Annotated in this window: 52 protein-coding genes, 2 pseudogenes and 2 riboswitches (2 of these 56 only partly in view); of the genes and pseudogenes, 17 read left to right on the forward strand and 37 right to left on the reverse strand. The window is 62.0% G+C overall.

The window, feature by feature from the left end; genetic code table 11:
- On the reverse strand, nt 1-247 hold the start of the coding sequence (locus ACIPZC_RS20015; RefSeq protein ID WP_349975618.1) for a DUF1345 domain-containing protein. The gene continues 401 nt to the left of window position 1, outside the view; only the first 247 of its 648 coding nucleotides appear in the window; its start codon is at nt 245-247; its stop codon lies beyond the left edge, outside the window.
- Nucleotides 248-408: 161 nt separating this feature from the next.
- Between ACIPZC_RS20015 and xerC the strand changes: the two genes are divergently transcribed.
- Entirely contained in the window at nt 409-1,323 is a 915-nt protein-coding gene (gene xerC / locus ACIPZC_RS20020) for a tyrosine recombinase XerC (RefSeq protein ID WP_400629034.1), read from the forward strand.
- 94 nt (nt 1,324-1,417) lie between these two features.
- Here xerC and ACIPZC_RS20025 read toward each other — a convergent pair whose 3' ends face one another.
- Both ACIPZC_RS20025 and gspG read right to left on the reverse strand, forming a co-directional pair.
- Nucleotides 1,418-2,608, reverse strand: a complete 1,191-nt coding sequence (locus ACIPZC_RS20025; RefSeq protein WP_400629036.1) for a type II secretion system F family protein — start codon at nt 2,606-2,608, stop codon at nt 1,418-1,420.
- A gap of 11 nt (nt 2,609-2,619) precedes the next feature.
- Nucleotides 2,620-3,045 (reverse strand): type II secretion system major pseudopilin GspG, encoded by a 426-nt coding sequence (gspG, locus tag ACIPZC_RS20030; protein ID WP_267816193.1) that lies wholly within the window; start codon nt 3,043-3,045, stop codon nt 2,620-2,622.
- A 191-nt stretch (nt 3,046-3,236) separates the two neighbouring features.
- Between gspG and ACIPZC_RS20035 the strand changes: the two genes are divergently transcribed.
- The 4 genes from ACIPZC_RS20035 to ACIPZC_RS20050 all read left to right on the forward strand — a co-directional run bounded on the left by ACIPZC_RS20035 (nt 3,237) and on the right by ACIPZC_RS20050 (nt 8,581).
- Nucleotides 3,237-3,830 carry a lytic transglycosylase domain-containing protein gene (locus tag ACIPZC_RS20035; RefSeq protein ID WP_241803552.1) on the forward strand — a complete coding sequence of 198 codons (594 nt, stop codon included), beginning with the start codon at nt 3,237-3,239 and terminating at the stop codon, nt 3,828-3,830.
- 109 nt (nt 3,831-3,939) lie between these two features.
- Nucleotides 3,940-5,397 carry a sensor histidine kinase gene (locus ACIPZC_RS20040; protein ID WP_400629038.1) on the forward strand — a complete coding sequence of 486 codons (1,458 nt, stop codon included), beginning with the start codon at nt 3,940-3,942 and terminating at the stop codon, nt 5,395-5,397.
- A 294-nt stretch (nt 5,398-5,691) separates the two neighbouring features.
- A complete protein-coding gene (locus ACIPZC_RS20045) occupies nt 5,692-7,188 on the forward strand; it encodes a sensor histidine kinase (RefSeq protein WP_400629040.1) in 1,497 nt (498 codons plus the stop codon).
- Nucleotides 7,157-8,581 carry a sigma-54 dependent transcriptional regulator gene (locus tag ACIPZC_RS20050; RefSeq protein ID WP_241803549.1) on the forward strand — a complete coding sequence of 475 codons (1,425 nt, stop codon included), beginning with the start codon at nt 7,157-7,159 and terminating at the stop codon, nt 8,579-8,581. The genes ACIPZC_RS20045 and ACIPZC_RS20050 overlap by 32 nt, the downstream gene beginning before the upstream one ends.
- Nucleotides 8,582-8,655: 74 nt before the next feature.
- On the opposite strand, the gene ACIPZC_RS20055 is transcribed toward ACIPZC_RS20050, so the two are convergent.
- The 3 genes from ACIPZC_RS20055 to ACIPZC_RS20065 form a co-directional block, all read right to left on the reverse strand.
- A complete protein-coding gene (locus ACIPZC_RS20055) occupies nt 8,656-8,958 on the reverse strand; it encodes a hypothetical protein (protein ID WP_400629042.1) in 303 nt (100 codons plus the stop codon).
- 84 nt (nt 8,959-9,042) lie between these two features.
- Nucleotides 9,043-10,395 (reverse strand): GntP family permease, encoded by a 1,353-nt coding sequence (locus tag ACIPZC_RS20060; RefSeq protein WP_241803547.1) that lies wholly within the window; start codon nt 10,393-10,395, stop codon nt 9,043-9,045.
- 112 nt (nt 10,396-10,507) lie between these two features.
- Nucleotides 10,508-11,047, reverse strand: coding sequence for a gluconokinase (locus ACIPZC_RS20065; RefSeq protein ID WP_241803546.1), 540 nt, complete (start codon nt 11,045-11,047; stop codon nt 10,508-10,510).
- A 207-nt stretch (nt 11,048-11,254) separates the two neighbouring features.
- Between ACIPZC_RS20065 and ACIPZC_RS20070 the strand changes: the two genes are divergently transcribed.
- The 3 genes and pseudogenes from ACIPZC_RS20070 to ACIPZC_RS20080 form a co-directional block, all read left to right on the forward strand.
- Nucleotides 11,255-12,274, forward strand: coding sequence for a LacI family DNA-binding transcriptional regulator (locus ACIPZC_RS20070; RefSeq protein WP_400629044.1), 1,020 nt, complete (start codon nt 11,255-11,257; stop codon nt 12,272-12,274).
- 126 nt (nt 12,275-12,400) lie between these two features.
- Nucleotides 12,401-13,183, forward strand: a pseudogene (locus tag ACIPZC_RS20075) (PAS domain-containing protein); the annotation flags it as partial.
- A gap of 105 nt (nt 13,184-13,288) precedes the next feature.
- Nucleotides 13,289-13,720, forward strand: a pseudogene (locus tag ACIPZC_RS20080) (methyl-accepting chemotaxis protein); the annotation flags it as partial.
- Here the strand turns inward: ACIPZC_RS20080 and ACIPZC_RS20085 are convergent.
- From ACIPZC_RS20085 to ACIPZC_RS20120, 8 genes are all read right to left on the reverse strand, one after another.
- Entirely contained in the window at nt 13,695-16,970 is a 3,276-nt protein-coding gene (locus ACIPZC_RS20085) for a transporter substrate-binding domain-containing protein (protein WP_400629046.1), read from the reverse strand. The pseudogene ACIPZC_RS20080 and the gene ACIPZC_RS20085 sit on opposite strands and share 26 nt — an antisense overlap.
- 13 nt (nt 16,971-16,983) lie before the next feature.
- Nucleotides 16,984-17,598: a response regulator transcription factor gene (locus tag ACIPZC_RS20090; RefSeq protein ID WP_241803542.1), complete on the reverse strand. Its 615-nt coding sequence runs from the start codon at nt 17,596-17,598 to the stop codon at nt 16,984-16,986.
- 225 nt (nt 17,599-17,823) lie between these two features.
- Nucleotides 17,824-18,066 (reverse strand): DUF1272 domain-containing protein, encoded by a 243-nt coding sequence (locus ACIPZC_RS20095; RefSeq protein WP_400629048.1) that lies wholly within the window; start codon nt 18,064-18,066, stop codon nt 17,824-17,826.
- Nucleotides 18,067-18,132: 66 nt separating this feature from the next.
- A complete protein-coding gene (gene cobM / locus ACIPZC_RS20100) occupies nt 18,133-18,885 on the reverse strand; it encodes a precorrin-4 C(11)-methyltransferase (protein ID WP_400629050.1) in 753 nt (250 codons plus the stop codon).
- 31 nt (nt 18,886-18,916) lie between these two features.
- On the reverse strand, nt 18,917-19,309 hold the full coding sequence (locus ACIPZC_RS20105) for a cobalamin biosynthesis protein (RefSeq protein ID WP_400629155.1): 393 nt from the start codon (nt 19,307-19,309) through the stop codon (nt 18,917-18,919).
- Nucleotides 19,310-19,326: 17 nt separating this feature from the next.
- Nucleotides 19,327-20,034, reverse strand: a complete 708-nt coding sequence (locus tag ACIPZC_RS20110) for a CbtA family protein (protein WP_400629052.1) — start codon at nt 20,032-20,034, stop codon at nt 19,327-19,329.
- Between the two features lie 9 nt (nt 20,035-20,043).
- Complete coding sequence (locus ACIPZC_RS20115) at nt 20,044-20,229, reverse strand: CbtB-domain containing protein (RefSeq protein WP_400629054.1); 186 nt, start codon at nt 20,227-20,229, stop codon at nt 20,044-20,046.
- Nucleotides 20,230-20,337: 108 nt separating this feature from the next.
- Nucleotides 20,338-20,563: riboswitch (cobalamin riboswitch) on the reverse strand.
- A gap of 22 nt (nt 20,564-20,585) precedes the next feature.
- On the reverse strand, nt 20,586-20,990 hold the full coding sequence (locus ACIPZC_RS20120; protein ID WP_400629056.1) for a hypothetical protein: 405 nt from the start codon (nt 20,988-20,990) through the stop codon (nt 20,586-20,588).
- A gap of 625 nt (nt 20,991-21,615) precedes the next feature.
- Nucleotides 21,616-21,826: riboswitch (cobalamin riboswitch) on the forward strand.
- Nucleotides 21,827-21,924: 98 nt separating this feature from the next.
- On the opposite strand from ACIPZC_RS20120, the gene cobW reads away from it, so the two are divergent.
- The 4 genes from cobW (at nt 21,925) to ACIPZC_RS20140 (ending at nt 28,428) form a co-directional block, all read left to right on the forward strand.
- Nucleotides 21,925-22,992, forward strand: coding sequence for a cobalamin biosynthesis protein CobW (gene cobW, locus ACIPZC_RS20125; RefSeq protein WP_241803537.1), 1,068 nt, complete (start codon nt 21,925-21,927; stop codon nt 22,990-22,992).
- Nucleotides 22,993-22,995: 3 nt separating this feature from the next.
- On the forward strand, nt 22,996-26,757 hold the full coding sequence (cobN, locus tag ACIPZC_RS20130; protein WP_400629058.1) for a cobaltochelatase subunit CobN: 3,762 nt from the start codon (nt 22,996-22,998) through the stop codon (nt 26,755-26,757).
- Between the two features lies 1 nt (nt 26,758).
- Nucleotides 26,759-27,760, forward strand: coding sequence for an ATP-binding protein (locus ACIPZC_RS20135; protein ID WP_400629060.1), 1,002 nt, complete (start codon nt 26,759-26,761; stop codon nt 27,758-27,760).
- A 77-nt stretch (nt 27,761-27,837) separates the two neighbouring features.
- Nucleotides 27,838-28,428: a VWA domain-containing protein gene (locus ACIPZC_RS20140; RefSeq protein ID WP_400629157.1), complete on the forward strand. Its 591-nt coding sequence runs from the start codon at nt 27,838-27,840 to the stop codon at nt 28,426-28,428.
- A gap of 114 nt (nt 28,429-28,542) precedes the next feature.
- Here the strand turns inward: ACIPZC_RS20140 and ACIPZC_RS20145 are convergent, their stop codons facing one another.
- A complete protein-coding gene (locus ACIPZC_RS20145) occupies nt 28,543-28,809 on the reverse strand; it encodes a hypothetical protein (RefSeq protein ID WP_400629062.1) in 267 nt (88 codons plus the stop codon).
- A 341-nt stretch (nt 28,810-29,150) separates the two neighbouring features.
- On the opposite strand from ACIPZC_RS20145, the gene ACIPZC_RS20150 reads away from it, so the two are divergent.
- A complete protein-coding gene (locus ACIPZC_RS20150) occupies nt 29,151-30,476 on the forward strand; it encodes a sigma-54 dependent transcriptional regulator (protein WP_241803532.1) in 1,326 nt (441 codons plus the stop codon).
- A 33-nt stretch (nt 30,477-30,509) separates the two neighbouring features.
- Here ACIPZC_RS20150 and ACIPZC_RS20155 read toward each other — a convergent pair whose 3' ends face one another.
- The 9 genes from ACIPZC_RS20155 to pnuC all read right to left on the reverse strand — a co-directional run bounded on the left by ACIPZC_RS20155 (nt 30,510) and on the right by pnuC (nt 39,678).
- Nucleotides 30,510-32,705 carry an LTA synthase family protein gene (locus tag ACIPZC_RS20155; RefSeq protein WP_400629064.1) on the reverse strand — a complete coding sequence of 732 codons (2,196 nt, stop codon included), beginning with the start codon at nt 32,703-32,705 and terminating at the stop codon, nt 30,510-30,512.
- A gap of 134 nt (nt 32,706-32,839) precedes the next feature.
- On the reverse strand, nt 32,840-34,120 hold the full coding sequence (locus ACIPZC_RS20160) for a hypothetical protein (protein ID WP_241803530.1): 1,281 nt from the start codon (nt 34,118-34,120) through the stop codon (nt 32,840-32,842).
- Between the two features lie 46 nt (nt 34,121-34,166).
- Entirely contained in the window at nt 34,167-34,910 is a 744-nt protein-coding gene (locus ACIPZC_RS20165) for a hypothetical protein (RefSeq protein ID WP_400629066.1), read from the reverse strand.
- Nucleotides 34,911-34,942: 32 nt separating this feature from the next.
- A complete protein-coding gene (locus ACIPZC_RS20170; RefSeq protein ID WP_241803528.1) occupies nt 34,943-35,623 on the reverse strand; it encodes a C39 family peptidase in 681 nt (226 codons plus the stop codon).
- Between the two features lie 69 nt (nt 35,624-35,692).
- Nucleotides 35,693-37,189 carry a heme utilization protein gene (locus tag ACIPZC_RS20175; protein WP_400629068.1) on the reverse strand — a complete coding sequence of 499 codons (1,497 nt, stop codon included), beginning with the start codon at nt 37,187-37,189 and terminating at the stop codon, nt 35,693-35,695.
- A 47-nt stretch (nt 37,190-37,236) separates the two neighbouring features.
- Nucleotides 37,237-37,815 carry an adhesin gene (locus tag ACIPZC_RS20180; protein ID WP_400629070.1) on the reverse strand — a complete coding sequence of 193 codons (579 nt, stop codon included), beginning with the start codon at nt 37,813-37,815 and terminating at the stop codon, nt 37,237-37,239.
- Nucleotide 37,816: 1 nt separating this feature from the next.
- Entirely contained in the window at nt 37,817-38,254 is a 438-nt protein-coding gene (locus tag ACIPZC_RS20185; RefSeq protein WP_400629072.1) for a hypothetical protein, read from the reverse strand.
- 297 nt (nt 38,255-38,551) lie between these two features.
- Nucleotides 38,552-39,103, reverse strand: a complete 552-nt coding sequence (locus ACIPZC_RS20190; RefSeq protein WP_400629074.1) for an AAA family ATPase — start codon at nt 39,101-39,103, stop codon at nt 38,552-38,554.
- A complete protein-coding gene (gene pnuC / locus ACIPZC_RS20195) occupies nt 39,100-39,678 on the reverse strand; it encodes a nicotinamide riboside transporter PnuC (RefSeq protein ID WP_400629076.1) in 579 nt (192 codons plus the stop codon). The genes ACIPZC_RS20190 and pnuC overlap by 4 nt, the downstream gene beginning before the upstream one ends.
- A gap of 187 nt (nt 39,679-39,865) precedes the next feature.
- Here pnuC and ACIPZC_RS20200 point away from each other — a divergent pair, with 187 nt between their 5' ends.
- The gene (locus ACIPZC_RS20200; RefSeq protein ID WP_400629078.1) at nt 39,866-41,161 is read left to right on the forward strand and encodes a DUF2599 domain-containing protein; all 1,296 of its coding nucleotides are present in this window, start codon (nt 39,866-39,868) and stop codon (nt 41,159-41,161) included.
- A gap of 45 nt (nt 41,162-41,206) precedes the next feature.
- Here ACIPZC_RS20200 and ACIPZC_RS20205 read toward each other — a convergent pair whose 3' ends face one another.
- Complete coding sequence (locus ACIPZC_RS20205; protein ID WP_400629080.1) at nt 41,207-42,883, reverse strand: DUF2599 domain-containing protein; 1,677 nt, start codon at nt 42,881-42,883, stop codon at nt 41,207-41,209.
- A gap of 124 nt (nt 42,884-43,007) precedes the next feature.
- On the reverse strand, nt 43,008-44,642 hold the full coding sequence (locus ACIPZC_RS20210; RefSeq protein WP_400629082.1) for a methyl-accepting chemotaxis protein: 1,635 nt from the start codon (nt 44,640-44,642) through the stop codon (nt 43,008-43,010).
- A 300-nt stretch (nt 44,643-44,942) separates the two neighbouring features.
- Between ACIPZC_RS20210 and ACIPZC_RS20215 the strand changes: the two genes are divergently transcribed.
- Nucleotides 44,943-45,773, forward strand: a complete 831-nt coding sequence (locus ACIPZC_RS20215; RefSeq protein ID WP_400629084.1) for an undecaprenyl-diphosphate phosphatase — start codon at nt 44,943-44,945, stop codon at nt 45,771-45,773.
- Between the two features lies 1 nt (nt 45,774).
- Nucleotides 45,775-46,203 carry a DUF1294 domain-containing protein gene (locus ACIPZC_RS20220; protein ID WP_400629086.1) on the forward strand — a complete coding sequence of 143 codons (429 nt, stop codon included), beginning with the start codon at nt 45,775-45,777 and terminating at the stop codon, nt 46,201-46,203.
- A 22-nt stretch (nt 46,204-46,225) separates the two neighbouring features.
- Here ACIPZC_RS20220 and ACIPZC_RS20225 read toward each other — a convergent pair whose 3' ends face one another.
- Both ACIPZC_RS20225 and ACIPZC_RS20230 read right to left on the reverse strand, forming a co-directional pair.
- On the reverse strand, nt 46,226-46,570 hold the full coding sequence (locus ACIPZC_RS20225) for an MmcQ/YjbR family DNA-binding protein (RefSeq protein ID WP_400629159.1): 345 nt from the start codon (nt 46,568-46,570) through the stop codon (nt 46,226-46,228).
- 7 nt (nt 46,571-46,577) lie between these two features.
- A complete protein-coding gene (locus ACIPZC_RS20230) occupies nt 46,578-47,480 on the reverse strand; it encodes a LysR substrate-binding domain-containing protein (protein WP_400629088.1) in 903 nt (300 codons plus the stop codon).
- Between the two features lie 134 nt (nt 47,481-47,614).
- Here ACIPZC_RS20230 and ACIPZC_RS20235 point away from each other — a divergent pair, with 134 nt between their 5' ends.
- On the forward strand, nt 47,615-48,226 hold the full coding sequence (locus ACIPZC_RS20235) for an FMN-dependent NADH-azoreductase (protein ID WP_267816121.1): 612 nt from the start codon (nt 47,615-47,617) through the stop codon (nt 48,224-48,226).
- 60 nt (nt 48,227-48,286) lie between these two features.
- On the opposite strand, the gene ACIPZC_RS20240 is transcribed toward ACIPZC_RS20235, so the two are convergent.
- From ACIPZC_RS20240 to ACIPZC_RS20280, 9 genes are all read right to left on the reverse strand, one after another.
- Nucleotides 48,287-49,480: an MFS transporter gene (locus ACIPZC_RS20240; protein WP_241803515.1), complete on the reverse strand. Its 1,194-nt coding sequence runs from the start codon at nt 49,478-49,480 to the stop codon at nt 48,287-48,289.
- Nucleotides 49,481-49,667: 187 nt separating this feature from the next.
- Nucleotides 49,668-51,254, reverse strand: a complete 1,587-nt coding sequence (locus ACIPZC_RS20245) for an ABC-F family ATPase (protein ID WP_241803514.1) — start codon at nt 51,252-51,254, stop codon at nt 49,668-49,670.
- A gap of 32 nt (nt 51,255-51,286) precedes the next feature.
- Complete coding sequence (locus tag ACIPZC_RS20250) at nt 51,287-52,501, reverse strand: tyrosine-type recombinase/integrase (RefSeq protein WP_400629091.1); 1,215 nt, start codon at nt 52,499-52,501, stop codon at nt 51,287-51,289.
- 252 nt (nt 52,502-52,753) lie between these two features.
- Complete coding sequence (locus ACIPZC_RS20255) at nt 52,754-53,305, reverse strand: hypothetical protein (protein ID WP_400629093.1); 552 nt, start codon at nt 53,303-53,305, stop codon at nt 52,754-52,756.
- A gap of 56 nt (nt 53,306-53,361) precedes the next feature.
- A complete protein-coding gene (locus ACIPZC_RS20260) occupies nt 53,362-53,703 on the reverse strand; it encodes a hypothetical protein (protein ID WP_400629095.1) in 342 nt (113 codons plus the stop codon).
- 46 nt (nt 53,704-53,749) lie between these two features.
- On the reverse strand, nt 53,750-53,977 hold the full coding sequence (locus ACIPZC_RS20265; protein WP_400629097.1) for a hypothetical protein: 228 nt from the start codon (nt 53,975-53,977) through the stop codon (nt 53,750-53,752).
- Complete coding sequence (locus ACIPZC_RS20270; RefSeq protein ID WP_400629099.1) at nt 53,974-54,381, reverse strand: DUF2591 domain-containing protein; 408 nt, start codon at nt 54,379-54,381, stop codon at nt 53,974-53,976. Before ACIPZC_RS20270 ends, ACIPZC_RS20265 begins: the two co-directional genes overlap by 4 nt.
- Nucleotides 54,378-54,761 carry an ASCH domain-containing protein gene (locus ACIPZC_RS20275; RefSeq protein WP_159409701.1) on the reverse strand — a complete coding sequence of 128 codons (384 nt, stop codon included), beginning with the start codon at nt 54,759-54,761 and terminating at the stop codon, nt 54,378-54,380. The genes ACIPZC_RS20270 and ACIPZC_RS20275 overlap by 4 nt, the downstream gene beginning before the upstream one ends.
- Nucleotides 54,758-54,994 carry the 3' portion of a hypothetical protein gene (locus tag ACIPZC_RS20280; protein WP_400629101.1) on the reverse strand. 33 nt of this gene lie beyond the right edge of the window, so the window shows 237 of its 270 coding nt (coding positions 34-270); its start codon lies beyond the right edge, outside the window; the stop codon is at nt 54,758-54,760. The genes ACIPZC_RS20275 and ACIPZC_RS20280 overlap by 4 nt, the downstream gene beginning before the upstream one ends.

Here is a 54,994-nt window from a genome sequence, read left to right on the forward strand (position 1 = left end):
TGCACACGGTGAACAGCACCACCCCTGCGTTTTCGTCCTCGACCTGAGCCACCTCGCGAACCTTCTCGGGCGTTGCTCGCCAGGTCAGCCAAAGCACCAGCAGCAAATAAAGCCAGACCCCCAGGTTCCAGCCAGCGAGGATGCGTTGCACGATGTCGCTGGCAGGAATCAGCCACGCACCAAGGATGCCGATCAGCGCAGCGAAGCTCAGGCGGGGGTGGGTACGGGTCAGTCGGTGCAGTGCCATGGTGCCTCATCGACAGGGAGTCATGGCTACCACGATAGTCCATGGGATACCATTTCAGCTCATGCCAGTGTCCAAGCCCCTGAACTTCAAGGAAATGACGCAGGCCGCTTTACGCCTGGAGCGCTCGATGGCGCTCCGGGCTTCGCTACAGGATTCATGTTTTGTCCGACCTCTCGCAAAATCCACTCTTGCAGTACCTCGCCCGGTTGGCGCCCTCCAGCCAGCAAACCATGCGCTACATCCTGCAGGACGCTGCTGACCGGCTGGGCTTCGCTGACTGCAACCTCGTCGATATACCCTGGCACAAGCTTGAGCCAGGGCACGTGATCGGCCTGGTTGCAGCGCTGCGCACCGATGGCTATGCGCCCAATAGTTCGTCACTTTATGTCAATGCAATACGTGGCGTGATGAATGAAGCCTGGCGCCAGGGCCTGATCGATCATGAGCAGTTGCTGCGCATCCGTGAGGTCAAGCCGGCCACCGGTAGCCGCCTGCCGCCGGGGCGCAACCTTCGCCGTAGCCTGATCCGCGAGCTGATGGAGGTGTGCGACGCCGACCCGCGCCCGCAGGGCGTTCGTGATGCAGCGATCATTGCACTGCTGTATGGCACCGGCATGCGCAAGTCGGAGTCGGTGGATATCGACCTGGAACAAGTGGACTTCGAGGCACGCAGTCTGCAGGTGTTGGGCAAAGGCAACCGGCAACTGATCAAGTATGCGCCGCCCTGGGCCTTCGCAAAATTGCAGGCCTGGCTTGAACTGCGCCGGCAGTCGCTGCCAGCGGGCGCGTCGGACGATCCCTTCCTGTTCAATCGCATCCGCCGTGGCAACCACATTACCCGCGCGCGCATCACCAAGTATGCGATCTACTACATTGCCCGTCAGCGCGGGGCTCAGGTGGGGGTGAAGATCATGCCGCATGATTTTCGCCGGGCGTTCATCACCCGGGTGATCGAAGAGCACGACCTTTCGATTGCGCAGAAGCTGGCGCATCACGCCAACATCCAGACCACTGCCAGCTATGACCGGCGCGATGACAACGAGCGGCGGCGGGCGGTGGACCGGTTCGACTATTGAGCGCCCAGGCCACCCCTCAGGCCCGCACCGTGCCAGAGGGCACCGGCCTTGCCCTCGCGCGTCGGCAAGCCGGTGTCGTGGCAGGCGGTGCCGGCTAGTGGATGCTCGACGCCAGCTCGAAGATTGGCATGTACATCAGAATAACGATCACCCCGATAAGCAACCCGATGAAGGTCATCAGCAGCGGTTCGAACAGCTTCACGAACCACTCCACCCAGCGGCCTATCTCCTGGTCATGGAAATCTGCGCAGCGTTCAAGCATCTCGCCCAGATTGCCGGATTGCTCGCCCGCTCGCAGCAGGCGTAGCGACACAGGCGTGACCAACTGCCCGGCTTCCAGCGCTTGCGACAACGGCAGCCCTTCACCCACCCCGCAGCAGGCCCGCTCCAAACCTTGCGCTGCAGCGCTGCCCAACAGCCCACGGGCCATGCCCATGGCCGTCAGGATGGGTATGCCGCCTTGTAGCAGAATGCCCAGCGAGCGATAGAAGCGCGCCAATTCATACATCATCAGGCGCTGATGCAGGGCTGGCATTCGCCGAACCTGGCGTGACGTCCAACGCCGCAGCAGGGGGTTATTGCGCAGCAGCACCAGCGCGCCGATGCCACTTGCTGTGGCCACGGCCAGGGGCAGCTGCTGAGCATGCAGGAACAGGCCGATCTGCATCAGCATGCGCGAGAGCCAGGGCAGTTCGCTGCCCATGCCCTCGAACACCAGGCTGAAGCGTGGCACCACATAGCCGAGCAGGAACAGCACCACGCCACCGCCCACCAGTAGCAGCAGCAGCGGGTAGACCGAAGCCCCAACCAGTTTTTGCCGGACCAGATCCAGGCGCTGCCGGTATCCGATATAACGGTGCAGGGCGTCACCCAGCGCTCCGGTGCGCTCGCTGGACTGGACCAACGCCACGTACAACGGCGGGAATACCCGCGGCTGCTGGCCCAGAGCCTGGGACAGCGAGCGGCCTTCGTACAGCTGGCCAACCAGCGCCGCCAGCACTTTACGGCTTGCCGCGGTGGGGGCTTTTTCCGCAAGGCTTTCCAGGGCATCGATCAAGGGCAGGCCGGCATGTAGCAGCGTGGTCAGCTCCTGACTGAAGAGTAACAGGTCGAATGCGGCCTGGCGGCGCCATGGCAGGCGCCCCAGTACGCTACCCTGGCTGCGCACGCTGACCACCCGCAGCCCCTGGTCTTGCACCTTGCGCCGAGCCTGTTCGGCATCCTCGGCATCGATGTCCAATTGAACCACGCCCTCTCTACCCAGGGCCTTGAGGCTATAGCGCATGGCCTTGCTCCTCATTGCCAACTGGTAATTTCGGCGTTTTCACCGTCGCCACCGGGCTGGCCATCCTTGCCCATGGACAGCAAGTCATACTCGCCGCCGTTTTCGCCTGGCTGGCGGTAGATGTAGGCACGGCCCCACGGGTCCTGTGGGATCGCTTTCTGCAGGTAAGGGCCTGACCAGCGGGCCTCGCCACTGGGGGCGGCAACCAGCGCCTGCAGGCCCTGCTCACTGTTGGGGTAGTGGCCGACTTCCAGGCGATACAGGTCCAGGGCCTTGCCCAGCCCTTCGATCTGCGCCCGTGCCACCTTGGCCTCGGAACGGCCCAACTGGCTGAAGTATTTGGGCGCGACGATACCGGCCAACAAGCCGAGCACCACCAGCACTACCAGCAGTTCGAGCAGGGTGAAGCCACATTGGCGTTTGGGTTTGCGCTGCATGGTGAAGCCCTCCTGCATGGGGACATGCCCTTTCGGGTTTTCATGCGCCATGCAACAGCCGTGCACGTCTGCCTCGGGGCCTTGCGCCATGCGCCATGGCAAGCGGCACATTGCTTGCGTCGTAGCAGAAAAGCCCGGGTTTTCCGGGGTATTTCCCCCATATCGGGGGGCACGGCGGGGAGGCGACCGACATGCGTGGGATTATCCTGGGATTGATCTGGCTGGCAGGGGCCAGCGCACAGGCTGATGTGTACATTGCCATCGATGGCAAGGGCGGTTACGTGTTGACCAACGTCCACCGGCCCGGGCGCAACTATGAACGGGTGATTCGCGAACCCGTTGCTCAGGCTGGCCCGGCCAATGCGCAATTGATCACCGGGCGCCCCTACGCTGACTTGGTGGCGGCGGCGGCGCGCATGCACAACGTTCCACAGGCATTGCTGCATGCGTTGATCAAGGCCGAGTCAGGGTACAACCCGAAGGCCCGCTCGGCGGCCGGGGCAGTAGGGCTGATGCAGTTGATGCCGGGTACGGCGAAGGAGATGGGGGTCGAGGATGTGCTTGACCCGGAGGACAACGTGCAGGGCGGGGCCCGCTACCTCAAACGCATGCTGAACCTGTTCGACAACGACATCACCCTGGCCGTCGCCGCCTACAATGCTGGCCCGGATGCTGTGCGCAGACGTGGAGCGGTGCCGCCCTTCGCCGAAACCCGGCGGTATGTGCCCAATGTGCTGCGCGAATACCGCAAGTTACAGGGGCTGGCAGTGGATTCGCCGTTGTGATGGGCACCCCCTGGCAGGCAGCCTTGCATCGGCCTTGCGCAAATCAATGTCATGGATTCCCCAACTCTGGGCTATAACCTTTCAAAGGTGCTCAGCAGTGGTAGCCGCCATGGACATCGCCTCCCGTTCCGACCCACTCGAGTCACCCTCCAGCCCTGACGCCGGCACGCCGCGCAAGCCGTTCAACCTTCTGCGTTGGTATGCCTGGGTCAGCTTGGCCATCATCCTCTCGGTGGCCGCCGGTTTGGGGTTGATCTCCAGCCGTTTCATCATCCACGAAAGCGTCGAGCGTGACGCGCTGCTCACTGCACAGTTCATCACCTCGATCGCCGACGCTGAAGTGCGTCATGTGGCGATCCCCAATGTGCGCACCATGGGTGAGCTGCTGGACCCGCGTACAGACCTGGACCCATTGCCAGGCGTAGACCCCGTGGCGCGGCGCAGGGCCCGCGGCGAATTCCTCGACCACATCGCACACTTGCCAGACATGCTGCTGGCCAACATCTACGCCCCGGACCGCACCGTGATCTGGTCGAGCAATCCGGCGCTGACGGGCAAGCTGATTCAGGGCGATGAGGACCTGGATCGGGCGTTCGAGCATAAAATGCGGGTTTCGGCCAGTTACCACGGCTTCGAAGAGGCCCGCTCCGAACAAAAGTTCGTGACCCCGCCTGAGCAGTTGTTCATCGAGAACTACATTCCGCTGTTCGATGCAGAAGGCGAGCACGTGGTGGCGATGGTGGAGATATACAAGGAACCCCATGACCTGATCGTGCGCATCGAGCATGGCCTTGTGCTCATTTGGCTGGCCATCACGGTGGGCGCCGGGGTGGTCTACATCGGCCTGTACGGCATCATGCGCCGCGCCGCCCGGTTGATGGCGGTACAGCAGAAACGGCTGATCAGCAATGAAACCTACGTTGCGCTTGGCGAGGTGTCCTCGGCCGTGGCCCACAGCCTTCGCAACCCGCTGGCCAGCATCCGCTCCAGCGCCGAGCTGGCTCAGGTGTTCGACGAGGGGCCGGCGCAGCGCAACATCAACGAGATCATCAGCCAGGTCGACCGCATGTCCCAGTGGATCCGCCAGTTGCTGCAGTCGCTGCGACCGCTGGATGACAAGGCCATACCGGTGGACCTGCCGGAAGTTTTGCAGGACAGCTTGCAGACCTTTGCCATACCGCTGGCACGCAGTGGCGTGACCCTGGACTTGAAGCCGCTTCCGGCAGTACAGGTGCTGGGGCAGCCGGAATTGCTCGGGCAGATTTTCAACAGCCTGATCGCCAATGCTCTGGAGTCGATGGAGCAGGGCGGACGGCTGCGTATCGAGGTGGTGAAGCAGGACAGGCGCAGCGTTACCCTGCGCCTGGCCGACACCGGAAAAGGCATGAATGATAAGCAGCAGCGCATGGCGTTCAAGCCCTTCTTCTCAACCAAACGAGGCGGGCTCGGGGTTGGGTTGGTACTGGTCAGACGGATCATGGAGCGGTTCGGTGGGTCGGTTCGATTGACTAGCCGCGAAGGCCTTGGCACTCAGGTTTCACTTCATTTTCGGCTTGCCAAGACCTAATAAATCACATGATTAACTTAAGGTAAGCCCATGATCTATAAGTTATTTATGTCTTTATGGGTAAGATGACCCAAAAGTGGGGGCTCAGTCTAGAAACCAAATTAAATGCCGTTCCTAAGTGGCTGATTGCTAAGGTTTTATATTTATTTTTTGCCCGTGGCTGATTTTTTGCAGCAAGACCTACGCGATAAATGGCGGCTGCAGCAGGTGTGGCGAAGTGATATCAATTAGCTACGCACGGTAGAGATGCTGGTGACAGCCTTCTGAACGGAATCCTTGCTCGGGAACGACGCGATGCAGACGCTGGAAACCGATGTTCCCGACAAAACCGTCGCCCAGCCCGGCAGTGGCCTGGGTGCGCCGCTTCGAGAATTCAATCTGCTGCGCTGGTTTTCCGTGATCAGCTTGCTGATCATCACCTCGGTAGCAGTTGGCCTGGGCTATGTATCGACCCGCTTCGTGGTCCGCGATAGCGTGGAGCGAGATGCCATGCTCACCGCCCAGTTCATCCAGGCCATGGCCCAGGCCGAAGTGCGCCATTCGCAATTGCCACCCGGCACCACCCTGGGTGAGCTGCTCGATCCGCGCCTGGACCAGCAGCATCTGCAGGTCAGCCCGCAGCTGGCCATGGCGACCCGGGTCGAGTTTCTCGATCATGTCGAGCACCTTCCGGATACGCTGCTGGCCAATGTCTATGCCCGTGACCGCACAATCGTCTGGTCCACCAACCCTGAACTGGTGGGCAAGCGCATCGAGGCTGATGGCGACCTGGACCACGCCTTCCGCTCGCGCAAGGCGGTCTCTGCCAGCTACCACAAAGTCGAAGAGCATCGCGAGGAGCAGAAGTTCGAGCGTGAGCCCAACTACCTGTTCATCGAAAACTACATCCCCTTGTTCGACAGCCAGGGTCAGCAGGTGCTGTCTATGGTCGAGATCTACAAAGAGCCACAGGACCTGATTCGACGGATTCAGCGCGGTTATGTGCTGATCTGGGCCTCGACTCTGGTGGGCGGGGCCTTGATCTACTTTGGCCTGTTCTGGATCGTGCGTCGCGCAGCCTCAATGCTGCATCAGCAACAGGATCGGCTGGTGGCGAGTGAAACCTATGTGGCCCTTGGCGAAATGTCCTCGGCGGTGGCCCACAGCCTGCGCAACCCATTGGCCAATATCCGCTCCAGTGCCGAGCTGGCCCAGGAAATCGCCAATCCGCAGGCGCAGCAGAACATCGTCGACATCATCAGCCAGGTGGATCGCATGTCGCGCTGGGTGCGCGAGCTGCTGGTGTCATTGCGTCCGACCAGCGATATGCCCGAGGCCGTGGACCTGGTAGCCGCCATCAAGGATACCCGCCTGGCGTTCGCCCAGCAGATCGAGCGTAACGGCATCCACTTTTCCTTCGACGGGCCCCAGGCACAGTGGGTGGCCAGCCAGCCTCTGCAATTGACGCAGATCCTCAACAGTTTGTTTTCCAATGCCATCGAAGCCATGCCAATGGGCGGCGAGTTGCGGGCCAGCGTCAGCACCCAGGACGGGCGGCGCGCAGCGTTGCTGCTCAGTGACACGGGCAAGGGCATGACCAAGCAGCAGCAACGCATGGTCTTCAAACCGTTTTTCACCACCAAGCAGGGCGGCCTCGGTGTAGGCCTGGCACTGGTTCAGCGCATCATGGAGCGTTTTGGCGGCTCGGTCAGCCTGAGCAGCCGTGAAGAGGAAGGAACCCGCGTCAGCCTCACTTTCAATATCGCAGCGGGAGGGGAACATGGAGCACAGCATCCTGGTAGTCGAGGATGATGAAATCCTTGCCAACAACATTCGCACCTATTTGAACCTGAAGGGTTTCGAGGTGACGGTGTGTAACAGTGCGGAGCTCGCGCTGGAGCAGCTCAAGCGGTTTCAGCCCGACGCGGTACTCACCGACAACTCGCTGCCCGGTATGAATGGGCATGACCTGCTGCGCACGCTGGTGGCGCAGATGCCGGAGCTCAAGGTCATCATGATGACGGGCTACGGTAACGTCGAGGACGCCGTGCAGGCGATGAAAGAGGGGGCGTTCCATTACCTGACCAAGCCTGTGGTGCTCGCCGAGCTCAAGCTGACGCTGGAAAAGGCCTTGGCCACCGAGCGGATGGAGCGCACGCTGTCGTTCTACCAGGAGCGCGAGGCGCAGAAGTCCGGCCTGCAGGCGCTGATTGGCGACTCGCCGGTGATGCTCACCCTCAAGCACACGCTGCGCCAGGTGCTCGATGCGGAACGGCGCATGGCTAATGACGACCTGCCGCCGGTGCTGGTCGAAGGCGAGACGGGTACCGGTAAGGAACTGGTGGCGCGTGCCCTGCATTTCGATGGCTCACGCAGCAAGGGCCCGTTCATCGAATTCAACTGTGCCTCGATCCCGGCCAACCTGCTTGAGGCGGAGTTGTTCGGGCATGAGAAGGGCGCCTTCACTGACGCCAAGGAACGTCGCGTAGGGCTGGTGGAGGCCGCAGACGGCGGCACGCTGTTTCTCGATGAGATCGGCGAGATGGACCTGGTGCTACAGGCCAAGCTGCTGAAACTGCTGGAGGATCGCAGCATTCGCCGCATAGGTGCGGTCAAGGAACGCAAGGTTGACCTGCGGGTGATCAGCGCCACCAACTGCAACCTCGAACAGATGGTGCAGCAGGGCAAGTTTCGCCGGGACCTGTTCTTCCGGCTGCGCATCATCGCCCTGAAAGTACCGCGGCTGCACGCGCGGGGGCAGGACATCCTGCTGTTGGCACGGCATTTCCTGGCCCATCACGGCCGTCGTTACGGCAAACCCAATCTGCGCTTCAGCCCCGAGGCGGAGAACTTGATGCTCGGTTACAGCTGGCCGGGCAACGTGCGCGAGCTGCGCAACATGCTGGAACAGACGGTGTTGTTGGCACCTAATGAAGTGGTGCAGGCGCACCAGTTGAATCTGTGCCTGAGCTTGGTCGATGAGCCACTCACGCAGCCGACGGCCACGGTATACGAGATGCCGCGCCATGAGCCTGAGCCTGGAACCAGCTTGCCGGACATGGAACGGGATTTGGTGTGCAGGACGCTGGACCGCACCGATTGGAACGTGACCAAATCGGCGCGGTTGCTGGGGCTGTCGCGGGACATGCTGCGTTACAAGATCGAAAAACTGGGGCTGACACGGCCTGAAAAGCGCCAGTGGTAGGGGATCTGGAGCGGCGGTCGTGGGTTGCCGATTCCGCCCTCGTCGCGGGAACCCCGCGACGACAGCGATACTGATCAGCGCTGACCGCCGTCCGATCCATTGCTACCTTGGCCACCTGTGCCTTCCGACCCAGTGCCCTCCATACCAGGCAAATCGCGGTTTTCATCCTGCATGGCAGGCGGGCTTTCAGGGTCGCTGCCCTGTATTCGCGGATCGGTATCGCGCGGCACGGGGTTCTCGATCGGGTGAAGGGTGCTGTCCACGCCCGGCTGGGGTGCCGGGGTGTGCGGATCATCAGGATGGGTCGGCCCGGCGCCGACCGCCAGGGCCAGGGGGGAGGCGAGCAGGGCAGCGAGTAACAGGCTAGTGCGCATCATGGGCAGGCTCCTTTGCGAAGGTAGGGCACGTACTTCTGTTGGGCCCTACACAAAACGCCAAGGTGCCATTGCCCCGATAAGCGGTCACACCACCGTTGAAAGCATCATGATGAAGATGATGCCGACCACCGACAGGATGGTCTCCATCATGCTCCAGGTCTTGAAGGTCTCAGCCACGGTCATGTTGAAGTACTGTTTGACCAGCCAGAAGCCTGCGTCGTTGACATGGGACAGAATGAGCGAACCGGCACCGGTGGCCAGCACCAGCAGTTCACGGTTGACGCCGGGCACCAGGTCGATGACCGGGGCAACGATGCCTGCGCCGGTGATGGTGGCGACCGTCGCCGACCCGGTGGCGATACGGATGACCGCAGCAACCAGCCATGCCAGCATGATCGGCGAAATTTCTGCCTGTACCGCCATCTGGCCGATCACATTGCCGACACCGGTATCGACCAGCATCTGCTTGAAACCGCCGCCTGCACCGACGATCAGCACGATGGCAGCTGTGGGCGCCAGGCTCTGGTCGAGCATCTTCATGATCTGCTGGCGGTTGAAGCCGCGGGCCGAGCCGAAGGTGTAGAAGGCCAGCAGCAGCGCAGCGAGCAGGGCGGTGATCGGGTGACCGATCAGGTCCATCCACTGGCGCACGATGTGCTCGGCCGGCAGCACGACGTCAGCGAACGTCTTGAGCAGCATCAGCACAACCGGCAGCAGCACGGTGATCAGGGTGACGCTGAAGCTCGGCAGGTTACCCTGGTCCGACTCCTTGGCGATCTGATCCATCAGTTCCTGTGACGGATTGCCGGGGATGTAGCGGGAGATGAAGTTGCCGTACAGCGGGCCGGCGATGATCGCCGTGGGCAGTGCTACCAACAAGCCATAGAAGATGGTCTTGCCGATGTCGGCGTTGAAAATGCCGATCGCCAACAGTGGGCCCGGGTGCGGCGGCACCAGGCCGTGCACCACTGAAAGCCCGGCCAGCAACGGGATGCCGATCTTGATCAGCGATACACCGGAGCGCCTGGCAACGATGAACACCAAGGGAATCAGCAGCACGAAGCCGATTTCGAAGAACAGCGGGATGCCGACCAGGAATGCGGCAAACATCATGGCCCAATGCACGTTCTTCTTGCCGAAGGCGCGAATGAGGGTTTGTGCGATCTGGTCGGCGCCACCGGAGTCGGCCATCAGCTTGCCGAGCATGGTGCCCAAGGCGAGGACGATGCCGACAAAGCCCAGTACGCCACCGAACCCGTCCTGGAACGACTTCATGACCTTGGCCACCGGCATACCGGAGGTCAGGCCGAGGAAGCCGGCGGCGATAGTCAGGGCGACGAAGGGGTGGACTTTGAAATGGGTGATCAGCAGGATCAGCCCGACGATGGTTACCAGGGCGTCGAGCAGCAGGAAGGTATCTGTAGCCAGTCCGAACATGGTTTTAATGCCTCGGTCTTATCGTTGTTTTGGCGTTGCTTGAATTTGAACGCTCGACGCTTTCAGGCGTCGGGACAGCGCTGTCTTTGGTGAGCCGGGAAAACCGCCAGGTTCAAGCGGTCCGCGCCAGGTCCCGCTCACCGCAGGGCTTTAGCCAAGTGTCTACCGTCTCGGCCAGCGCATCGATTGGCTGCGTGGCATCGAGGGGAAGGGTCAGAGGCTCGCCATGGGGGGGCTCAAGGGCAGCGAACTGGCTATCGATCAGGCTCGCCGGCATGAAATGGCCGGGGCGAGCGAGCACGCGTTTCTCGGCTTCTGCAGGGGTGAGTTCAAGAAACACGAAGACCAGCTCCGGCATGGCCTGGCGCAAGGTGTCGCGGTAACGGCGCTTGAGTGCCGAGCAGGTCAGGATCGGACGTTCGCCCGCCTGGACCGTGGCTTGCAACTCTTGGCCCAGGCGCACCAGCCAACCGGCGCGGTCGTCGTCGTTCAATGGCGTGCCCGCGCTCATCTTGCGGATGTTTTCGGCAGGATGGAACGCGTCGCCTTCGATCAGGCGGCCGCCACTTCTGGCGGCAATGGCAGCGCCGACGCAGCTTTTGCCGCAACCGGCCACGCCCATCACCACGATGGCGGACAGGGGAGAATTCATCAGTACCTCCTGCGGGGTGAGATAGCGCTGTCTCGTTGATGACGAAACACTAGCTCCCCGATGTTGTTGATCTTGTCGTTACGCAGTATGGACGCTTGGCAGAAGGCGTGTAGTGGCCACCACCAAAGATTACATTGCCTGCGTCCTGAGACAGCGCTACCTTAGTGGCCGTTCCCCTCCCTTGCAAGTAGTAAAATTACAACACTCATGTCGCGATCAGGCTCCCGCACTACCGGTCGACCCACTCTGGCAGAAGTGGCCAGGCTTTCCGGGGTTTCCCCTATCACAGCTTCCCGCGCCTTGCGCGGTGTCAGCACCGTGGCTCCGGCTTTGGTGGAAAAAGTGGTGGCCGCGGCAGCGAGCCTGGGCTACATCGCCAACCCCGCTGCCCGGGCGTTGGCTTCTGCACGCAGCCAGTCGGTGGTCGTGCTCATTCCGTCGCTGTCCAACCAGCTGTTCATCGACACGCTGGAGGCCATTCACGAAGTGATGCGCCCTCGCGGGCTCGAGGTGCTGATCGGCAACTATCACTACGATATCGACGAAGAAGAAAACCTGATTCGCAATTACCTGGCGTACCAGCCATGCGGCATCCTGCTCACCGGTTTCGAGCGTAGCGAGGCTTCCCGGCAGATGTTGGCTGCCAGCGGCGTGCCTTGCGTACACATGATGGAGCTGGGGGGGCCGCCAGGCATGTTATCGGTAGGGTTCTCACAGCAGCAGGCTGGCCGGGCTGCAGCCAGGCACCTGCTCGAGCGGGGCCGGCGGCGCCTGGCATTCATCGCCGCGCAACTTGACCCACGGGTGATGCAGCGTGCCGAAGGGTTCCGCCAGGCGCTGACTGAAGCCGGCGTGCACGCAACGGAACTGGAGGTGCTGTCGCCGCAGCCTTCCTCCATTGCGCTGGGCAGCGAACTGTTCAGCCAGTTGCTGGCGCAGGCACCGGATGTGGATGGCATTTTCTTCTGCAACGACGACCTCGCCCAAGGGGCTGTGCTGCAGGCCTTGCGCCAGGGTATCGACGTTCCAGGGAGCGTCGCCATGGTTGGGTTCAATGACCTGCCGGCCTCGGCGCACATGGTCCCGCGCCTGACCTCCATTCGCACACCGCGGGCCGCCGTTGGTCGGGGCGCGGCACAGGCACTGCTGGCGTTGCTCGATGGTAAGCGGGTAGTTACCGAGCAACAGGACCTGGGGTTTGAACTGATGGTGCGGGAAAGTTCCTGAGCGGGCGAGCGACGGTCGTACATGGGCTGAACGAATACACTAATCACTAAGTGATAGCAGTCTGCTTGCACGTGTTGGACGCCGATCTATGCTCAGAAAACCCTGCGCATAAAGGAACCCGGCGCCATGTTCGATTTCCATCACAAGTCAGATTTGCTCGAGATTCAGCGCTCTCACCAGGCTTTGGCACAAGCTCAGGCAAAACTCGCGGCGATCAGCCGCTCAATGGCGATGATCGAGTTTGGCCCCGATGGCACCATTCTCGATGCCAATGCCCAGTTCTGCCTGGCAATGGGTTACAGCGTCGACGAGTTGCGCGGCAAGCACCACCGCTTGTTCTGCGACCCTGACTACAGCAAAAGTGCCGAATACCAGCAGCTGTGGCGCGAGTTGGGCGAGGGCAAGCCCATCAGCGGCACCTTCGAGCGTATCGACAAGGCCGGCCGTGAAGTCTGGCTGGAGGCCAGCTACATGCCGGTGCTCGATGAGCGTCAGCAGGTGGTCAGTGTGATCAAGGTGGCTTCCGATATCAGCCAGCGTATAAAGGATGAACACGAGAGCGAAAGCCTGCTCAAGGCCATCGGTCGGTCCATGGCGGTGGTGGAATTCACGCCGCAGGGCCGGGTGATCAAGGCTAACGAGAATTTCCTGACGACGATGGGCTACCGCCTGGAAGAGGTGGTGGGGCGCCATCACGGTCTGTTCTGCCTGGCGCATGAACGGGAATCCTCCGCCTACCGCGACTTCTGGGCGTCGCTGAACCGTGGTGAGTATCACTCCCATCGTTTCGAGCGGGTCAACAAGCAGGGCCAGACGGTGTACCTGGAGGCCTCATACAACCCGATCTTCGACAGCAAAGGGCGGTTGTACAAGGTGGTCAAGTTCGCCAGCGACATCACCGCGCAGGTCAGCAGCCAGCAAAGCGCGGCTGAGGCGGCTCATGCCAGTTCCGTGCAGACTGACGCGTGTGCACGCAAGGGTACCGAGGTGGTACAGCAAACCGTGCAAGTGATCGAGCAGATTTCTGCGGAGCTCAACGACGCGGCGCGCAGCATCGATGCCGTCAGCAAGCAATCGGACGTCATCGGGCAGATTGTGCTGACCATTCGCGGCATTGCCGATCAGACCAACTTGCTGGCGTTGAATGCTGCGATCGAGGCGGCCCGTGCCGGTGAACATGGGCGGGGTTTCGCCGTGGTGGCGGACGAAGTGCGCAGCCTGGCCGCCCGGACCAGCAAGGCGACTCTGGAGATCGTCGACGTAGTGCGGCAGAACCATGACCTTTCGCTCACGGCTGTGGCCAGTATGCAATCGAGCCTGACGCGCACGGGACGAGGGGTTGCCCTGGCTAACGAGGCAGGTACCGTGATCATGGAGATCCAGCAGGGGTCGCGCCACGTGGTCGATGCAATCAGCCAGATCAATTCGACGTTGCAATTGCACTGAGCGCGTCGGACAGTTCGCGCTGCAGGGTTTGCAGGCTGGTTTCCAGTTGCAGGCACAGCGCCTCGGTGGGCACGCCCTGCGCCAAGGCTTGTTCGATCGCTTCGCAATCCTTGACCACGCCGCGCACCTTGACCATCTTGGCGCCGCCCTTGATACGGTGTACGACAGCGCGCACCGCATCACCGTCCGCTTCGCTACCCAGGCCGCGCAGCGCGGCGAGGTCTTCGCTGGCGCTTTGCGTAAGCTGCTGAAGCAGGCGCCGGACAAGCTGATCATCGTTCTGGGTCAGGTGGTGCAACTCGTCCAGGTTAAGGCCGCTTGCCTTCGGCTGTGGTGCAGTCGAAGTGGCCTGGCCTTGCGGCAAATGGGCTTTCAGGGCACTGAGCCCGACCGGTTTGAACAGGCAGTCGTCCATGCCGCTGGCCAGGCAACGTTCATGCTCTTGGGTCTGGGCGTTGGCGGTGACCCCAAGGATGGTGCAGGCAGGCAGGCCCCGTTCGTGCTCCTGCGCGCGAATGCTGCGTGCCAATTGATGGCCGTCCATGATCGGCATGCTGCAGTCGGTGATGATTAGGTCGAAGCGTTCAGCCTGCCAAAGGGCCAGGGCCGCTTGGCCATTTTCGGCCACCGTCACTCGATGGCCCAATGTATCGAGCTGCTTCTCCAGCAGCAGCAGGTTGGCCGGGTAGTCATCCACCACCAGAATGTTCAGAGGGCCGCTTTCAGCGCCTTGACCAAGTGCGGCGGGCTCTACCGGTGCGGGTGCTTCGCACGTTGGCAGTTGCAGCTTGACCGATACCTTGGTGCCTACGCCTTCGACGCTTTGCAGGTCAAGGGTACCGCCCATCAGGTTGGCAAGCGTGCGGCTGATCACCAGCCCCAGCCCGGCTCCCTGCCGCGCCCGTGGGCCATCAGCCTGGGCAAAGGCGCTGAACAGGCGAGCCTGGTCTGCCGAGCCAATGCCGATGCCGGTGTCGCGCACACACAACTGGATGTGCGCGCTGTTGCCGGCGGTTAGCCGCTCGACGGCCAGGCTTACGTGAACCTCCCCGCGGTCGGTGAATTTGATCGCATTGCTCAACAGGTTGGAGAAAATCTGCTTGATCCTCAGGGCGTCTGCCAACACCCAGGCGGGCCCTTCTGGTAGCAAGCAATGCAGGCTCAGCCCCTTGACCCGCGCATTGCCGTCAAAGACCCTCACGGTGCTGCGCACCAGTTCGACCAGGTCGGTGGCCTCAGGCTGCAGGGTCATGTGGCCAGATTCGATGCGGGAAATATCCAGGATGTCGCCAATCAAACCCAGCAAACCCACGGCCGAATCGTGCGCGGTCTGCAGGGCCTGAGCATCGCAGTGGCCTTTGCGGCTATCTTCCAGCGCGAGCTCGAGCAAGCCGATGACTGCGTTCATCGGGGTGCGGATCTCGTGGCTCATGGTCGCCAGGAACGTGCTTTTGGTATGGCTGGCCCGTTCGGCATCGTCCTTGGCTTGGCGCAACTGTTCGAGCAGGCCGCGGCTCAGGGTCAATTGCGCCTGTAACGCGCGTTGTGCCTCAGTACGCTGATTTATCAGCTTGCGCAGGTAACTGTTCCAGAACACCACGCCGGCCAGCAGCAGTGCAGAGAGCACCAGCACCTGCAATGCCAGTGTCCGGTAGTTGCGCCACGGGCTGTCGCTGACCACCGTGCTGATACGCCAGCGATTGATCAATTGGTCGAGTTCTTCGGGAGGAATGCTCAACAGGGCCTTGTCGAGAATGGCCTGCAACTGCGGCTGGTCAGGGGCCACGGCGAATGCCGCTGTCGCCGGGTCATCACCCAGCACAGTGGCTATGCGTAGCTGCTCTTTGAAGACATGGGTAATGTAGTACTTGGCGTTGATATGGCTACTGTAAGCGACGTCAGCGTTGCCGTTGGCAACGGCTTCCATCAAGCCCAGCGGGTTGTTCACTTCCACCACTACCGCCTTGGGGTGCTGGCGTTGCACTTCTGCTCGCAGGGGTGAGCCACGCAGCAGGGCGATACGTTGGCCTTCCAGAGTTCGTGACTGTGGCGGCCAGGGCGCCTGGCTGCGTGTGACCAGAACCCTCGGGCTGACCAGATAGGGGCGGGTGTAGCGCAGTTGCGTCTGGCGCTGCGCACCATAGCCCAGCGCCCCGATCATTTGCGCCTCGCCCCGTGCCACTTGCTCGATCATGGTCTGCACGGCGTTGCGCTCGATGAGCTTGAATGTCAGCCCGGTGCGCAGGGTGATCTGCTTGAGCAGGTCGATGGTAATCCCGCTGGGTTGCTGTTTGGCATCGTTGAAGGTCAGCGGCGCAAGTGCGGTGTCGACCAGCACGCTGACGGTGGGGTTCTGCTCTATCCACGCCTGTTCTTCAGCGGTAAGGGCTGACAGATGGCGTTCGAGCAACAGGCTGGTGTTGCCACTGGTCCAGCGGCGCAGGATGTTCAAACGCTCGCTTTCTGTGATTCTTGCCAGGGCCATGTCGATCAGCCGGCGCAGGCGCGGGTTGTCATCGGCGAGGGCGAAGGAAAAGGTGCCCGCTGGCCCACGGCAGAAATGGTCGATCTTCACCGTACCCTGGTAACTTTTGCCAATCAGAAAGTCAGTGCTGATGGCATCCCCGAGATAGGCGTCCACCTCGCCCGTTTCCACCGCCGCCAGCCCAGCCAGGGTCGAGCGATAGAGGCTCAACTGTGCGTTGGGGTAGAGCGCACGGACCGTTTCACTCGGCAGGTAGTGATCGACCATGCCCAGGCGCAGGTCTGTCAGGTCCATGTCGTTTTTAAGGGTGCGCCCTTCGCGGGTCACGATGACTGGCAAATCGTCTGCATAGGGCTGGCTCAGGCTCAACTGGGCATCGGCCGCTTCGAAACCGTTGGAGCTGCCCAGCAAATCGATTTTGCCGTCGCGCAAGGCTGCGATCGCGGCATGGCGGCTGGGAAAGCGCCTGACCTCGACCGGTATTCCCAGAAGTTCGGAGATGAGCCCGGCATAATCTGCGCTCAAGCCCTCATAGTCGGTCGGGCTGATATTGATCTCGAACGGTGCGTAATCGGGACGCGAGCTGCCCAGCAGCAGGACTTTGCGCTGCTGCAACCAGTGGCGGTCCTGGCTATCGAGTTGCAGTGGTGAAGCGGTGCTGACAGAACGCGCCAACAACTGCCGCGTTTCCACATCTGCCGGTGTGGCGAGCGCCGAGCCACCCATGCCAATGGCCAGCAAAAGTGCCAGCAGTACGCACCTCATGCCGATCATGCGCCTAGTTGACGTTGTTGCGTTTGGCCAGGTCGACCATTTCTACCAATGATTCTGTCTTGAGCTTGTCCATGATGCGCCCACGGTAAGTGCTGATGGTCTTGGCGCTGAGGTTCATGCAATGGCCTATGTTCTTGTTGTTCTCGCCACGGGCCAGGCGCCGAAGCACTTCCATCTCCCGATTCGACAGGCTGCTCAGGCGCCCTTGCTCGCTGTCCAGCGTGTTGCTGTTCACCGACATCTGCGGGAAGGTCGAGTACCCTTTGACCAGGGCTTTCATGGCAAAGACGACGGCATCGAGATCTTCATCTTTGGTTACGAAAGCGCCGATACCGGCGTCCAGGCAGCGGCGTACGTACAGTTCCGAGGCCTGCCCGGTCAGGACCATGATCCTGGGCGCGTGTTCAAGCTGCTGCAGGCGTTTGATGACTTCCATACCGTCGAGGCCGGGAAGCCCGATGTCCAGCACTACCACATCGGGGCGCAGGTTGCGTGCTACCTGTGCCACTTCGCTACCGTTGTCGACTTCACCCACAACTTTGAAGCGCTCGCGCTCAAGCAGCATGCGCAGCGCAAATCGAACGGTAGAGTGATCGTCAACGATCAGCACGGTTGTCATGATGCTAACTCCTGTCGGAATGTGGTCCGTTTCCTAAGGCTAATCAGGAATACGTCTGCAAGGTCTTTCTGCAGCGCAGCACGATACGTCCATTCCGGTTCCTTGGTAATGGCGAGTATAGATGTGTTGAGTAAGGGGGACGACTTTGTTGAAAAGTCCTACAAAATCGGCTGAGAACAAGCATCGCCGGGGTATGTTTCGACGATGCTTGGGGCTGCAGGTTACTCAGCCACAGCGGGCGTGGGGCTTGAGCACGCGCGCTGTGGCAGGCGGGTTGTTGCGCAAGGCGGTGCCGACCCGGGTGGGGCGTGCGACCAATTGGCCTGAGCAGTTGGGGCAGCGGCCCTGGAAGTGGGTTTGTGCACAGCGCTTGCAGAATGTGCATTCGAACGAGCAGATCAGCGCGTCAGGGCTGTCGCCCGGCAGATCGGCATTGCAGCATTCGCAATTGGGACGTAGTTCCAGCATGGGGGCGACTCCGGTCCGCGGGATGGAGCCTGGAGTCTGCTATGGCGGGGATCGGCTTGGCAATGTTCAACTGCCCTGGCGATAGAGGTGCGCATGCCCGGCACGGTACAGGGCTGATTCGGCGAACGGCGCATCACCCAGCACATGCCCGACGAGGATCAGCGCGGTGCGACGAAAACCCTTCGCGGCTACCTGCTCGACGATATCGTGGAGGGTGCCCCGTACCCAGTCCTGATCGGGCCAGGTGGCCCGATGCACCACGGCCACCGGGCAGTCTGCGCCGTAATAAGGAACAAGCTCATCGACGATTCGAGCCAGGTGTTTCACCCCGAGGTGGATCGCCAAGGTGCAGCCATGACGTGCCAGGTCGGCCAGTTGCTCGCCTGCCGGCATGGGCGAGCTGTCACCGTAGCGGGTCAGGATGACCGTCTGCGCCACCTCAGGCAGGGTCAGTTCGCAGCCCAGCAAAGCGGCACTGGCGGCGGTAGCGGTTACACCCGGAATGATCTGGTAGTCGATGCCCAGTTCGCGCAGGTGGCGGATCTGTTCGCCGATGGCACCATACAAGCTGGGATCGCCGCTGTGGACACGGGCGACATCCTGGCCCTGTTCATGGGCCGCGTGCATGGCCGCAACGATCTGCTCCAGGTGCAGTTCGGCGCTGTTTATCACGGTCTGGGCCTGGTGCCCTTCGAGCACGACAGCGGGCACCAGCGAGCCGGCGTAAATGATCACTGGGCACTGACGAATCAGGCGCTGCCCTTTGACCGTGATCAATTCCGGGTCGCCTGGGCCGGCGCCGATGAAGTAGACCGTCATGGAAAATCCTTGCAGGTGAATGGTGAAACAATTATCCGCCGCTGGCGAGGGCGAGGGTAGCGCCGTTAAGGGTTTGCCGCGTGATCACGAGCGCGGCGTTGCCACATTCATGATCGGCCAGGGCCAGGGCTGCGCTCTCCGCCACGCCCCAGCAACCGCTGTGGGCGAATGCTACCGCAGAGCGGTGGCTCAGTTGCGGCTCGTATGCCTGCAGTTGCGAGGGTGCGAACACCAAAAGGGGCAGGTTGTGACGTTCGGCGAGTTGTCGCAGGCCGGGTTCGTCCGCTTTCGCTGTGATGCTGGCGATGCCTCGCAGCGCCGCCAGCGTCAGCCCATGGCTGTGCAGTGCCTGGTATAGCAGTTCGTCGAGGGCCTCCACCGGGCAGCCCCGGCGGCAACCAAAGCCGGCGTAGAGCGCCGGCAGTGTGCATTGGCTTGCCATCAGGCCTGGCTGGAGCGGCGATACAACCAGGCGCTGAGCAGGCCCAGCGCCAACCAGAAGGCAGCGTTGGTTACCCACGACGCGATCTTGAATTGGGTTTCCAGCGCTTCTGGGGCCAGGCTTTGGTGAACGTCGGGTTGCGGAGCGCCGATCACGTGCGGGACTACCAGCAACACGGCGCCGCAGGCCTTGAGCAGCCAATGACGCGCGAACACCAGCAAAGCAAGCCCCAATGCGGTTGCGGCGGCCGTGCCAATCCACCAGCTCTGGCGCTGGCCGAGGTCTGCCGCGGCGGTGCCTGGTAGCTCTGGCGGCAGGCCCAAGGTGGGTGCCAGGCAGAACACGGCGAAGCCGGCCAAGCCCCACAATGCGCCGGTGGTGACGCGGTTGGGTTCGCGCAGGCTGTACAGCGCGGCAAGGATCAAGGCAAAGCCGACGGCTACGACCAGGTTGCCTCCGGTGGTGGAGAGGATGCGTTGCCAGCCGTCCTCCGGTGACCACGCCTCTGCACTGTGCTCGTGCGCCGCGGCGTGTTCATGCCCGGCGGTTGCCTGGCTATCGTGGTGGTGTTCGGCGGCGGGGGCTGCCGATTCATAGGTTTCTGCCTCAAGAATCAGCGGTGCGACCCAGAAGCTTTGCAGCAGGGTCAACAACAAGGCTGCGAGCAGGCCGCTGAAGCCTGCGGTGCGGGCGATGCGCTTGATCATGGGGCGGTCTCAGTGGCAAGGGAATGCGGCGCTGTGGCGGGTGTCGTGGGCGGCGTTGTGTACCGCCTCGATGTGTGAGAAGCCGGCAAAGTAGATCAGGCACAGGCCCAACAGGCTGGCAGCGGTGGCGATGACCACGCGCTGGCTGAGGATGACGGGGGTGGCGATACCGTGTTTGGCGCTGGTGATGGGCATGACGCGTTCCTCTGCTTTGTGGGGCATTGTGCTTATTGAGCAACAGGCAAGCGCGGCAGCCCCGGGCTTGGGTGGCCCAGAGAAATGCGACAGCGCCCGCCCACCGCGGGGTGTTCATGAACGCCAGGCCGGTCTCCGGGCTTGCGAGGAGGAGCAGGGCTCCTGGTAAAGCGTCACCTTCCCATGCCGGATGGCGTGGCACAGTGGTCTAGACGCTTCGCTCGCTTACCGTTGCGGGGGCAGCACCGGGATTGTCCGGCCCTGATCGAGGGCCTGCGACGCACCGGTTTCCCGTTTCACCCCCAAAGGGGGCACCTGAACGTAAGGTGCAAGGAGAGCACGGGGCAGGGTTTGCGTCAATCGCAGCCCTTATCGCATGCCACGATTTCCCTGCCGTTGCCGTTGCCGTTGCCGTTGCCGTTGCCGTTGCCGTTGCCGTTGCCGTTGCCGTTGCCGTTGCCGTTGCCGTTGCCGTTGCCGTTGCCGTTGCCTTGCTTTTGCTTTTGCTTTTGCTTTTGCTTTTGCTCTTGCCTTTGCTTTTCAGTGCGCGGTAGATCAGACGCTGCAGATTGCGACTTCAGGAGGCCGAACGGAGGTCTTGCGGAGGGAGGTGACGGGCATGGATGCCCGTCAAGCGCTTCGGCCCATGGATGGGCCGTGAGCGCGGTCCTCCCGGGAGCAAGGCCGGAGTGAGGGAACCCCGAAGCGAAGCGAAGGGGCCGGATGATGGGAGCGGGCGGTTTTTGGTTCCTTTTTGCCAAGACAAAAAGGGACCCGCCGTAAGGGCGGAAAGGTGATTCAGCGCCGCCCCGGCAAATGGATAATCACGCTAGCTGAAAGCCGCAAGCCGCAAGCCGCAAGCCGCAAGCCGCAAGCCGCAAGCCGCAAGCCGCAAGCCGCAAGCCACAAGCCACAAGCCACAAGCCACAAGCCACAAGCTCATGCTGGGGTTTTGATTCATCTGGGCATATCCATTTGCTATGGCGACGCTCACTCACCTTTCCGCCCTTACGGCGGGTCACTTTTTGGCAAACGCCCCAAAAAGTAACCAAAAAAGGCTGGCTCCTATCATCCGGCCCCTACGCTGCGCTTCGGGGTTCCCTCGCTCCGGCCTTGCTCCCGGGAGGACCGCGCTCACGGCCCATCCATGGGCCGAAGCGCTTGACGGGCATCCATGCCCGTCACCTCCCTCCGCAAGGCCTGCGCTCGGCCTCCTGAAGTCGCAATCTGCGGTGCCTGCACTTGCGCGCTAGAAGAGCAAGAGCAAGAGCAAGAGCAAGAGCAAGAGCAAGAGCAAGAGCAAGAGCAGGGGTTGGGGTTGGGCTTGGTTCATTGCGTAGGGGTGGGGACGGGCGCGTCAACAGTTGACCACCTGCCACCCCCCGCGTAGCCTTGCCGCTTCGAGGTTCTTCGGCCAGGCCGAAGCTAAGACGGGAACGCGGTACAAGCCGCGGCTGCCCCCGCAACTGTAAGCACCGGTAACGGATCGACACAGCCACTGCGCCTGAGCGCGGGAAGGCGTCATCCCGCCAGCCCCTTGATCGAAAGGGCCGCAACGGTGCAAGCCAGGAGACCTGCCTCGCAACGTTTTCGACTATCAACCGGGCGGGGTGATCCGGTGGCGAACGAGCCCGGCCGGTCCGACCGCGGCTTTCGTCCCGCATGCCCGCGCCATCCTGCCAAGGGCAACGCGACATGAAAACACTGGCCAAGCTCCCCGTCACCATCGTCACCGGCTTCCTCGGCTCGGGCAAGACCACCTTGCTCCGGCACATGCTCGACAACGCCCAAGGCCGCCGCATCGCAGTCATCGTCAACGAGTTCGGCGAACTCGGCATCGACGGCGAAATCCTCAAACAATGCAGCATCGGCTGCACCGAAGAAGAAGCCAGCGGCCGCGTCTACGAACTGGCCAACGGCTGCCTCTGCTGCACCGTTCAGGAAGAATTCTTCCCGGTCATGCGTGAACTGGTGGCGCGCCGTGGCGACCTCGACCATATCCTCATCGAAACCAGCGGTCTGGCACTGCCAAAGCCCCTTGTGCAAGCCTTCCAGTGGCCGGAAATCCGCAACGCCTGCACCGTCGACGCGGTGATTACCGTGGTCGACAGCCCGGCTGTCGCCGCCGGTACCTTCGCCGCCTACCCAGACCAGGTCGACGCCCAACGCAAACTCGACCCCAACCTGGACCACGAGTCGCCGCTGCACGAACTGTTCGCCGATCAACTGGCCAGTGCCGATCTGGTGGTACTGAACAAAGCCGACCTGATCGACGCCGAAGGCCTGGCGAAAGTCCGCGCTGAAGTGGCCGAAGAATTGCCGCCCGCGGTCAAGGTAGTCGAGGCCAGCAGCGGCCGCCTGCCGCTGAACGTGCTGCTGGGCGTCGGCGCAGAGTCCGAAGCGCACATCGATGGCCGCCGCACCCACCATGATTCGCATCACGACGGCGAAGACCACGACGATCACGACCATGATGCCTTCGACTCCATCTCCATCGACTTGCCGGAGGCCGACGAAGCGCTGCTGCTCGACGCCCTGACCCAACTGGTGGTGGAATTCGGCATCCTCCGTGCCAAAGGCTTCGCAGCCATTCCTGGCAAGCCCATGCGCCTGCTGGTGCAGGGCGTAGGTACCCGTTTCGACAAGCACTTCGACCGCGCCTGGCGTGCCGATGAGCCGCGCGTCACCCGCCTGGTGCTGATCGGCCAAGACCTTGACGCCGCACAGCTGGAAGCACGTCTGCGCCAGGCACTGGGCGCCTGACCCATGCACTTGCTGCGGACCCAGCCCGGCGGTTTCGTGCCGGACGACAGCATCGCCGACCTCGGCCAGACACCCGCCGAGCTGGTGATTCTCTGCAGCGGCGACTCGCACTTGGCATTGCTCGCTGAAACCGCCGAGCAACTGCCGGACGACTACCCCAGCCTGCGCCTGGCCAACCCCATGCAGGTGCAGAACCATGCCTCCGTCGACCTTTATGTCGACCAGGTGCTGCGCCACGCCAAGGTGATCCTGGTGTCGCTGCACGGTGGGGTGGGCTACTGGCGCTATGGTGTGCAACAGCTGGTCGAACTGGCTTCGCGCGGGGTGCAGTTGATCCTGGTGCCCGGTGACGACCGCCCCGACCCGGAGCTGACCGGGCTTGGCAGCATCACCGGGGAGCCAGCCGAGCACCTTTGGCATTACCTGCGCCAAGGGGGCAAGGCCAATGCCATCAACCTGTTCAAGTACCTGGCCAGCCAGTGGCTGGGCCGCGATTACAGCTGGGATGCACCGCAACCGTTGCCACGCACGTCGGTGTATCACCCCGGCACCCCCACTGCGACCCTCAAGGACTGGTTCGGCCAGTGGCACCCGGAGCACCCGGTAGCACCACTGCTGTTCTACCGCTCGCACCTGCAGGCCGCCAATACCGCCTTCATCGACGTGTTTTGCCAGCGCCTGCAGGCGGCGGGCCTCAATCCGTTGCCGATCGCCGTTGCCAGCCTCAAGGAAAGCGCCTGCCTGGAGCAGGTCGAAAACTGGCTGGACGAAGTGGGGGCCGAGGTCCTGATCAATACCACGGGCTTTGCCATGTCCAGCCCGGAGCGTCCCAACCTGCGGCCGTTTCGCCGTGACATTGCGGTGCTGCAGGCGATTTGCGCGCAGGACAACCAACCCGGTTGGGAAGCCAGCGAGCAGGGCCTGGGCGCTCGCGACCTGGCCATGCACATTGCCTTGCCCGAGCTGGACGGGCGCATCATCACGCGGCCGGTGAGCTTCAAGGACATGGCCTGGCGCAGTGAGCGCAGCCAGTCTGATGTGGTGTGCTACCGCGCCCATCCAGAGCGGATGGATTTTGTCGCCGAGCTGGCCAGGCGCTGGGTGGAGCTGGCGCGCCTGCCCAATGGGCAAAAGCGCGTTGCGCTGGTGCTGGCCAACTACCCGACCCGAGACGGGCGCATCGGAAATGGCGTTGGCCTCGATACCCCCGCAGCGGCGCTCAACATTCTCAAGGCGCTGCAGGCTGAAGGCTACCCGCTGGGCGAACTGCCAGACAGCGGCACCCAACTGATTCACCAGCTGCTCGGCGGCGTCACCAATGACCTCGATCACCTCGACCAGCGCCCCTGCACCCAGAGCCTGAGCCTGGCGGATTATCAGGCTGCTTTCGAGCGCCTGCCCGAAGCCAACCGCCAGGCCGTGCTGGAACGCTGGGGGGCGCCGGAGCAAGACCCGATGTACCGCAGCGGTCGCCTGATGGTGGCCGGGCTGCGCTATGGCCTGACGTTCGTCGGCATCCAGCCGGCCCGCGGTTACCAGGTCGACCCCAGTGCCGTATACCACGACCCGGATCTGGTTCCGCCGCATGGCTACATGGCATTCCATTTCTGGCTGCGCCACGCCTTCGCCGCCGATGCGGTCATCCATGTGGGCAAACATGGCAATCTGGAGTGGCTGCCCGGCAAAGGTGTCGGCCTGTCCGATCAGTGCTGGCCGGATGCACTGCTTGGCCCGCTGCCGAACATCTACCCGTTTATCGTCAACGACCCAGGCGAGGGCGCTCAGGCCAAGCGTCGCACGCAGGCTGTGATCATCGACCACCTGATGCCACCGTTGACCCGAGCCGAAACCTACGGCCCGTTGCGACATCTTGAACAGCTGGCAGACGAGTTCTACGAAGCGCAGATGCTCGACCCCCGCCGCGCCCGTGAACTGCAGCGCGATATTCTTGAGCTGGTCAAGGCCAACCACATCGACCGCGAGCTGCAACTGGAAGGGCAGCTGGACGACGCTGCCGTGTGGCTGCCACGCCTGGATACCTACCTGTGCGACCTCAAGGAGTCACAGATCCGTGATGGCTTGCACGTGTTCGGCCAGTCGCCGCAAGCACGGCTGCGGATCGACACCCTGCTGGCTTTGCTGCGCGTCGAGCGCGGTGATGGTCGGGGTGGTAACGCCAGTTTGCTGCGTACACTCGCCAAGGCTTTGGCGCTGGGCTTCGACCCGTTGGACTGTGACCTTGGGCAAAACTGGGCGGGGCCGCGTCCGGCGCTATTGCAGGGGGTGAGCGACGCGCTGTGGCGTACCTGTGGCGACACCCGGGAACGCCTTGAACTGCTGGCACTGCAGGTGATCGAGCACGCTTTGGGCGGTACGCTGCAATTGCCCGACGAGGCGCAGTGGCAGCCGGTCCATCAGGTGGTACAGGCATTACAGGAGCAGGTAGCTCCAGACCTGGACGCCTGCGGGGCGGCCGAGATCAATGGCCTGCTCGCCGCCTTGGCGGGGCGCTTCGTGCCCGCTGGCCCCAGCGGAGCCCCTAGCCGCGGCCGCCTGGATGTGCTGCCCACGGGGCGTAACTTCTACACCGTGGACATACGCAACCTGCCCACCACCACTGCCTGGCGCCTGGGTTTCGCCTCAGCGAATCTGATCCTCGAACGGCATTTGCAGGACCACGGCGACCACCTGCGCCAGCTTGGCCTTTCGGTATGGGGCACGGCGACCATGCGCACCGGCGGTGACGACATTGCCCAGGCCATGGCGCTGATGGGCGTGCGCCCGGTGTGGGCCAGCGGTAGCCAGCGTGTCGATGATTTCGAGATCCTGCCGTTGAGCCTGCTCGATCGCCCTCGGGTGGACGTGACCTTGCGCGTCTCGGGGTTCTTCCGCGACGCCTTCGGCAACCTGATCCGCCTGTTCGATGCGGCGGTGCAGGCGGTAGCCGCACTGGACGAACCGCAAGACCTCAACCCCCTGGCGGCGCGGGTGCGTGCCGAGCGCGCGGCATTGCAGGCCGAGGGCGTTGAGGCCGAACAGGCTGCACGCCAGGCCGGTTGGCGGGTATTCGGCGCCAAGCCCGGCGCCTACGGGGCCGGGGTGCAGAATGCAATCGATGGCCGCCTCTGGCATAGCCGGGAGGATCTGGCCGAGGTGTACCTCAACCATGGCGGCTACGCGTACGGTGGCAGTGACGAAGGAACCCCGGCGCGTGCCCAGTTCGCCAGGCGGCTGGGCCAGGTTCAGGCGGTGCTGCAGAACCAGGACAACCATGAGCATGACCTGCTCGATTCCAACGACTATTACCAGTTCCAAGGTGGCATGCTGGCGGCGTCGGAAACCTTGTCCGCTGCGGGGGTCGCCAGTTACCACGGCGACCACAGCCAGCTCGACCGGCCGCGCATCCGTACCCTCAAAGAGGAACTGAACAGGGTCATTCGCGCCCGTGCCCTCAACCCCAAATGGATCGACGGGGCCAAGCGCCATGGCTACAAGGGCGCCTTCGAGCTGGCGGCGACGGTCGACAACCTGTTCGCCTTCGATGCCACCACGCACCTGATCGATGACCATCATTATCAGTCGCTGGCCGATGCCTATGTGCTCGACCCGGCGACCCGCGACTTCATGCGTGAGCATAACCCCGAGGCTTTGCGAGACCTCACCGAGCGTTTGCTGGAGGCCCAGCAGCGCGGGCTCTGGGAAGCACCTGGTGACTACCGCGAAGCCCTCGAGGAGCAGTTGCTCGACGGCGAGGAACAAGCTTGAAATGAATGAGCCCGTACAATTTCCCTTGGCGGCGGTGGTCGGTGCAGACGACCTGAAGCTGGCGCTGTGCCTGACCGCAATCGACCCGAAGATCGGTGGTGTGCTGATCGAGGGCCCGCGTGGCATGGCCAAAAGTACCCTGGCCCGCGGCTTGGCCGACCTGCTCGGTGAGGGGCCGTTTGTCACCCTGCCACTGGGCGCCAGCGAAGAACGGCTGGTCGGCACGCTCGACCTCGATGCAGCACTGGGGCAGGGCAAGGCGCAATTTTCGCCCGGGGTGCTGGCCCAGGCTGATGGCGGCGTGCTGTACGTCGATGAGGTCAACCTGCTACCCGACACCTTGGTCGATCTTCTGCTCGATGTGGCTGCCAGCGGCACCAACCGTATAGAACGTGACGGTATTTCCCACCGCCACAGTGCCCGTTTCGTTCTGATCGGCACCATGAATCCCGAAGAAGGCGAGTTGCGTCCGCAGTTGCTTGACCGTTTTGGCCTGAACGTGGTGCTGGACGGACTGCCAGAGCCGCAAGCGCGCCAGCAGATCATTCGTCGCCGCTTGGCATTCGACAGCGACCCGCTGGCGTTCTGTGAACAGTGGGCCGCTGCCCAGGCGCAATTGCGGGCGCGCTGCCAGGTGGCGCGCCAAGGCCTTGCTGCGATCGCGCTGGACGACCGCGCCTTGGGTTGGATTACCGAGCGTTGCTTCGCCGCGGGGGTCGATGGCATGCGAGCCGACCTGGTGTGGCTACGTGCCGCCCGCGCCCACTGTGCCTGGCGCGGCGCGGGGGCGATCGAAGAGATCGATATCCAAGCAGTAGCAGAATTTGCGCTGCGCCATCGACGCAAAGTACCGCCTGAGGTTGCTCCTCCCTCCGCGCCCCCACAGGCAGGTGGGCGCGATGGAGATAGCCAGAGCGGGCAGGGTGACTGGGGCGCGCTGCCTGCGCAGCCCGTGGCCAGCGGCGCCCGGCGCGAGGTACCGAACTGGGCAAAAAAGCCCTGAGCATCCGCCCGTCAGGCACCAACGTGACGGATGCCTTACCCCGGGTCGGAAAACTCAGTGGTGCCAGCCGTGGTCGCGTGCGGGGTGGGGGAAAAGGCCGGGTTGCCTGGCTTTCGACGTTGCTCAAGGGGCGCCCACGCCTGCCCGAGGACCTTTGCTGGCAACAGCGCCAGGGCCGTGCTGCCGAGCTGTGGCTGGTGATCGTCGATGCGTCGGCCTCGACCCGCCGGCATCAGGCACTGGCCCAGAGTAAAGGGCTGCTGGCAGAGTTGTTCGATCAGGCTTATCGCCAGCGCGCCCGGCTAGCCTTGCTCACAGCCAGTGGCGGTGCACCGCAGTGGCAGCGCCACGGCCTGAAAGCCTCAGCGTCGCTGCAACCTTGGTTAAACGCGTTGGGTGCTGGCGGCGGTACACCGTTGGTTGCAGCCCTGGAGCAAGGCAGACGCTGGTTGCACGCACGGCAAAAAGCCCATCCGCAAGAGCAGCAGCGCTGCCTGGTGTTCACCGATGGACGTCTGCAGCGCTCGAATGATCTACAGCCGATGCCCTGCGCCACGCTGTTGGTCGACATGGAAATGGCGCCGGTTCGTCTGGGGCGTGCACGGCAGATAGCCACGCAATTACAAGCGGACTATCAGCATATCGAGCACTTCAGGCTCAAACAGTGATGAACTGCGCGAGGGCGGAGTGACACTTTGTCGCAGTTATAAAAGTTGCCTGACTGGCACTGGAAAAGTTGCCCAAGTGCGTGCCAAGCACGCACTTGCAGGCGAACGCTGATATTACTTCGGCATCGACCAGGGTTGCAGAGCATAACCTTTCTGGCACAGTTCGGCGCGCACTTCCTCGATGAGGCTGGCCCACTGGGCCGGGTCGGAATAGGTTCGCGAAGACACTTGCTTGCTGCCGATACGGGTGCTGGTCCGGTCGATCACTGCCAGGCTCAGCTCACCAGTACCATTGGGTGCATCCCAGGCGACGCACTGGAAGGGTTCGAAGGCGTGGTCGGCGATCAGCAGTGCTTCGTTGACACGGAGCGGGGCATTCATGGTTCGGTCTCTCTATGGTCCCAAACATCGAAATTCAAGTCCGCTTAACTGCACCATCGCTCAGGTAGTGGCGATTTGCAGCGCGGGGTTACTTGTACTGATGCTCCAAGTTAGGGGTGAAGTCACACAGTGGCTGTAAATTTTTTACGGCCCACACGTTTTTTGTTTCCTGCGCCGGCTGTGACGCCATTTATTATGAAAAATTCCCGAGCGCGCAAAAACCGTCGGAAATGGGCGGACAGACGGTAGTGGGCAGCGTCAAGTTCGTTGCTACTGTTAAATGGGCGCCGCAACTTACTGTTTTCTCGTAAAAAACCATAATCTGGCGCCAAGGAACGGTCATGCACGAAACCGCATCCCTTCGTCGCTTGCTTATCGTCGACCCCTGCGACGCTTGCCACCGCTTGCTGCCAGGCCTTGAGAGCGCCGGCTGGGATGTGCACAGTTGTAGCCTTGACCTGGCGCTGGAGCACCGTTGCGATATCGGCGTGTTGCGCTTGCAGGATTCGCATTTGCGACACCCCGATGCGGTCAAGGACATGATCAAGCGCAGCAACACCGAGTGGATCGCGGTACTCGACGCCGACCAGCTGCGAATGCAGAACGTGGGTGACTTCGTTTGCGAGTGGTTCTTCGACTTCCATACCTTGCCGTTCGATGTCTCACGGGTGCTGGTGACCTTGGGACGCGCGTTCGGCATGGCGCGCTTGCGCGGCAAGGGGGCGGTGCCGATCGATGGCCTCAAGGACGAGTTGCTCGGCGACAGCCGGCCGATTCTTGAATTGCGCAAACTGCTGGGCAAGCTGGCACCCACCGAATCACCCGTGCTGATTCGCGGGGAAAGCGGTACCGGCAAGGAACTGGTCGCGCGCACCCTGCATCGCCAGTCGCAGCGCTGCGACATGCCGTTCATCGCCATCAATTGCGGTGCTATACCCGAGCACCTGATCCAGTCGGAGCTGTTCGGGCATGAGAAAGGCGCTTTTACAGGCGCCCATCAGCGTAAGGTCGGGCGTATCGAAGCGGCCCATGGTGGCACCTTGTTTCTCGACGAAATTGGTGACTTGCCGTTGGAGTTACAAGCCAATCTACTGCGATTTCTGCAGGAAAAGCATATCGAACGGGTAGGTGGAAGCCAGCCGATCCCGGTCGATGTGCGGGTGCTCGCGGCCACGCACGTGGACCTGGAGCGTGCCATCGAACAAGGCCGCTTTCGCGAGGACCTGTACTACCGGCTCAATGTCCTGCAGGTGGTGACCGCGCCTTTGCGAGACCGGCATGGTGACCTTTCGATGCTGGCTAACCATTTTTCTCATTTCTACAGCCTGGAAACAGGCCGCAGGCCCCGCACATTCAGTGATCACGCGTTGGCTGCGATGGGCCGCCATCATTGGCCGGGCAATGTACGGGAGCTGGCCAACCGGGTGCGTCGTGGGCTGGTGCTGGCAGAAGGGCGCCAGATCGAGCCCCAAGACCTGGGCCTGCATGTGGTGGAACAGGAAGACCTGCCGCTGGGTACCCTGGAAGACTACAAGCATCGGGCAGAACGTCAGGCGTTGTGTGATGTGCTCAACAGGCACAGCAACAACTTGAGCTTTGCCGCGAAGGTGCTCGGGATATCGCGGCCTACGTTCTACCGCCTGTTGCACAAGCATCAGATTCGCTGAACCTGTCCCAGCGGCGCCTGACCCCAGAGCCAATCAGCTCGACTGAGCGATATGCGCGTCCGGACCTTCTTCGACCGTTTCATCTTCCCCTGGCAGCGCGGTGATCACGCTGAAATCGCTGACTTCGACTTCCCCTGCGCCGTACCCCAACAGGTGAAACGAGAACGCCTTGCGCTGCGTGGGGTTGTCGAAGCCGAACTCCATCTCCAGCGGTTCAGCGGCAGTCACGCGAATTTCCTCGGGCAGGCCCAGTGGCACATCTTGTTCCCGTTCCTTGGCCTTGAGCCGAATGTAGGCTGCATGCCGTGGGTCGAGTGCACGTACCTTCACCTTCACCCGCGTGCGTGACCCCCCCGGCATCTCCAGGTACTGGGCGCCAATCAGGTTATCGGCCCAGTCATCATGAATTCGCGCCTGCAGCTGGATGGGCGAGGGCCCACCGAACTGATAGCGCAGGTTGAGCGGCGTTTGCAGCAAGGACTGATCGAGCACGCCGACGAGGGCGCCGAGTTGAGCGCCGAGTCGGCTGTCGCCAGCGCCAAGGTATTTGGCCTTTTCGGCGATGAAGCCCTCGCTGGCGTAGCGGCGGCAGCGCTGCTGGAAGTCGCATTCGGTGAACACGCCCTGGCCATCGTGGTAGCGCAACATCGCGTTGGTGTAGGAAATCATCTCGCGGCCGGTATCGTAATCGCGATAAAGCGAGCGGCCGCCCAGGGCGGCGGGAATTGGCAAGGCGAAATAATCGAGCAAGGACGTCGCCAGGTCGATATGCCCATAGGTGCCCTGTTTGATGTGAGGCAGCTGCGCCTGCTCCGGAGCCAATGTCAGGTTGAAGCCCCAAGCGGAGGCAAGCCGCACCCCGTCGATACCGTGGGACTCGTCCGAGGTGACTACCACCAGGGTGTCTTCGAGCACGCCTTGGCGTTCGAGGTTGTCGAGGAAGGCACCGACTGCGTCATCCAGATAAGCCACCGCGGCCTGCTTGGCTGTGTCATGGCGCTTCAGGTACTCAGCGGGTGCCGAATAGGGTTGGTGGGTACCCACGGTCAGCAGGGTGAGCATCCAGGGACGGTCTTGTTGCCTGAGCTGGCCAACGTAGTCCAGCGCGCCCTCGAAGAACGCGCGGTCGTCCTTGCCCCAGGGGAATTGCAGGTAGTTCTCGTTGCTGAACCATTCCTGGCCGTGCACCGAGTCGAAACCGATGTGCGGCATGATGCGGTCTTTGGCCATGAAGCGCAGGCCAGCGCCTTGCAGGTAATGCGTGGTGAAGCCGGCCTGGCGCAGTTGGGCTGGCAGGCAAGCCTGATTACGCTGGTGCTGGGTGAGCAGTTCCATCCCCTTCGGGGTACCGTTGGCGAGCTTGTCGTAATCGCCGCAAAGCATCGCATACAGGCCACGAATGGTCTGGTGGGTGTGCAATACGTAGTCTGGCGTGTTCATCCCTCGCTCGGCCCAGCGGCTGAGGTTGGGCATCAGGTTTTCGTTGAAACGGCTGTGCAGAGCCTGACGGTTGGGCTGCAGGTAGGCCCCCGGAATGCCTTCGAGGGTGATCACCAGCAGGTTGCGGGCACGGCCGCTTGGCAGCTTCTGGCCGTGCAGGTCGGACTGGGTCAGGCCGGCACTGGGCAGGGGGGTAATTGGTTGCGCTTGCCCGGCCCAGCTCAGTGCCTCGCGCTGCAGCGTACCGACGCCACCGGACATGAGCTGGTGGGGAAGGTTGTACTGGCGCCACTGCTCGGCGTCGGACGGTAGCAGATGCTGAGCGCCCCAGTGCACACCAAACAGCGCCAACGGGATGGCCAGCGCCTTGAGCCCCAGCGGTGCGCCAGGCGTTGCACGGTTGCGCCAGGCAGTGCGCGCCCAAACCAGCAGGCCGGCGCCCATGGCCCAGGGTAGCCAGGCATGGGCAAGGCCACCGGCGGTGGAGTTTTCCATGAACTGTGCATCGAACAGGTAGCTCAGGTCGGCACTTGTTGGCAGCCGGCCCACTGCGCTGACCAGCTCCGCCGAAGCGATCCATGATGCAGCCCACGCCAGCAGCACCGGTGCTGCCAGCCACCCGGGCCTACGGTGCAACAGCAGCACCAGCAGGCTGCCCAAGGCAAGATCCGAAAGATAGCCCAGCGGGTTGGACCACCCCAACAGGGTACGCACAGCCAGGGGGATCACCAGTACCAGGGTCGCGAGGGCTACGAGCCGGGTATGCGGATGGCCGTGCAGGTTTTTCACGAAAACTTTCCTTGATTGCCGTTAAAGCGTCACAAATGTGTGAGCAATCATAGCAGGGCGGGGGCATCAAGGCGGCGTATTACGAGGTTTGTAACCAAAAGCCGGGCCCGCAGGGAGCCCGGTGAGTAGTGGCGTCAGAAGTAGTAAGGGAATTTCAGGCTGAAGGAAAAGTCCGGGGCGTCATCGGTCAGGCCGATGGCGAGGTTCGGGACGATGGTCAGGTTGTTGGAGGCTGCGAACGTCATGCCGATGTTGAAGTTCGCCGCGTTGTAGTCGCTGTTGGTGATCGACTGCCAGTCACCGCCGTCAGGTTTGATCTTGCTTTTTCTGGAAAACTGATCGGTGACCGAGAACGACATGCTCATCTTCTCGTTCAAGGCGAACGCGATGCCCCCGCCGATCTGCCAGGAATCCCCGAGTTTCACGTCACCAGGCACCTTGGTGTTGACCGTGGGGCTGATGTCGCTGAACGAGTCCTCCATGTTGTAGGTGTAGGACAGGCTGGCGAACAACACGGCTGGGTCGAAGGTCTTGACCAGCGAGATGCCGGGCGTGATTGCCCAGACGCCGTTGCCGGTTGGCAGGTCCTCCGGGACAGCCAGGTTGTCATTACCGGCAACCGGGATGAGTTTGATGCCGTAGGGGTCGTCGCCTGTGGGCGCCTTGATGCGCAAGGTGGCCACTGCGTCGGGCCAGTTCTCCGACTCATCCAGGAACTTGTAGGCCACGCCGACGTTGATGTCGCCCAGGGCCGGGTCGCGGGTAACGGTACCATCGGAGCTGACACCGGCAGCGCCACCTGCGCCGCCGGAAGAGTAGGTGGATTCGCGGTAGACGATGGGAACGTTGATGTCGAACTGCCAACGCTGATCGACGTTGTAGCGTGCCGTCAGGTCCAGCGTCCAGTTGTCTGCTTTGATGCGGTCGATGTTGATGTTGCCGAGGAAGATCGAATCGAGGGCGAGAAAGCCGTTGAGGGTCAAGGCGCGCGTGTCGTAGTGGGTGTAGGTCAGGCCGGTTTCGATACTGAACTTGCCGCCGCCAAAGAACCCGCTGGCTTCGTCATACAGGTTGGAGACACTTTGCGCAGGTTCCGAATCGTCCTGCAGCGATTGGCCATAGGAACTGCCGGTGGTCCCCGGTGCGCCCGATGCCACGGTTTGCCCGCCCTTGACGCCCTCTGCAGGGGACTTTGTCAGGCGCTTGGGCGCTGGCGCTCGCGGCGCTTCCTCCACCTGGCGCAGGCGTTGCTCGAGTACCATCAGTGCGTTCTGTTGGGCTTCGTAGCGCTCTTTGAGCGCCATCAGTTCCTGTTTGAGGGTTTCGACCTGTGGGTCGGTTGCCGCCTGTAGCAGAGTGGCCGGGGCCAAGGTTGTCAAACAAACGATAGCTCTGAACGTCAACAAACGGTGCATGGGTTAGCCGTCCCTTCTGACTACATACGATGAGACTGAGCGTAGATCAGTATCCGAGATTACGAAGGCCTTTGAGCTGATCAAGGTTGGGGGCCATCGATCCGGCTGTGGGCGCGTCACGCAGCACCACATTGAGCGACGTCAGGTTGCTGACCCGGTTGCTGCTTCCGAGCAGGGTAGTGTTCTGCATGAGGCCGCCTTGCCCCAGGCGCTGCAGGGTGTTGCCCTGGTTGTTGCCGGCGATGATGCTCAGCTGCACGCCGCGGCCACTGGAGGTAACGCTCAGCGACCCTGCGCCATTGGCGCCGACCAGCGTAGAGCCGGCAGCCAGGACCTGCCCTTGGGGCTGTGTCGTCGGCGCCTGGTTGGCCTTGGTGACGTTGATATCGACATTGTTATGGGCGGTGTTGTAATCGCCGGCAGCACGCACGACCTGGGTCACGCCTTCGGTGGTGTTCAGGCCGGCACCGCCGGTGACGGTACCGGTACCGGTGCTGCCCGACTGGGGTCTGCCTGTGCCTTTTTCATTGATCATCGATACATAGAACTGCGGTTTGATGGTCGACTGCTGGATCTGCATCGCCGAAGTTGCACCGATCACTTCACCGTTGGCGTTCTGCCAGGTGCTGGTCATGACGATGCCAAAGCTGACGATGCGCCCCGGCATTACGTAGCGCCCGCGCAGGTTGGCCAGTTCCTGGTCCTTCAACTCGATCGGTTTGAACGTTTCTGCCTGTGTCGCAAGGCTGGCGGCCATGCAAGTGGCGGCCAGCCAGATTGAGGTCTTCATGGGTTGCTCCCGGAGCGTCTTGCCCATTGTCGTTAGAAGAAGTCGCTTTGAATGAAGCCGAAGTCCATCAGCTCGGCGTCTTGCACCGGGGTGAAGTTGCTGACACGGTTCTTGGCGCTCAGCGGCAGCGGCGGATCGAGCAAGATGTTGCTCTTGTCGTACCCTTGGCCGATGACGGCGAAGATGATGCCGTTCCAGCCTTTGATGAAGTCATCGATCTTGAACCGCTTGTGCCCCAGTACCGGGTCGCCGATGTAGACCCAGCCCTTGTCGACTTTCTGCATCACTACGAAGTGCTTGTAGCCGCGGATGTCCATCAGCACGACCACCGGAATGCGGATACTGTGCAAGGTGTCCGGGGCTACCCGATAGCCGCGAGCACGCATGCCCAGGCTTTCTACGTAGCGCTTCATGTCGAGCATCGAGAAACCTTGGGTGCGGACCAGGTCCTGGTCAGCGTGTGCCAGCATGCCTTCTATGACGTGTTGTTCGTCGACGTCCAGCCAGTAGGCCTGGCGCAGGATCGTCGCCAGTGAGGCTGCACCGCAACTGAAGTCGGTTTTCTGCTGTACCAGGTCAGCGAACTTGCGCTCACGGATGCTCTGGATGGGTTTGTAGATCACCGCGCCACCCGGTAGCACGGACAATGGCATCTGGGCTGCTTCGCTTACACCGGCCATGCTCAGCAACATTGCCAAGGCGATCATGCGCATGTTCGATGCCCCCTGTTTTTCTTGTTAGAAAGAGGAGGCCCCCCGAAGGGGGCCTCCAGGCCGCAGTAGTTACATCGAGGTGTTGGAGATGGCCAGCGAGTTGCTTTGCTGGTTGCCCACACCTGCTGCCACGTTGACGCCCAGGTTGCCGCTGCCACCATTGACCGAACCACTCAGGGTAGCGGTGTTGGTCACAGGGTTGGCCCAGCCGGTCGGGGTCAGCACTTGGAACGACACGGTGTTGCTCAGTGCAAACTCGCTAGACTCGCTGAAGCTCTTCGAGATGCTGTCCGAAGATTCCGACGCTTTTTCGCCAGCTTTCTCGTAGGCCGAAGCGTTTGCTTTTTCCCATGCCGAGTCATGTGCCTTCTCGTAGGCGGTATCGCGAGACTTGTCATAGGACGAGTCACGGGTACGGTCATACGAGGAGTCATACGCCTTGTCGAAGGACGAGTTGTAGGACTTGTCGAACGCCGAGTTGCTGGCCGACTCGTGCGAGGTGTCGACAGATGCATCGAGCGAGGCATTGAGCGAGGCGTCGAACTCGGCGCTGCGAGAGCGCTCGAAGCGACCAAAGGTTTCAGACGAGGAGGCGCTGCCGTTGGCGCTTGCATCGAGCGATGCATTGAGCGAAGCGCTGGACGAAGCGCTGTGGTCCCGGCTGGCCGAACCACTGGCGTCCCAGCTGTTGGAGCCGTTGGCAGCCATGCTGTTGGTGCCACTGGCGCTGCTGCTGCTGGAGCCGCTGGCGCTCATGCTGCTCGAGCCGCTAGAGCTGCTGCTCTTCGAACCGCTGGCGCTGCTGCTGTTGGAGCCAGCAACGCTGAAGCTCGAGCTGGAGCTCTTGTCGACGCTCGCATCGAACGAGCCGCTACGCGAGGACGACCCGCTCTTGCTGGTGGTGAAGGTCAATGTGTCGACGGTATAGGTACGGTCGGCGCGGTTGTTGACTACCAGGCCAGGGCCGCTCTGATCGGCCGAAGCGGTGGCGCTCGAGTTACCGATACCTGCGGCATTGTTGGCGATTGCCATGGTATTTTTCTGCTGGTTCAGGTCGCCACCAGCCACGTTGATACCAATGTTGCCGCTGCTGCCATCAGCTGAGCCGCTCATGACGGCCGAGCTTTGGGTCGACCAGTTGTTGACGGTGTTGTTGTTGCTGCGCTGAATTACATCGGCGGAGGCGGTGGCGGTGCCGAAGACGAAGCTGTTGTCGATGTCGGCGTTATCGGACGAGGTGTTGGCAATGGCCGCGGCGTTGTCCTGCTGGTTGCCGTTACCGGCCGCCACGTTGACGCCGACGTTGCCACTGGCACCCGCGCCGGAGCTGCTCATTTCGGCTTCGTTGATGGTGCCTTCGTTGCGGATGGAGTTACCCGTGCTCCGTTGGGAATCAGTCGCTGTGGCACTGGCGTTGGTATAAACCGCCCTGTCCATTTGCTGGTGATTGTTGTTGTTATTGTGGCCGTGGCCACCGCGTCTATCATTCTGATCCGCTTGTGCAGCAACAGCCATGACCGCAGCAATTGCGAAAACCAGAGGCTTGATTGCCATCGAGGGTTTCATGGTGTTTCTCCGTCTTTTAGGTTAAGTGTTGTTCTCACCTGTTTGGGTCAGTTCGCGACCCGTACGCTCAGGGTGTTTGCCGTCTGGTTGCCCACCCCGGCGCTCTGATTCAGCTGGATGACCCCGCGACTACCGGTGAATGCCTGGTCACCGGTGGTGACCTGGCGATAGCCGGGTGAGGTATCAGTTGGATCGGAGCTGTTGATCAGCGCCACGTTCTGCTGCAACAGGACGCTGTCATCGATGCTTTGCGGTTGTGTACTGATGCTGATGCGCAGGGCATTGGCCTGCTGGGTGCTGGCGCCCGCGCTCTGGTTGACCCCCAGAGCGCCGCTGCCATGGCTGAAGGCGCCGCCCTGAATGCTGGCGGTGGCTCCTATATTGGGGTCGACCACAGACTGCTGGCGCTGGCGAATCTGCGTGGTTGCATCAGCCCCGTGGCCAATCGCAAAAGCCCGGGCATTGGCCTGCTGCTGCCGGTCGCCGGCGGCCTGGTTCACGCTGAAGTTGCCTTGGTATTGCGCGCCAGAGCTGTCGATGGTGGCAGTGTTCAGTACGGGAACGGGAGATTGGGCGAGGGCCGAAACACTGAACAACGTGGCCAGGATAGACAACGTCTGCCTCATCTCATTTGCCTCCGGTCAGGATCTGCAAGGGGGCAAGGCCACGCTGGACGCTCGAGTTGACCATGTTTGAAATGCCGTTGCCGGAGCCTGTGCCACGGCCAGCTGCCAGGTTCGGTAGCTGGTTCTGGTTGCTGATGTTGCCGCCCAGGTTGTCGGTCTGCTGGGTAATCAACGAAGAGATGCCCGTGCCGCTGGTGATGTTGGCGAAGTCGCCGTCACTGAGTTCTGTGCTCTGTTTGAGCACGTACGCGGACGGGTTGGCATTGGCGGTGGTGGGGTTGGGGTCGGGCGCCAGTGGCGCACGGATCGCCATGCGAGGTTGCACATCGCGGGTGATCACGATGATCCCGTCGGCTGCCTGAACCGGCAGCGCCACGCTTGCCCCTAACACGTAACTAACCAACAGGAGGCGGGTGATGCCTTTATCCAGTGTGCTCACGACGGCGATTCCTTCTTTGTGCGCTGGCCTGGTTCAGCGTTGCGAGGAGGAGAGCAGGAGCCGTGCCGCTTTTGGATAACGCTTTGAATTCAATGGGTTGCAGGAATGAGCTGGGAGAATCCGGAAGGTGTTGTATCAGTGCTGAGACAGATTTGCCGGCAGTTGCCGTTTTGCCCGCTATACACGTTGCCCGCAGCGCGCTTTTCGACAATGTCTCATCCGCTTGACACTCCCCCCGCAATCGGTGGGGAAGTGCGCAAATACGGGGGTCAAGGCCCAGGCAGGTGTATCGCCGGGTTAACACTCGGTGGGGCAGTGCGCCACGCTGCCCTGCAGCAGGTTCTGCACAGCACGCAATGCTGAGGCGCTACGCTGGGGCCAGTGGCCGTCGATGATTTCCAGCCTTTGTTGATGCCGTTGCAGCCATTGCAGGCTGTCATCGAAGAAAGCCTGGCGGTCAGCCAGGTCGGGCTGGCTGCGCTGGCCATCGGCAACCCAGCCAACCCCTTGCGGGCTCAGCAGCAGATGCAGGTCGTAGTGGCGTGCAAGCAAAGCCTGTTCCAACCAGGGAGGGCAATCTCGGAACAACGCCTGGCTCCAGAGCATATTGCTGAGCAGGTGGGTATCGAGGATCAGCAACGGCGGCGCCATCGCCCGGGCCTGGTCCTCCCAGGCCAACTGGCCGCGGGCGATGGGGGTGATATCGGCATAGCAGGTGTCGCGGCAGTGCTGGTCGATGAAATGCCGCACGTACTCGCTGACCACCACGCCGCCAAAGTGCGCCTGGATTTCGCCGCTTAGCCAGCTTTTGCCGCTGGACTCGGGGCCGCACAGTACCACCACCTTCATGGCTGCACCCCGGTTGCCCGCAGGGCCGGGTCATGGCGCCACTCCAGCCAGCCACGCACGGCGATGAGGGTCAGCAAGGCGAAGAAGCCTGCCGTGAAGTACAGCTGCTGGTGCAGGTACTGCCCGACGTAGACGACATCGATCACCACCCAGAGCGGCCAGCATTGCACGCGTTTCTGCGCCATCCACACTTGCGCGACGAGGCTGAAGCCGGTCAGCGTGGCATCCAGCCAGGGCAGGACGGCATCGGTCCAATAGGCCATGGCTGCGCCCAGGGCAATGCTCAGCACCAGGCCAAGCGCCAGCCCGGTGAATACCGCTCGCCTGGACAGGTGCGACACCACACGAGCATCCTCGGCGCGGTCCGGGCGTTTCCATTGCCACCAGCCGTACAGCTGCAACACCGCGTAGGCGCCTTGCAGCAGCATCCCCGAGTACAGCTTCACATCGAAGAACAACCAGCCATAAATAAGCACCATGACCAGGCCCACCGGCCAGCACCAGGCGTTCTGTTTGACGGTGAGCCACACGGCAGCAGTGCCTAGGATGGCGGCGATGAGTTCGAGGCCGGACATCGGCGATCCTTGGAACAATCGGGGGGCGCGATTGTACCGCGAACGCCGTCCAGTGCCAGCGGTAATGTTGCTATTAAGTGCCGCTACTTCAAAAAACTATTAGTTTTGTCAGTTGTCGCCATGACTTCATAACTTTAGCCTCATTCATGCAGTTATATAAATTGCACTACTGAACAGAGGCAATGTCATGAATATATTGGCAGGCAACGTCGCGCCCGTGTTATTTATTCCGCTCATCACGTTCACCCTGACAGTGCAGGCTGCTAGTTGTGAGTCTGTCGTGTCGGAAGTTACCCGCTGGTACAACGACACGCCGTCCGGCTGCGGTAACGACCCCGCGGTGGACTGCTCAGGCGTGATGATGCGCGCGACGCATCGGTGGGATGAGGCGGGCGCAAGGCAGCCGAACCGTTATGACGTGTGGAACCCTAGCCCGGCCTCGCAGGCCTCTGGGGGTGTTTCGGTGTCCTGGATGCGCAGTGATCGAATAGGTTATGAAGACCCTGGGATGAAAGCGAATAACGGCATTATTTTCACCCCGCGCCAGTTTGTCGAACGGCCTCTGGCGAAACTCGATGTTTATTGTGCTTACCCTATCGATGCCTGGACGGATGATCGCACCGAACGCGGGTGTGGTGATAACAGGCAAACATCAAACGTCGAAAAAAGTTGCCAGGCACTGGGTATCAATGACCTCAATGGCTGGAAACAGCACTACGAGGGGTTGGGCGGTAGTGCAAACCGCCAAGAGCGCCACAAACGCCAGTGTGCGTTCAGCATGCGCGGTAGCATGCCGCGCACCGAACGCCGGGATGCGTTTGAGCAATTCATCAAAGCGCGCAAATCGATCGCGGGCCGAACGGAAGGCCGGCAGGTACAGACGGAGTTGAGGGTAGTTGCCTGGGGGACCGATGAAGCCCCGGTGGCGGCATTCTTTTACAGCGAGGCGCGCGGCAAGAAGGATGCCATGAAGAATCAGTTCGACTACTACCAGAAAACCGGCAGGTGGGTGCCTACCGTGAAAATGGATTTCCCCAAGAACGCCGACAGCAAAGCCCGGTTCGCCTGCGAGGCTGGAGCGCAGCACAAGGACCTGCCAAGGCCGGTGCAAGCCTCGGCGAAATCGTGCGACCGCTACATTGAGGCCGCCAGGTGGATCCAGCGTGATGACCCGAAATTGGGTAAAGGCGTGTGGACGCTTTCGGTTACGCCGACAGCGTGTGGGCGCGAAATCAAAAGCGATGAGACCGATGCCATGTACGCCGAACTGGTGCGCAAGTATGGCCACAACCCGCGTTGGAGCGGTGCCAAATATGGAGGCGGCATGCGGCGCCAATTGGTCTGTCACCTGACCCATGTATCCAACGGCCAGGCTGTGCGCTACAAACCGGTCTACAACCTGGAACCGGCAAGGCCTGACGTAAGCCACGAACAGTCATTGGCGCAGGGCTGCAACCCGTATCCGGCAGTGCCCTACCTGTGACATTCCCCAGGTGCAGCCCAGCGCGAAACTAGCCATCGTCACAGATCATGTTGGGTTGCACCCTTGGGCCTTGGTTTTTTCAGCACCCACTGCCGGACGGTGGGGCTCCAGATGCCACTGTGCCTTGCTGCGGAAATTGTTCTGCAGGCAGGCCAATTGCGCCCGCATGCTGCCTGGCGCACGTTCCTTCCACTCGATATCGTCGCCACGCAGACGCAGCAGTTCCTGGTAGAGCACTTCGTTTGGGGCCGAGCGGCCGGCCTGAGTGGGAATGACCTGCAGCCCCCACTGCAGCTTGCCGGTCTTGTTGTCGGTAAAAGTGCTCCATGATGACCGTTGAATCAGTTCGGAGGTCACAGGCAGCACTGGATTACAGTGCGCCTTGGCCGCATCGTCAGCACTCACAGTGGGGCGGAAAGGTTCCAGATTCCATTGCGTCTTGTCGGGGTAATTGCTCACCAGGCATTCGAGTTGCTGGCGCATGCTGCCGGGGCTGCGTTCATTTTCCCGCCATTGTGGGTCTTGGCCTCGCAGGGTTTGCAGCTCGTCGTAAACGGCCTGCTGGCGTGTGTTTTGCGCCTGCTTGCCGGCTGAAGTGGGCACCACCTTGAGCGTCCACTCCTGGCGACCGCTGCCAGGGTCCAGGCGCAGTTGCCATTGCGCCGACTGAATGTAACGATCCGGGCTGGCCTGGCTGGCCCCCAAGGGCACGACCTGGTCCTGTTTAGCGAAAGCAAACCGTTGAGCAGGGGGCTTGCTGAAGTCCAGGCGCAGGATCGGCACCGCGTAGCCCTGGGCATAGAGCTTGCGCTGGAAGCTGCGCGCAGGTTCCAGCCCTTTGGTGGGTTTGGGCTTCTTGACATCGCCCCGTGTGCTGCCGACGTGGGTGCTGTTGACATCCCAGACCACCGCGTCAATGTAGGGCAGGCGTGCACTGCCATCGTCGGGTGATTGTTGTAGCGCCGGTTCCACGTTGCTCAGCAATAGCTCGTTCAGCAATTCCTTGCGGGCAAATGTGTCCGTGCCGATGGTTTTGGGGTTTTCATGAACAGCGATCATCGCCCTCCAGTCCGACGGCTGCTCGGCATTCCAGGAGCATTGAGTCACCTGGATGCGATTCATGTCGTTACGTGCGTAGCGGTAGTTTTTGCGCCATTGCTCCGCGTTGTGGACACCTCGCGTATCACAGTTGCCGTAGGCGAGTGCTGCATTGCGGTTAGGCGGGGAGGTCGCCGAATTTTTCAGGTGGTTCGCCGGCAGCGGCGCGCCATAACGGCCGCATCCGTACCATTTGCGTTCGGGGCCGGTGAAACCGTCGAAGCTGTAGATGCATACGAACCCTTTCTCCATGACCGGCAGGCCCAGCTCCCGCGCGTCCATGGGCGTACGCAGGATATATCCGGCGGGGCGGATGAGGCGGTTGGTGCTCAGGTCCCTGCGGATCCAGCTGAATGATGTGGCGCCCGTCTTGATGGCGTAGGGGCTGTAGTCCCAAGGATTGAAATTGCCATCGTCGACCATGCGCAAGGTTACGCCGCTGCAGTAGTAGTGCCCCCGCGGTGCCAGCGTATCTGGCTCACGGCAGGCATCGGTCACCTTGTTGTAGTTGCGGTTGATACGCTGCAGCGTTTGCATCGGGTCAAGTTGGATGATGGGTTGCGGGTCCGCCCAGGCAGGGGAGAGGGCGACTAGCAGCGCACCGCAAAGGTAACGGGTATCCATGGTGAAACCTCCAGGTCAATGGAGGTTTCACAGTGTTCAGCGGGCCGTTACCGGTCTACTGGCAAAAATGTCAGGTCGGCGCCTGAGCCGCTCTAGCGCGAGGCTTGGCGAGATCGTGACGGCGCTAAACGCGGAACTGACGCAACAATTGCTCCAGCTCTTCACTCAACTGCCCCAATGCCACGCCCGCCTCACTGGATTGGCGGGCCGCAGCGGCGGTCTGCTGCGATAACCCGGCCGTATCCAGCACGTTCCGATTGATCTCCTCCACCACGTGCGACTGCTGCAACGTGGCGCTGGCGATGGTGGCGTTGAGCACGGTGAGGTTGTGCAGCGCCTGGCTGATGGCGTCCAGGCTGGAGCCGGCCTCCCGGGCTTGCTCCACTGTCTGGCGCGAAGCTTCGCTGCTGGTGTCGATGGCCTTGACCGCGGCGTCCGATTGCCCTTGCAGGTGCTCGATCATCGTGTGTATCTCTGCCGTCGACTGGGCGCTGCGTTGAGCCAGCAGCCGCACTTCATCGGCCACCACCGCGAAGCCACGGCCCTGCTCGCCGGCGCGGGCCGCTTCGATGGCTGCGTTGAGGGCCAGCAGGTTGGTCTGTTCGGCGATGGAGCGTATCACCTCCAGCACGCCGCCGATTTTCGTGCTGTGCCCGGCCAGGTCACGGATCACCTGCACAGCCTGGTCGATCGTCGCCGAAAGCCGGTCGATCTGCTGCAGGCTGCCATGGATCGCTTGCTGCCCGTGCTCCACCTGCTGCTGCGCCGAGCGCATTTCCCCTGCAGCCTGCTCCGCGGTCTTGGCCACGTCCTGCACCGCGTAGGTCACCTCATTGACCGCGGTTGCCACCTGGTCCATCTGCATCGATTGCTGTGCGCTGCGTTGTTGCGCGGCACCGGCGTTGTCACCAACATGCCCGGCGGACTGCGCCAATGAGTGCGCCGCGCCCTGCAGTTGGCCGACCACACGCTGCAACTTGCCGTTGAAACGGTTGAAGTGCTCGCCCAGGTGGGTAATCTCGTCGCGGCCATGGGTATCCAGGCGCCGGGTGAGGTCGCTTTCGCCGCTGGCGATATTGCCCATCGCCTGCACCGCCTCCTGCAACGGGCGGGCGATGCTGCGGGCGATGAGCATGACCACCAGAGCCATCAGCAGGGCGATACCCAGGCCCACCAGCGAGGCATGGCGCAACTGGCGGGCGAATTCGTTCTGCACATCATCGATGTACACGCCAGAGCCGATGATCCAGCCCCATGGCTTGAACAGCTGAATATAAGACGTCTTGGCCACCGGTTCGCTGGCACCGGGCTTGGGCCAGCGGTAATTGACCGGGCCAGCGCCCTGGCTGCGGGCGAGGGCCGCCATTTCGTTGAACACGGCGAAACCGTCAGGGTCGCGAATGGCGGAAAGGTCCTGGCCATCGAGCTTGGGGTTGGCCGGGTGCATGATCATTTTCGGCCCCAGGTCGTTGATCCAGAAGTAGTCGTTCTGGTCGTAGCGCAGCGCGCGCACCACCTGTAGGGCCTGTTGCTGGGCAGCCTCGCGGCTGAGCGTGCCGGCCGCCTCCAGGCCTTGGTAATAGGCCAGCACGCCCGCAGCCGTCTGCACCACATGGCGGGTTTTCTCGGCCTTGGCATGGTACAGGTCGCCATGGATCTGGCGCAGCATCAGCAGGCCGAGGATCACCAGCATTGCCACCGCAACCAGCAGTATCAGCCACAAACGGCGGCTGATCGACATTGACCTCAAGGTCTTCATGAACGGCACTCCCGCATTGTTATTTTTATGAAGGTGCATCCAAGCATGCTTCGGCGCTTGGCCAAACCCGACTAATGGCTAAGTGCTAGTTAACGGCTGAACTGCCGCATGCCGCGCAAGCCTTTGCAAAGCCGCTCTGCTAGGATTTCGGCCGCGCAAGATGAAACCTTTAGCCCACGTGAACTTTTCCACTGGCATTGGTCCCAACTGACGCTGTAAAAAGGCCGCGCCGCACGCGGCAATCACAAGCAAATCAAGAACAAGGGGCCTGCAAGCAGCAGCGCTCCAACCGGGGGAACGATGGATTTTTGGACTGCCTTTCAGGCAATCATCTTGGGCGTGGTCGAAGGACTGACAGAATTTTTGCCGATCTCCAGTACCGGTCACCAGATCATCGTGGCAGACCTGATCGGCTTTGGTGGCGAACGGGCCATGGCCTTCAACATCATCATCCAGTTGGCGGCCATCCTGGCGGTGGTATGGGAGTTTCGGCGCAAGATCTTCGATGTGGTGTTCGGCCTGAAAAGCCAGCCGGCGGCGCGGCGCTTCACTGCCAACCTGCTGTTGGCGTTCATGCCTGCGGTGGTGCTGGGCGTGCTGTTCGCCGACCTGATCCATGAACATCTGTTCAACCCGATCACCGTGGCGACAGCGCTGGTGATCGGTGGTGTGATCATGCTCTGGGCCGAGCGCCGTACCCACAGCGTGGCGGTCGACCACGTCGATGACATGCGCTGGTCGCATGCCTTGAAGATCGGCTTCGTGCAGTGCCTGGCGATGATCCCAGGCACCTCGCGCTCCGGCTCGACCATCATCGGCGGCCTGCTGTTCGGCCTGTCGCGCAAGGCAGCCACCGAGTTCTCGTTTTTCCTGGCCATGCCGACCATGGTCGGTGCGGCAGTGTACTCGGGCTACAAATACCGCGACCTGTTCCAGCCAAGCGATCTTCCGGTATTCGCGATTGGCTTCGTAACGTCGTTCATCTTCGCCATGATCGCAGTGCGCGGCCTGCTCAAGTTCATTGCCAACCACAGCTACGCCGCTTTCGCCTGGTACCGCATAGCCTTCGGTTTGCTGATCCTGGCCACCTGGCAGTTCGGCTGGGTCGACTGGTCGACGGCGCACGGCTGATATGCCTCGGGCCCAAACGGAGCAGCGGCGCGCGGCGCGCAAGGAGCAGGGCGTACGCAATGTGCGCCTGAAGCTGCTGATGCTCGGGGTGTTGTGCCTGCTGCCGGTGGTGGGCGCGGCGCAGATGGCCTGGAGCGGGCAGTCATGGCTGCCGCTGGCGACTTATCCCGCTGTAAGCCTGGTTACGCTGCTGTTGTATTGGCAGGATAAGCAGCAGGCCCGCACCCAGGCCTGGCGCACGCCAGAGAAGGTGCTGCATGCCAGTGAACTGCTGGGTGGTTGGCCAGGGGCGCTGATCGCCCAGCAGCTTTTCAGGCACAAGACCCGCAAGGCCTCTTACCAGATGGTGTTCTGGGCGATCGTCTTGCTGCACCAGGTGTTTTGGGTTGATCACCTGCTTCTGGGCGGGCGTGTGCTGTCGCTGGGTTGATGGTCTGCCTTTCGCGGGCCGCTCACATCAGCAAGCCCACCTGCAATCGCTTCGCCAGCCGCCGCACTACCAACTGGTGCGAGCGCTGCAGCAGGTCACTCAACTCATCCCGGCCCATGGGGTAGGGCGGCGCCATACTGATCCAGCGCGCCCGTGCCAGATACGGTGCCGGGCGTACACCTGGCCTGTCGCAATAGCCGAGAAAAAGCTCATCGGCCACCTTGAACGACAAGCCAGCCCCTGCCAGGTCGAGTACCGCGAACATCTTGTTACCGGCCACCGAAAATACCCGGATGCCGCCCCACTTGTAGTCTTCCTGCGCCCCGGGCAGCGCCAGGCAGAACGCCGCCACCTGATCCTCGGTCATGGTCTGTCTAGACATAACGGTCTCCACACGCTTCGAACGATGCTGCCAGATGATCGATCCACACCCGTACTGCAGGCAGCACACCACGCCGATGCGGGTAAACCGCTTGCAGATAGCCACCCGGCAGCGACCAGTCCGGCAGCAGCCGCACCAGTTCGCCGCGTTCGAGCTCATGCTCGCAGAACATGCTCGGCAACGCAGTAAAGCCTAGCCCGGCACGTACAGCGGCATTGCGTACGACAAAATCATCGATGGCCAACCGCGGCTCCAGGGCGATTTCCTCTTGGCGACCATGGGGCCCGAGCAGACGAAAATGCACCAGCCGGTCCGCTTCAGCAGCGCCCAGTACCGGCAGGGCGGTCAGCTCGGACGGCTCACGGACATGGTCGGCGAAGCCGGGAGCGGCCACCAGCTGCATTTGCGCCTGACGCAGCCGGCGCGTCACCAGCGCAGGGTCTTCGTCGCCCAGATCGCGCACGCGCAGGGCGACGTCGATGCCCTCGGAAATCAGGTCGACACGGCGGTTGAGCAGCACCATGTCCAGTTGCACCTGGGGGTACAGATCCAGAAAACGGCTGATCACATCCGGCAGGAACGCGTGGGCCAACGCTACCGGGCAGGACACCCGCAAGCGCCCACGCGGCTCGCTGCTCATGCTGGCTACCGCCTCGTCAGCGGCCTCGGCCTCCAGCAGCATGGCCTGGCAGTGGTGCAGATAGCGTTCACCCACTGCGGTGAGCTTCAGTTGGCGCGTGGTGCGCTGCAGCAACCGCGTCCCCAACCGCTCTTCCAGTTCGGCGATACGCCGCGACAGACGCGATTTGGGTATGCCCAGCTGGCGTCCGGCGGCGGCGAAGCCACCGGCTTCGACTACGCGAGCGAAATAGAAGAGATCGTTGAGGTCTTGCATGAAGGCTGTCTCACTGTTCTATCAGTGGGACAAACTAACGCATTTTTGCTGGCTTATCAGCTATTCGACGGCCCGGTAGGATTCTCTACATTCTGATCGCCCAATGCTGCGGTCTTCATTCACAGGAGAGTCCCATGAAACTGTTGCACATTGATTCGAGCATCCTGGGTGACAATTCCGCCTCGCGCCAATTGAGCCGTGAAGTGGTTCAGGCCTGGCAAGCCGCTGACCCGAGCATCGAAGTGGTCTACCGTGACCTCGCCGCGGATGCCATTGCCCACTTCTCTGCAGCCACCCTGGTTGCAGCCGGCACTCCGGAAGACGTTCGCGATGCAGCCCTGGCTTTCGAAGCCAAGCTCAGTGCCGAAACACTGGACGAGTTTCTTGCCGCCGACGCCGTAGTGATTGGCGCGCCGATGTACAACTTCACCGTGCCGACCCAGCTCAAGGCATGGATCGACCGCGTTGCAGTGGCCGGCAAGACCTTCCGCTACACCGAAGCAGGCCCTGAAGGGCTGTGCGGTGACAAGAAAGTAGTACTGGTGTCCACTGCTGGCGGCCTGCATGCCGGCCAGCCGACTGGCGCGGGCCACGAAGACTTCCTCAAGGTGTTCCTGGGCTTCATCGGTATCACCGACCTGGAAATCGTTCGCGCCCACGGCCTGGCCTATGGCCCGGAGCACCGCAGCAAGGCCATCGATGCTGCTCAGGCGCAGATTGCCAACGAGCTGTTCGCCACGGCTTGAGCAACCTGTATCACAACAAGCGGCTGTCGCTTGCGCGGCGGCCGTTTTCATAGGTGACGCTCAGCCGCGACGGCTGCGATGCGCCAGCAACAACGTCAGGCCAACACCGCTCAAGGCCAGCAGGGCCGCGACGCAGAATATCGACGCGTAACCAAGGTGTGCCGCCACAGCGCCCATGACCGGGCCGGCGATGGCCAACGCCATGTCGAAGAACACTGCATAGGCCCCCAGGCCGGCACCCCGGCTGCTGCTGGGCACCTGCTTGATGGCCTCCACGCCCAGGGCTGGGTACACCAGCGACAGGCCGAAACCGGTGAGGCCGGCCCCCACCAGTGCCCACAGCGGGGAGGGTGCGAGCCACAACAGGCTCAGGCCGAGCACTTCCGTGGCCATGCAGGCTACCGCCACGTTGTAACCGCCAAAGCGGTTGACGGCGTTGACGAACAGCAACCGCGAAATGATGAAGCACACACCGAAGGCACTCAGGCACAACGCGGCGCCTACCCATCCACGTTCCAGGTAATAAAGCGTGACGAACGTGGTCAGGGTGCCATAGCCGATCGAGGCCAGGGTCAGGCCAACGCCGCAAGGCGCAACACGGCTGAACGCCGACCAGAACGGCAGTCGCTCACCGCGCACCACTACCACATCCGGGCGTTTGCGCAGCGCCAGCATGGCCAGCACGGCGAGCAGCACCAAGGCGGGGCCGAGCACGCTGAAGTTCAGGCTGTCGACGGCGAGCACGCCAACGGGGGCGCCAATGGCGATGGCTCCATATGAGGCGATGCCGTTCCAGGAGATGACCCTCGCCGTATGTTCAGGCCCCACCTGGCTGATCCCCCAGCTCAGGGTGGCAACGCCGATCAGGCCTTGTGCGAGCCCGAGCAGCACGCGCCCACCGAGCAGCAGCGCGAGGCTCAGCAAGGGCGCCGACAAGGTCCAGGCCGAGGCCAGCGTCAACACCCCACAGGCCGCGATGCCCAACAAGCCGTAGCGGATCGCCTGCTTGCCGCCCAGCGTATCGGCCACTCGGCCCGCGAAAGGCCGGCTGAGCAGGGTGGCCAGGTACTGCAGGCCGATGGTCAGCCCGGCGATTACCGCGCCGAAGCCCAGTTGGTCATGTACATAGCTGGGCAGCACCGCGATCGGCAGGCCGATGCAGAGAAACGCGATGAAAGTGTAGAAAACGATCGAGAGAATTTGCAGGGTGATGGAGGCGGTGCTGCTGGCGGGGGCGGGCTGTGGCGCGGTCATGGGCTCGTTCGCGGGCGGGCGGTGGGCGTGTCCCCATCATGGCCGTTGCGCGAAGGAAATGAAAGCAGGCTAACGAACTATTCAAGTGGCAACCGCTTCCACAGGCACTGCGCAGTGCTTGTGGAAGCGGTTAACCGCAACAGAGACCGGCCTGATCACCTGAGAGGGCCAGGCCAGCTCAACGATTTCAGACCAGCACACCCTGGCTGCGCAGGTAGTCGTCGTAGGTACCGCTGAAGTCCACCACACCGTCCGCCGACAGCTCGATGATACGGGTCGCCAGCGACGACACGAATTCACGGTCATGGCTCACGAACAGCAGGGTGCCTGGGTAGTTTTCCAGGGCCAGGTTCAGCGCCTCGATAGATTCCATGTCCAGGTGGTTGGTCGGTTCGTCCATCACCAGCACGTTGGGCTTCTGCAGGATCAGCTTGCCAAACAGCATGCGGCCCTGTTCACCACCGGAAATCACCTTGACCGACTTGAGGATCTCGTCGTTGGAGAACAGCATGCGGCCCAAGGTGCCACGGATGACCTGCTCACCAGAGGTCCATTGGCCCATCCAGTCGAACAGGGTCATGTCTTCTTCGAAATCGTGCGCATGGTCCTGGGCGTAGTAGCCCACTTCGGCGCTGTCGGTCCATTTCACCGAGCCCGCATCCGGCGTCATTTCGCCGACCAGAGTGCGCAGCAGGGTGGTCTTGCCGATACCGTTGGGGCCGATGATCGCGACGCGCTCGCCGGCTTCGACCGTGATGTCGAAATTCTTGAACAGCACCTTGTCGTCGAAGGCTTTGGCCATTTTTTCCACGACCACAGCCTGGCGGTGAAGCTTCTTGGTCTGCTCGAAGCGGATGAACGGGCTGACCCGGCTCGAAGGCTTGACCTCGGCCAGCTGGATCTTGTCGATCTGCTTGGCCCGCGAAGTGGCCTGTTTGGCCTTGGAGGCGTTGGCCGAGAAGCGGCTGACGAAGGTCTGCAATTCTGCGATCTGGGCTTTTTTCTTGGCGTTGTCCGACAGCAGCTGCTCACGCGACTGGGTGGCCGCGGTCATGTACTCGTCGTAGTTGCCTGGGAACAGGCGCAGCTCACCGTAGTCCAGGTCGGCCATGTGCGTGCACACGCTGTTCAGGAAGTGCCGGTCGTGGGAAATGATGATCATGGTGCTGTTACGCGCCGTCAGAATCGTTTCCAGCCAGCGGATGGTATTGATGTCCAGGTGGTTAGTCGGTTCGTCGAGCAGCAGCACGTCCGGGTCCGAGAACAGCGCCTGGGCCAACAGCACCCGCAGCTTCCAGCCCGGGGCCACTTCGCTCATCGGGCCAAAGTGCTGTTCCAGCGGAATACCCAGGCCCAGCAGCAGCTCACCGGCGCGCGATTCGGCGGTGTAGCCGTCCATTTCGGCGAATTCGGTTTCCAGCTCGGCGACGGCCATGCCGTCTTCCTCGGTCATTTCCGGCAGCGAGTAGATACGGTCGCGCTCGGCCTTGACCTTCCACAGTTGGCCGTGGCCCATGATCACCGTGTCGATCACGGTGAATTCCTCATAGGCGAACTGGTCCTGACGCAGCTTGCCCAGGCGGGTGTTCGGCTCGAGCATGACCTGACCACCGGAAGGCTCCAGGTCGCCGCCGAGGATCTTCATGAAGGTCGACTTGCCACAACCGTTGGCACCGATCAGGCCATAGCGGTTGCCGTTGTTGAATTTGACCGAGACGTTTTCGAACAGCGGCTTGGAGCCGAACTGCATGGTGATGTTAGCGGTAGAAATCAAGTGCTTGTCCTGCGGGGGTTCCAGAGGTGTATTTAGGCCCTCTCGTCAGTTTTGGGCCAATTTTGGGCCAATTCGACTCGGGGCGGCAGCTTCTCCAGCTCCCTCCAGTCCGAGGAGGAGCTGATCCATTTCGCGTAGGTAGAAAGCAACATCTCGACGCTGTGGCCAAGCTGGCTCGCGATGAACGCGGGGTTCATCCCAGACATCAGGCACATGGTTGCGTAGGTGTGGCGGGTGTCGTACTGACGGCGTTCACGGATGTTCAGCGCCTTCAGCGCCGATTTGAAGTGGCGGATTGTAACACTTGGCTCGTTGATCCACAGCCCACCTTTGCTAGGTTGGAACACGAAGGGGCTAGTTGGGTGGGCCGACTTGGACGCCATGCGACGAAGGGTAGCCATTCGCTGGGCCTGGTTGATGGCATTCAATGCGCGCTCGTTTAACAGGACCACCCGATGATGCTTGGTTTTCGTACGTTCCTGGGGCGCACGGTTGACGATGATCCGGCGAACCGTCGCGGAGCGCTGCTCAACGTCGATATCCTCCCATTTCAGACCCATTGCTTCGCCAGGGCGGACCCCAGTGAAGAAGCAAAACTCGAAGAACGCTGCGTAGATCTGCGAGTATTTCTGAAGCGTCGCATACAGGTGGGAGATTATCGCCTCTGCTTCCGCCCTGGTGTAAGGGTCTACGACTTTCTTGACGGCCTTTGGCTTATCGAGCGAGGTGGTGGGGTTCTTGGCGATCAAACCATCGAGGACCGCTGTCTTGAAAACGCTGGACAGCTTGATGATCGCATTCCGCTTGACGCCAACTGAGGTCCACTGGATCTGCGAAATGACCCCACGAAGCATGGTCGGCGTGATCATGTCTATCCGGCGTAGGCCGAGGTATGGCATCCAGTAGATGTTGAACACGCTCTTGTAGTTGTTGCGTGTGCCTTCGACGATGTGGCGGCTATCCAGCCACATCTGGGTGTAGGCGCCCAGGCTTGGGATGGACTCCGCCGTCCGGCGGGCCACCTCCGAGCCCGGGAATAGCTCGGCATACTTCTCGTCGTCCAGCAGGCCGTGGCGGATCAGGTTTACTACTTGATCACGTACACGGCTGGCTGCCCGGATGCCCTGCGCCGTCGGGGGATGGGCGAGGGTTTCCCCGCGACGCTCACCGTTCCAAGTGAAACGGATTCGGAGCGAGTCTCCTCGGATTTCAATTCCAGGGGGCAGACCCACAGGCTTTCGAGCCATTCCTCATATCTCCATCTGCTGTACATGATGTTGCGGCCGTTCTTGTTCCAGACGCCTTCAGGGATTTTCCCGCGCTGGCGCCGGGTCTGAAGTGCTCGCAGCGTGATCCCCAGCAGTTCGGCCATCCTTTCCTCCGTTACCTTGTCCATTTCCTGGGCAACGGCCTCTCCCAGCCCGGCGTGTTCATCGCCTGGCTTCTTCCTCTTTAAATGCATGTTGGTCTCCACGCCGCCGGTGGCGGCAGGTTGGTAGTCAGGCCAGAAGCACGTCGCGCACGACTTCCCAGAGCCGGGCAGCTGGCCACTGGAAACGGTCGAAGTCGGTGTCTGGCTGGATGCCGTAGCGGCAGGTTGAGTGGGCGCCGGCCGGGTACTCGCCGCGCTTCTGCATGATGGTGGCCACACGGCCGTCACCGCCTGGCTCGGTCCGGTGATACTCGTAGGCTCTGGTGGTGTACACATCGCCGGCGGCAATAGTGCAGGTCGAGTGGTGCACCATGTTAGCTCTGCCGTCCGGCGTCCAAGGTCTTCCGCCGCCAGCCTGACGCGGCCCCTCATGCAGATAGAGAACGAATTCGCCTTCATCCAGCCGGCGCATGTCGTAACAGTGGTTGATCTGCCTACCGACCAATACTCGCGACACGAAGTTGAAGCGGTGGTCGTGGATTGCCGAGTGCTCGAAGCAGCTGCGGCGGGGCAGCTCGGGGTGCCACACATGCAGGCGCTGATCGCCCTGCAGCTGAACCTGGACGAAACCCAGGCCGTGGAGCGTGATTTTGTCCGTCATCACGTCGTCGATGATCATGGCAATAGCTCTCCATGCCCGCGCATGTCGGCGGGCTTGAGTTGTAGGGGGATGGGTTACAGCTGCGGTGCAAGCAGGTCTTCGACTACCTGGCCGGTGTCGTGGAAGTACCAATCGCTGTCGGTGAGGTTGTTGATCATGAAGGCGGCGAATCTTTCGGCCGTCATGCCCTTCATGACGCGCTCAAGCTTCGCCGGTGGCCCTTTCCAGGTTGGCTCGGCGCCGATTAGGCGGGCTGCAGCAAGGTTATGGTGGCCGTCCAGGATGATGCGGTAGGTCTTGCCTCGCATCTCCAGATCAACTGTCCTCACCACGAACACCTTGAACTTGGCCGCCTTCTTGGCGATGACATCTCGGTTCAAGTATCGCTGGCTGCTTATTAGCGGCGGCGTGCTCATCGCGGCCCCCTGTAGATCAGGTAGGCCATGTACATCAAGGGCAGGATCATGGGCGCACCTCCGTGCCCGCGTCGCGGTCTTTGACGCAGAAGAGCTGGTAGCCTTTCGGCGTGTTTTCTGGCGCACGGGCCGCTTCGACAACGGCGTTGATGTCGTCGGTACCGAGATCATCCGAGTTGACGAAGAACGTGCGCCTTCCTGTCCGCGGGTTTGGATGCATGGCCAGGGCAGGAGAGAAGCCGATCACGCGATATTCCATGATGAAGACGGTCATGGCATCAGCTCCTTGGGCACCTGTACGGTATCGCCGAGCTTCCCTTCAGCGCGCGCCCTGCAGACCGCTACCAGCGGGGTGGGTCCGAAGCCGCACCAATCCACAGACCCGGCAGCCGAATCCTGTTCTGAGAAAATCCTGTCCGCGTACCAGCCTTTGTCCGAGTACGGGGTCAGCTTGATCCTGTTCGGCTCAATCAACGGCCCGCCCAGCGCCCAGTCTTCCCATGGGTTGTAGCGCTTGGTGTGTTCGATGGCCTGACCCCGGTACCGGGCGAATACCCGCCATGAATTGCCGTACTGCGGCGGGACCAATTCCAGGTCCAGCCCCTCGGCCTTCCCGACAGCCCAGCCAAGCGCCTCGCCGGCTAAGTCGGCCGTCTTCACTTCGATGAGGTTGGTCATGCCAGCACCTCGCTGGGCACATCAAAGAATCCTAGCCGCCCCTTCATCGGGACAAACGGAAGCGGCTTTGGATCGCGCAGCACGAACCCTTTCTCGCCCATGTACCAGGGCGATTCGCTGTGATCGACGCTGTCGATAAGCTCGACTGAGCCAATGATTCCGCCTCGCAACAGGTTGTCAGGCGGCACCGGGAAGGGCGGCTTGATACCTCTGCTGGCCATGAAATCAAACGCTGAAAGAAACTCTCGACGGGTCATGCCATTGGCAGCGTGTACCAAGAAACGACCTCGGAACTTCGTGTGCCAGGTTCGATTCTCGATGTCCTTGCCACCGCTGATGATCAGCCAGGCCCACGGCTGTCTGATTGAAAGTGCCTTCACAGCTGATACCTCTCATCAATCCAGCGCCCAGGCGCCTGCGCGGGTGTAGGTTCGGGTTGTGTTTCGTGCGGGGAGAGCTGGCGCTGGTTGTCGGCCTGCAGCTGGCTGTCGGGGATGCAGCTCAGGCCGCCTGAGTAGGACCAGCACGTCACTGCACGCTGGTCGTCGTGAAACACCTGGAACACGTAGGGCATGCCTCGTGTTTCGCGTGGGTCTGCGCTGGCGCCGGTGGC

The organism is Pseudomonas sp. NPDC089743 (assembly GCF_044748785.1).
GTDB classification, from domain to species: Bacteria; Pseudomonadota; Gammaproteobacteria; order Pseudomonadales; family Pseudomonadaceae; genus Aquipseudomonas; species Aquipseudomonas putida_X.

Excerpts from the sequence above, each read along its gene's own strand:
- ACIPZC_RS20165 (WP_400629066.1), bottom strand. The coding sequence starts at position 34,910 with ATGAAGACCTCAATCTGGCTGGCCGCCACTTGCATGGCCGCCAGCCTT.
- ACIPZC_RS20170 (WP_241803528.1), bottom strand. The coding sequence starts at position 35,623 with ATGCGCATGATCGCCTTGGCAATGTTGCTGAGCATGGCCGGTGTAAGC.
- cobM (WP_400629050.1), bottom strand. The coding sequence starts at position 18,885 with ATGACGGTCTACTTCATCGGCGCCGGCCCAGGCGACCCGGAATTGATC.
- ACIPZC_RS20160 (WP_241803530.1), bottom strand. The coding sequence starts at position 34,120 with ATGCACCGTTTGTTGACGTTCAGAGCTATCGTTTGTTTGACAACCTTG.
- ACIPZC_RS20055 (WP_400629042.1), bottom strand. The coding sequence starts at position 8,958 with ATGATGCGCACTAGCCTGTTACTCGCTGCCCTGCTCGCCTCCCCCCTG.
- ACIPZC_RS20235 (WP_267816121.1), top strand. The coding sequence starts at position 47,615 with ATGAAACTGTTGCACATTGATTCGAGCATCCTGGGTGACAATTCCGCC.
- ACIPZC_RS20255 (WP_400629093.1), bottom strand. The coding sequence starts at position 53,305 with ATGATCATCGACGACGTGATGACGGACAAAATCACGCTCCACGGCCTG.
- ACIPZC_RS20115 (WP_400629054.1), bottom strand. The coding sequence starts at position 20,229 with ATGCCCATCACCAGCGCCAAACACGGTATCGCCACCCCCGTCATCCTC.
- cobW (WP_241803537.1), top strand. The coding sequence starts at position 21,925 with ATGAAAACACTGGCCAAGCTCCCCGTCACCATCGTCACCGGCTTCCTC.
- ACIPZC_RS20250 (WP_400629091.1), bottom strand. The coding sequence starts at position 52,501 with ATGGCTCGAAAGCCTGTGGGTCTGCCCCCTGGAATTGAAATCCGAGGA.
- ACIPZC_RS20110 (WP_400629052.1), bottom strand. The coding sequence starts at position 20,034 with ATGATCAAGCGCATCGCCCGCACCGCAGGCTTCAGCGGCCTGCTCGCA.
- gspG (WP_267816193.1), bottom strand. The coding sequence starts at position 3,045 with ATGCAGCGCAAACCCAAACGCCAATGTGGCTTCACCCTGCTCGAACTG.
- ACIPZC_RS20265 (WP_400629097.1), bottom strand. The coding sequence starts at position 53,977 with ATGACCGTCTTCATCATGGAATATCGCGTGATCGGCTTCTCTCCTGCC.
- ACIPZC_RS20040 (WP_400629038.1), top strand. The coding sequence starts at position 3,940 with ATGGACATCGCCTCCCGTTCCGACCCACTCGAGTCACCCTCCAGCCCT.
- ACIPZC_RS20145 (WP_400629062.1), bottom strand. The coding sequence starts at position 28,809 with ATGAATGCCCCGCTCCGTGTCAACGAAGCACTGCTGATCGCCGACCAC.
- cobN (WP_400629058.1), top strand. The coding sequence starts at position 22,996 with ATGCACTTGCTGCGGACCCAGCCCGGCGGTTTCGTGCCGGACGACAGC.
- ACIPZC_RS20230 (WP_400629088.1), bottom strand. The coding sequence starts at position 47,480 with ATGCAAGACCTCAACGATCTCTTCTATTTCGCTCGCGTAGTCGAAGCC.
- ACIPZC_RS20200 (WP_400629078.1), top strand. The coding sequence starts at position 39,866 with ATGAATATATTGGCAGGCAACGTCGCGCCCGTGTTATTTATTCCGCTC.
- ACIPZC_RS20150 (WP_241803532.1), top strand. The coding sequence starts at position 29,151 with ATGCACGAAACCGCATCCCTTCGTCGCTTGCTTATCGTCGACCCCTGC.
- ACIPZC_RS20045 (WP_400629040.1), top strand. The coding sequence starts at position 5,692 with ATGCAGACGCTGGAAACCGATGTTCCCGACAAAACCGTCGCCCAGCCC.
- ACIPZC_RS20240 (WP_241803515.1), bottom strand. The coding sequence starts at position 49,480 with ATGACCGCGCCACAGCCCGCCCCCGCCAGCAGCACCGCCTCCATCACC.
- ACIPZC_RS20175 (WP_400629068.1), bottom strand. The coding sequence starts at position 37,189 with ATGAAACCCTCGATGGCAATCAAGCCTCTGGTTTTCGCAATTGCTGCG.
- ACIPZC_RS20025 (WP_400629036.1), bottom strand. The coding sequence starts at position 2,608 with ATGCGCTATAGCCTCAAGGCCCTGGGTAGAGAGGGCGTGGTTCAATTG.
- ACIPZC_RS20180 (WP_400629070.1), bottom strand. The coding sequence starts at position 37,815 with ATGAGGCAGACGTTGTCTATCCTGGCCACGTTGTTCAGTGTTTCGGCC.
- ACIPZC_RS20090 (WP_241803542.1), bottom strand. The coding sequence starts at position 17,598 with ATGACAACCGTGCTGATCGTTGACGATCACTCTACCGTTCGATTTGCG.
- ACIPZC_RS20095 (WP_400629048.1), bottom strand. The coding sequence starts at position 18,066 with ATGCTGGAACTACGTCCCAATTGCGAATGCTGCAATGCCGATCTGCCG.
- ACIPZC_RS20050 (WP_241803549.1), top strand. The coding sequence starts at position 7,157 with ATGGAGCACAGCATCCTGGTAGTCGAGGATGATGAAATCCTTGCCAAC.
- ACIPZC_RS20215 (WP_400629084.1), top strand. The coding sequence starts at position 44,943 with ATGGATTTTTGGACTGCCTTTCAGGCAATCATCTTGGGCGTGGTCGAA.
- ACIPZC_RS20220 (WP_400629086.1), top strand. The coding sequence starts at position 45,775 with ATGCCTCGGGCCCAAACGGAGCAGCGGCGCGCGGCGCGCAAGGAGCAG.
- ACIPZC_RS20260 (WP_400629095.1), bottom strand. The coding sequence starts at position 53,703 with ATGAGCACGCCGCCGCTAATAAGCAGCCAGCGATACTTGAACCGAGAT.
- ACIPZC_RS20225 (WP_400629159.1), bottom strand. The coding sequence starts at position 46,570 with ATGACCGAGGATCAGGTGGCGGCGTTCTGCCTGGCGCTGCCCGGGGCG.
- ACIPZC_RS20135 (WP_400629060.1), top strand. The coding sequence starts at position 26,759 with ATGAATGAGCCCGTACAATTTCCCTTGGCGGCGGTGGTCGGTGCAGAC.
- ACIPZC_RS20070 (WP_400629044.1), top strand. The coding sequence starts at position 11,255 with ATGTCGCGATCAGGCTCCCGCACTACCGGTCGACCCACTCTGGCAGAA.
- pnuC (WP_400629076.1), bottom strand. The coding sequence starts at position 39,678 with ATGTCCGGCCTCGAACTCATCGCCGCCATCCTAGGCACTGCTGCCGTG.
- ACIPZC_RS20190 (WP_400629074.1), bottom strand. The coding sequence starts at position 39,103 with ATGAAGGTGGTGGTACTGTGCGGCCCCGAGTCCAGCGGCAAAAGCTGG.
- ACIPZC_RS20205 (WP_400629080.1), bottom strand. The coding sequence starts at position 42,883 with ATGGATACCCGTTACCTTTGCGGTGCGCTGCTAGTCGCCCTCTCCCCT.
- ACIPZC_RS20210 (WP_400629082.1), bottom strand. The coding sequence starts at position 44,642 with ATGAAGACCTTGAGGTCAATGTCGATCAGCCGCCGTTTGTGGCTGATA.
- ACIPZC_RS20065 (WP_241803546.1), bottom strand. The coding sequence starts at position 11,047 with ATGAATTCTCCCCTGTCCGCCATCGTGGTGATGGGCGTGGCCGGTTGC.
- ACIPZC_RS20035 (WP_241803552.1), top strand. The coding sequence starts at position 3,237 with ATGCGTGGGATTATCCTGGGATTGATCTGGCTGGCAGGGGCCAGCGCA.
- ACIPZC_RS20270 (WP_400629099.1), bottom strand. The coding sequence starts at position 54,381 with ATGACCAACCTCATCGAAGTGAAGACGGCCGACTTAGCCGGCGAGGCG.
- ACIPZC_RS20060 (WP_241803547.1), bottom strand. The coding sequence starts at position 10,395 with ATGTTCGGACTGGCTACAGATACCTTCCTGCTGCTCGACGCCCTGGTA.
- ACIPZC_RS20085 (WP_400629046.1), bottom strand. The coding sequence starts at position 16,970 with ATGAGGTGCGTACTGCTGGCACTTTTGCTGGCCATTGGCATGGGTGGC.